At 71.8% G+C, this 56,190-nt stretch carries 53 protein-coding genes and 1 pseudogene (1 of these 54 cut by a window edge); 21 read left to right on the top strand and 33 right to left on the bottom strand.

Translation table 11 applies throughout. From position 1 onward, the window contains the following. The 3 genes from JOD60_RS07055 to JOD60_RS07045 all read right to left on the bottom strand — a co-directional run. Positions 1–298, bottom strand: partial view of an NAD(P)H-binding protein gene (locus JOD60_RS07055; RefSeq protein ID WP_076689830.1) — the 5' end (the start) only. 347 nt of this gene lie to the left of the window's left edge; the window shows 298 of its 645 coding nt (coding positions 1–298); the start codon lies at positions 296–298; its stop codon lies off the left edge, out of view. 169 nt (positions 299–467) lie between these two features. Then, positions 468–1,757 (bottom strand): M18 family aminopeptidase, encoded by a 1,290-nt coding sequence (locus JOD60_RS07050; RefSeq protein ID WP_076689826.1) that lies wholly within the window; start codon positions 1,755–1,757, stop codon positions 468–470. 41 nt (positions 1,758–1,798) lie between these two features. Next, a complete protein-coding gene (locus JOD60_RS07045) occupies positions 1,799–2,476 on the bottom strand; it encodes a zinc-binding dehydrogenase (RefSeq protein ID WP_076689822.1) in 678 nt (225 codons plus the stop codon). A 259-nt stretch (positions 2,477–2,735) separates the two neighbouring features. Here JOD60_RS07045 and JOD60_RS07040 point away from each other — a divergent pair, with 259 nt between their 5' ends. Next, positions 2,736–4,253, top strand: coding sequence for an IS1634 family transposase (locus tag JOD60_RS07040; RefSeq protein ID WP_076689818.1), 1,518 nt, complete (start codon positions 2,736–2,738; stop codon positions 4,251–4,253). Positions 4,254–4,279: 26 nt separating this feature from the next. On the opposite strand, the gene JOD60_RS07035 is transcribed toward JOD60_RS07040, so the two are convergent. The 6 genes from JOD60_RS07035 to JOD60_RS07010 all read right to left on the bottom strand — a co-directional run bounded on the left by JOD60_RS07035 (position 4,280) and on the right by JOD60_RS07010 (position 8,374). Further along, positions 4,280–4,591 carry an EamA family transporter gene (locus JOD60_RS07035; RefSeq protein WP_076689815.1) on the bottom strand — a complete coding sequence of 104 codons (312 nt, stop codon included), beginning with the start codon at positions 4,589–4,591 and terminating at the stop codon, positions 4,280–4,282. A gap of 292 nt (positions 4,592–4,883) precedes the next feature. Continuing rightward, positions 4,884–5,081 carry a multidrug transporter gene (locus JOD60_RS07030; protein WP_076689813.1) on the bottom strand — a complete coding sequence of 66 codons (198 nt, stop codon included), beginning with the start codon at positions 5,079–5,081 and terminating at the stop codon, positions 4,884–4,886. 97 nt (positions 5,082–5,178) lie between these two features. Beyond that, a complete protein-coding gene (locus tag JOD60_RS07025) occupies positions 5,179–5,382 on the bottom strand; it encodes a helix-turn-helix domain-containing protein (RefSeq protein WP_076689810.1) in 204 nt (67 codons plus the stop codon). Further along, complete coding sequence (locus JOD60_RS07020; protein WP_076689806.1) at positions 5,382–5,876, bottom strand: DUF2975 domain-containing protein; 495 nt, start codon at positions 5,874–5,876, stop codon at positions 5,382–5,384. Before JOD60_RS07020 ends, JOD60_RS07025 begins: the two co-directional genes overlap by 1 nt. 22 nt (positions 5,877–5,898) lie before the next feature. Next, positions 5,899–6,618 (bottom strand): hypothetical protein, encoded by a 720-nt coding sequence (locus tag JOD60_RS07015; RefSeq protein WP_157127882.1) that lies wholly within the window; start codon positions 6,616–6,618, stop codon positions 5,899–5,901. A 313-nt stretch (positions 6,619–6,931) separates the two neighbouring features. Continuing rightward, a complete protein-coding gene (locus tag JOD60_RS07010) occupies positions 6,932–8,374 on the bottom strand; it encodes a dihydrolipoyl dehydrogenase family protein (RefSeq protein WP_076689802.1) in 1,443 nt (480 codons plus the stop codon). Positions 8,375–8,468: 94 nt separating this feature from the next. Here JOD60_RS07010 and JOD60_RS07005 point away from each other — a divergent pair, with 94 nt between their 5' ends. Genes JOD60_RS07005 through JOD60_RS06990 form a run of 4 tightly spaced genes read left to right on the top strand, consistent with a single transcriptional unit; the run spans position 8,469 to position 11,645 of the window. Then, the gene (locus JOD60_RS07005) at positions 8,469–9,314 is read left to right on the top strand and encodes an ABC transporter ATP-binding protein (protein ID WP_076689800.1); all 846 of its coding nucleotides are present in this window, start codon (positions 8,469–8,471) and stop codon (positions 9,312–9,314) included. Continuing rightward, positions 9,311–10,000 carry an ABC transporter permease gene (locus JOD60_RS07000; RefSeq protein WP_076689797.1) on the top strand — a complete coding sequence of 230 codons (690 nt, stop codon included), beginning with the start codon at positions 9,311–9,313 and terminating at the stop codon, positions 9,998–10,000. The genes JOD60_RS07005 and JOD60_RS07000 overlap by 4 nt, the downstream gene beginning before the upstream one ends. Then, positions 9,997–10,722: an ABC transporter permease gene (locus tag JOD60_RS06995; RefSeq protein ID WP_076689793.1), complete on the top strand. Its 726-nt coding sequence runs from the start codon at positions 9,997–9,999 to the stop codon at positions 10,720–10,722. The genes JOD60_RS07000 and JOD60_RS06995 overlap by 4 nt, the downstream gene beginning before the upstream one ends. A gap of 11 nt (positions 10,723–10,733) precedes the next feature. Continuing rightward, the gene (locus tag JOD60_RS06990) at positions 10,734–11,645 is read left to right on the top strand and encodes an ABC transporter substrate-binding protein (RefSeq protein WP_076689791.1); all 912 of its coding nucleotides are present in this window, start codon (positions 10,734–10,736) and stop codon (positions 11,643–11,645) included. A 170-nt stretch (positions 11,646–11,815) separates the two neighbouring features. Here JOD60_RS06990 and JOD60_RS06985 read toward each other — a convergent pair whose 3' ends face one another. The 5 genes from JOD60_RS06985 to JOD60_RS06965 form a co-directional block, all read right to left on the bottom strand. After that, positions 11,816–13,138, bottom strand: coding sequence for an LLM class flavin-dependent oxidoreductase (locus JOD60_RS06985; protein WP_076689789.1), 1,323 nt, complete (start codon positions 13,136–13,138; stop codon positions 11,816–11,818). Beyond that, positions 13,135–14,436, bottom strand: coding sequence for an O-acetylhomoserine aminocarboxypropyltransferase/cysteine synthase family protein (locus tag JOD60_RS06980; RefSeq protein ID WP_076689786.1), 1,302 nt, complete (start codon positions 14,434–14,436; stop codon positions 13,135–13,137). The genes JOD60_RS06985 and JOD60_RS06980 overlap by 4 nt, the downstream gene beginning before the upstream one ends. Before the next feature lie 113 nt (positions 14,437–14,549). Then, a complete protein-coding gene (locus JOD60_RS06975) occupies positions 14,550–15,659 on the bottom strand; it encodes a DNA glycosylase AlkZ-like family protein (protein ID WP_076689784.1) in 1,110 nt (369 codons plus the stop codon). A 54-nt stretch (positions 15,660–15,713) separates the two neighbouring features. Beyond that, entirely contained in the window at positions 15,714–16,211 is a 498-nt protein-coding gene (locus JOD60_RS06970) for a GNAT family N-acetyltransferase (protein WP_232321715.1), read from the bottom strand. 91 nt (positions 16,212–16,302) lie between these two features. After that, a complete protein-coding gene (locus JOD60_RS06965) occupies positions 16,303–17,313 on the bottom strand; it encodes an SDR family NAD(P)-dependent oxidoreductase (protein ID WP_076689782.1) in 1,011 nt (336 codons plus the stop codon). A gap of 110 nt (positions 17,314–17,423) precedes the next feature. Here JOD60_RS06965 and JOD60_RS06960 point away from each other — a divergent pair, with 110 nt between their 5' ends. Continuing rightward, a complete protein-coding gene (locus JOD60_RS06960) occupies positions 17,424–18,086 on the top strand; it encodes a TetR family transcriptional regulator (protein ID WP_076689780.1) in 663 nt (220 codons plus the stop codon). 334 nt (positions 18,087–18,420) lie between these two features. Here the strand turns inward: JOD60_RS06960 and JOD60_RS06955 are convergent, their stop codons facing one another. Beyond that, positions 18,421–19,371, bottom strand: a complete 951-nt coding sequence (locus JOD60_RS06955) for an aldo/keto reductase (RefSeq protein WP_076689778.1) — start codon at positions 19,369–19,371, stop codon at positions 18,421–18,423. A 152-nt stretch (positions 19,372–19,523) separates the two neighbouring features. On the opposite strand from JOD60_RS06955, the gene JOD60_RS06950 reads away from it, so the two are divergent. The 4 genes from JOD60_RS06950 (at position 19,524) to cydB (ending at position 23,976) form a co-directional block, all read left to right on the top strand. Further along, complete coding sequence (locus tag JOD60_RS06950) at positions 19,524–20,549, top strand: LLM class flavin-dependent oxidoreductase (RefSeq protein ID WP_076689777.1); 1,026 nt, start codon at positions 19,524–19,526, stop codon at positions 20,547–20,549. Positions 20,550–20,729: 180 nt separating this feature from the next. Further along, the gene (locus JOD60_RS06945) at positions 20,730–21,368 is read left to right on the top strand and encodes a helix-turn-helix transcriptional regulator (RefSeq protein ID WP_076689775.1); all 639 of its coding nucleotides are present in this window, start codon (positions 20,730–20,732) and stop codon (positions 21,366–21,368) included. 116 nt (positions 21,369–21,484) lie between these two features. Continuing rightward, positions 21,485–22,930 carry a cytochrome ubiquinol oxidase subunit I gene (locus tag JOD60_RS06940; protein WP_076689773.1) on the top strand — a complete coding sequence of 482 codons (1,446 nt, stop codon included), beginning with the start codon at positions 21,485–21,487 and terminating at the stop codon, positions 22,928–22,930. Between the two features lie 11 nt (positions 22,931–22,941). Then, positions 22,942–23,976, top strand: coding sequence for a cytochrome d ubiquinol oxidase subunit II (gene cydB / locus JOD60_RS06935; RefSeq protein ID WP_076689770.1), 1,035 nt, complete (start codon positions 22,942–22,944; stop codon positions 23,974–23,976). A gap of 45 nt (positions 23,977–24,021) precedes the next feature. Here the strand turns inward: cydB and moaA are convergent, their stop codons facing one another. Then, on the bottom strand, positions 24,022–25,161 hold the full coding sequence (gene moaA / locus JOD60_RS06930) for a GTP 3',8-cyclase MoaA (RefSeq protein ID WP_076689769.1): 1,140 nt from the start codon (positions 25,159–25,161) through the stop codon (positions 24,022–24,024). 108 nt (positions 25,162–25,269) lie between these two features. Between moaA and cydD the strand changes: the two genes are divergently transcribed. Continuing rightward, positions 25,270–27,000: a thiol reductant ABC exporter subunit CydD gene (gene cydD / locus JOD60_RS06925; protein WP_076689768.1), complete on the top strand. Its 1,731-nt coding sequence runs from the start codon at positions 25,270–25,272 to the stop codon at positions 26,998–27,000. Beyond that, positions 26,997–28,697, top strand: coding sequence for a thiol reductant ABC exporter subunit CydC (gene cydC / locus JOD60_RS06920; protein WP_269746954.1), 1,701 nt, complete (start codon positions 26,997–26,999; stop codon positions 28,695–28,697). Before cydD ends, cydC begins: the two co-directional genes overlap by 4 nt. Positions 28,698–28,734: 37 nt before the next feature. On the opposite strand, the gene JOD60_RS06915 is transcribed toward cydC, so the two are convergent. The 4 genes from JOD60_RS06915 to JOD60_RS06900 are packed head-to-tail and all read right to left on the bottom strand — an operon-like array spanning position 28,735 to position 31,820. After that, positions 28,735–29,784: a sulfate/molybdate ABC transporter ATP-binding protein gene (locus JOD60_RS06915; protein ID WP_232321714.1), complete on the bottom strand. Its 1,050-nt coding sequence runs from the start codon at positions 29,782–29,784 to the stop codon at positions 28,735–28,737. Continuing rightward, complete coding sequence (locus JOD60_RS06910; protein WP_076689767.1) at positions 29,781–30,596, bottom strand: ABC transporter permease; 816 nt, start codon at positions 30,594–30,596, stop codon at positions 29,781–29,783. Before JOD60_RS06910 ends, JOD60_RS06915 begins: the two co-directional genes overlap by 4 nt. 31 nt (positions 30,597–30,627) lie before the next feature. Next, complete coding sequence (modA, locus tag JOD60_RS06905; RefSeq protein ID WP_076689766.1) at positions 30,628–31,425, bottom strand: molybdate ABC transporter substrate-binding protein; 798 nt, start codon at positions 31,423–31,425, stop codon at positions 30,628–30,630. A 2-nt stretch (positions 31,426–31,427) separates the two neighbouring features. Continuing rightward, positions 31,428–31,820 carry a TOBE domain-containing protein gene (locus tag JOD60_RS06900; RefSeq protein WP_076689765.1) on the bottom strand — a complete coding sequence of 131 codons (393 nt, stop codon included), beginning with the start codon at positions 31,818–31,820 and terminating at the stop codon, positions 31,428–31,430. 112 nt (positions 31,821–31,932) lie between these two features. Here JOD60_RS06900 and JOD60_RS06895 point away from each other — a divergent pair, with 112 nt between their 5' ends. From JOD60_RS06895 to JOD60_RS06870, 6 genes are read left to right on the top strand one after another with little or no spacing between them, the layout of a single operon-like run. Next, the gene (locus JOD60_RS06895; RefSeq protein ID WP_076689763.1) at positions 31,933–33,048 is read left to right on the top strand and encodes a ThiF family adenylyltransferase; all 1,116 of its coding nucleotides are present in this window, start codon (positions 31,933–31,935) and stop codon (positions 33,046–33,048) included. Further along, positions 33,045–34,274 (top strand): molybdopterin molybdotransferase MoeA, encoded by a 1,230-nt coding sequence (locus JOD60_RS06890; RefSeq protein WP_076692094.1) that lies wholly within the window; start codon positions 33,045–33,047, stop codon positions 34,272–34,274. The genes JOD60_RS06895 and JOD60_RS06890 overlap by 4 nt, the downstream gene beginning before the upstream one ends. Positions 34,275–34,290: 16 nt before the next feature. Continuing rightward, complete coding sequence (gene moaC / locus JOD60_RS06885) at positions 34,291–34,761, top strand: cyclic pyranopterin monophosphate synthase MoaC (protein ID WP_076689761.1); 471 nt, start codon at positions 34,291–34,293, stop codon at positions 34,759–34,761. Beyond that, positions 34,758–35,414 (top strand): molybdenum cofactor guanylyltransferase, encoded by a 657-nt coding sequence (gene mobA / locus JOD60_RS06880; RefSeq protein ID WP_076689759.1) that lies wholly within the window; start codon positions 34,758–34,760, stop codon positions 35,412–35,414. The genes moaC and mobA overlap by 4 nt, the downstream gene beginning before the upstream one ends. Beyond that, positions 35,411–35,680, top strand: coding sequence for a DUF6457 domain-containing protein (locus tag JOD60_RS06875; protein WP_076689757.1), 270 nt, complete (start codon positions 35,411–35,413; stop codon positions 35,678–35,680). Before mobA ends, JOD60_RS06875 begins: the two co-directional genes overlap by 4 nt. Next, positions 35,677–35,910: a MoaD/ThiS family protein gene (locus tag JOD60_RS06870; RefSeq protein ID WP_076689755.1), complete on the top strand. Its 234-nt coding sequence runs from the start codon at positions 35,677–35,679 to the stop codon at positions 35,908–35,910. Before JOD60_RS06875 ends, JOD60_RS06870 begins: the two co-directional genes overlap by 4 nt. Before the next feature lie 33 nt (positions 35,911–35,943). Here the strand turns inward: JOD60_RS06870 and JOD60_RS06865 are convergent, their stop codons facing one another. From JOD60_RS06865 to JOD60_RS06825, 9 genes are all read right to left on the bottom strand, one after another. Beyond that, positions 35,944–36,369, bottom strand: a complete 426-nt coding sequence (locus tag JOD60_RS06865; protein ID WP_076689753.1) for a molybdenum cofactor biosynthesis protein MoaE — start codon at positions 36,367–36,369, stop codon at positions 35,944–35,946. After that, on the bottom strand, positions 36,366–36,845 hold the full coding sequence (locus tag JOD60_RS06860; RefSeq protein WP_076689751.1) for a MogA/MoaB family molybdenum cofactor biosynthesis protein: 480 nt from the start codon (positions 36,843–36,845) through the stop codon (positions 36,366–36,368). The genes JOD60_RS06865 and JOD60_RS06860 overlap by 4 nt, the downstream gene beginning before the upstream one ends. A gap of 9 nt (positions 36,846–36,854) precedes the next feature. Next, positions 36,855–37,040: a hypothetical protein gene (locus JOD60_RS06855; protein ID WP_076689750.1), complete on the bottom strand. Its 186-nt coding sequence runs from the start codon at positions 37,038–37,040 to the stop codon at positions 36,855–36,857. Next, positions 37,027–39,678 carry a multicopper oxidase domain-containing protein gene (locus JOD60_RS06850; RefSeq protein WP_076689748.1) on the bottom strand — a complete coding sequence of 884 codons (2,652 nt, stop codon included), beginning with the start codon at positions 39,676–39,678 and terminating at the stop codon, positions 37,027–37,029. The genes JOD60_RS06855 and JOD60_RS06850 overlap by 14 nt, the downstream gene beginning before the upstream one ends. After that, the gene (locus JOD60_RS06845; RefSeq protein WP_076689746.1) at positions 39,665–40,786 is read right to left on the bottom strand and encodes a DUF8744 domain-containing protein; all 1,122 of its coding nucleotides are present in this window, start codon (positions 40,784–40,786) and stop codon (positions 39,665–39,667) included. Before JOD60_RS06845 ends, JOD60_RS06850 begins: the two co-directional genes overlap by 14 nt. A gap of 224 nt (positions 40,787–41,010) precedes the next feature. After that, complete coding sequence (locus tag JOD60_RS06840) at positions 41,011–42,585, bottom strand: SDR family oxidoreductase (RefSeq protein WP_076689743.1); 1,575 nt, start codon at positions 42,583–42,585, stop codon at positions 41,011–41,013. Between the two features lie 103 nt (positions 42,586–42,688). Next, positions 42,689–44,626: a helicase HerA-like domain-containing protein gene (locus JOD60_RS06835; protein WP_076689741.1), complete on the bottom strand. Its 1,938-nt coding sequence runs from the start codon at positions 44,624–44,626 to the stop codon at positions 42,689–42,691. 32 nt (positions 44,627–44,658) lie between these two features. Then, the gene (locus JOD60_RS06830) at positions 44,659–45,345 is read right to left on the bottom strand and encodes a phosphatase PAP2 family protein (RefSeq protein ID WP_076689739.1); all 687 of its coding nucleotides are present in this window, start codon (positions 45,343–45,345) and stop codon (positions 44,659–44,661) included. 57 nt (positions 45,346–45,402) lie between these two features. Further along, on the bottom strand, positions 45,403–46,740 hold the full coding sequence (locus JOD60_RS06825; RefSeq protein ID WP_157127881.1) for a multidrug effflux MFS transporter: 1,338 nt from the start codon (positions 46,738–46,740) through the stop codon (positions 45,403–45,405). 188 nt (positions 46,741–46,928) lie between these two features. On the opposite strand from JOD60_RS06825, the gene JOD60_RS06820 reads away from it, so the two are divergent. Then, on the top strand, positions 46,929–47,636 hold the full coding sequence (locus tag JOD60_RS06820; RefSeq protein ID WP_076689737.1) for a thioredoxin-like domain-containing protein: 708 nt from the start codon (positions 46,929–46,931) through the stop codon (positions 47,634–47,636). Continuing rightward, complete coding sequence (locus JOD60_RS06815) at positions 47,633–48,304, top strand: DUF305 domain-containing protein (protein ID WP_076689735.1); 672 nt, start codon at positions 47,633–47,635, stop codon at positions 48,302–48,304. Before JOD60_RS06820 ends, JOD60_RS06815 begins: the two co-directional genes overlap by 4 nt. 44 nt (positions 48,305–48,348) lie before the next feature. On the opposite strand, the pseudogene JOD60_RS06810 reads toward JOD60_RS06815, so the two are convergent. Then, positions 48,349–50,113: pseudogene (locus JOD60_RS06810) on the bottom strand (HAD-IC family P-type ATPase); the annotation flags it as partial. Between the two features lie 276 nt (positions 50,114–50,389). On the opposite strand from JOD60_RS06810, the gene JOD60_RS06805 reads away from it, so the two are divergent. Next, a complete protein-coding gene (locus JOD60_RS06805) occupies positions 50,390–52,627 on the top strand; it encodes an alpha-galactosidase (protein WP_076689733.1) in 2,238 nt (745 codons plus the stop codon). A 93-nt stretch (positions 52,628–52,720) separates the two neighbouring features. Here the strand turns inward: JOD60_RS06805 and JOD60_RS06800 are convergent, their stop codons facing one another. From JOD60_RS06800 to JOD60_RS06790, 3 genes are all read right to left on the bottom strand, one after another. Then, positions 52,721–53,677 (bottom strand): carbohydrate ABC transporter permease, encoded by a 957-nt coding sequence (locus JOD60_RS06800; protein WP_084201925.1) that lies wholly within the window; start codon positions 53,675–53,677, stop codon positions 52,721–52,723. Then, positions 53,674–54,672 carry a carbohydrate ABC transporter permease gene (locus tag JOD60_RS06795; protein WP_076689731.1) on the bottom strand — a complete coding sequence of 333 codons (999 nt, stop codon included), beginning with the start codon at positions 54,670–54,672 and terminating at the stop codon, positions 53,674–53,676. Before JOD60_RS06795 ends, JOD60_RS06800 begins: the two co-directional genes overlap by 4 nt. Before the next feature lie 107 nt (positions 54,673–54,779). Continuing rightward, the gene (locus JOD60_RS06790; protein WP_198159136.1) at positions 54,780–56,075 is read right to left on the bottom strand and encodes an ABC transporter substrate-binding protein; all 1,296 of its coding nucleotides are present in this window, start codon (positions 56,073–56,075) and stop codon (positions 54,780–54,782) included. Positions 56,076–56,190 lie beyond the last annotated feature (115 nt).

The raw sequence follows: 56,190 nt of genomic DNA, 5'->3' as shown, positions 1-56,190 counted from the left end.
CGGCGTCGATCGACCGGATCGCCGCGTCGCGGTCGACCGCGAAGGTCCGCTCCGGGTCGCCGCCGCCCGCCCCCGCCGACCAGACGACGACGTCGTTTCCGCTGACGAGGTTGGTCAGCTGCTCGGTGTCGAACGTCTCGACGTCCGCGACGAGCGGCTCGGCACCGGTCGCGCGGACGGCCGGTTCGTGCCGGGGATTGCGGATGACCGCCGTGACGTGATGTCCGGCCGCCACGAGCAACGGCTCGGACAGGAGCGCCACCTTGCCGTGACCGCCGATGAGCAGGATGCGTGCCATGGGATGCGCCTTTCGTCATGCGGGGGTGCGAGCCGCGGCCGGGATCGGCTGAGACCGTTGCTGCTCGCTGTTCGCTGTTCGAGCCTACGGCGGGGTGGCACGCCGGGCGCGGGGTTGCATGGCGGGAGCGGATGTGTCATCCGCGGGCGGCCTGCGGCCGCTGGTGCGGTCAGGCGGCGAAGAACGCGCCCGCGACGCGGGCCAGCGCCGCGAGGTCGGCGGTGCCGGCGAGTTCGCGGGCCGAGTGCATCGACAGGATCGGGATGCCGACGTCGACCGTCCTGATCCCGAGGCGGGTCGCCGTGATCGGCCCGATCGTCGACCCGCACGGGACGGCGTTGTTCGAGACGAACTCCTGGCTCGTGACGGATGCCGCCGCGCACCAGCCGTGCCAGGCGGCGGCACCGGCGGCATCCGTCGCGTACCGCTGGTTGGCGTTGATCTTCAGGATCGGGCCGCGACCGAGCAGCGGCTGCACGACGGGGTCGTGCTTGTCGGGGTAGTTCGGGTGCACCGCGTGGCCGACGTCGCTGGACACGCACCAGGATGCCGCGAGCGCCCGCAGTTGCTGCTCGCGGTCGGCGCCGAGGGCGAGCTGGATGCGCTCGATCACCTCGGCGAGGAACGGCCCGGCCGCGCCGGAGCGCGTCGCGGAACCGACCTCCTCGTGGTCGAACACGGCGAGCATCGCGATGTGGGGCGCATCGAGCCCCGCGTCGGCGAGTGCGACGAGGCCCGCGTGCACCGATGCGAGATCGTCGAGGCGCCCGCTCGCGAAGAAGACGTCGTTGCGGCCGAACACCGCGCCGCGGGCCGCGTCGGCGGTGACGATGTCGTAGCCGCGGATGCGAGAGGCATCCACCCCTGCCGATGTCGCCAGCTCGGCGAGCAGATCGGCGGAGGCCGCCTCACCCAGACCCCATACCGGCTGCGTCTGGGTCTGCTTGTGCAGGGCGAGGTGGTCGTTGGCCTCGCGGTCGAGGTGGATGGCCAGCTGCGGCAGCCGCAGCAGCGGCCCGGTCGCGGCAAGCGCCTCGGTGCCGTCGTCGAGCACGAGGCGACCGGCCAGGCGCAGCTCGCGATCGAGCCAGGAGTTCAGCAGGGGTCCGCCGTAGATCTCCACCCCGGCCTGCAGCCACCCCAGCCGCCCCGTCGTCGGCTTCGGTTTGAGCTTGAAGGCGGGCGAGTCGCTGTGTGCGCCGAAGATATGGAACGGCGTCGACGCACCGGGCCCGCTCGGGACGACCCAGGCGAGCACGGCGCCGTCGCGCACGACGAACTGCTTCGCACCCGGCACCACCTGCCACGCCGCGAGCTCGTCGAGCGCGGTGAACCCGGCATCCGTCAACCGCCGGGCCACCTCGGCGGCGGCATGGAAGCTCGAGGGCGATGCAGCGACGAAGTCGGCGAGATCGTCGGCGTGAGTGAGAGCGGCGGGGGTGATCGTCGTGTCGGGCACGCGTCCAGCGTAGTTCGGGCGCCCGTGGCGCGCCGCGGGGGTCAGCGGCGCGGGTCGAGACCTACCCGCAGCGCCTCGCCGCCCGCGGCGGCGGCGAGCGCCTCGTCGGCGTCGGCGAGCGCGAACACGGGCTCGACGAGGTCCTCGAACGGATGCCGGCCCCACGCGTCGCGCAGAAAGGACACCGTGTCGCGGAGATCCTCGCCGGTGTAGTTGTGGACGCCGGCGACGGTGACGAGACCCCGGACGATGCGCTCCGGGTCGACGGCAACCGTTCCACCGGGGAAGACGCTCCCGACGAGCACCACGGCTCCGCCGATGCCGACGGCCGCGAGCGCCGCGGCCACCGCCGAGGGCGACCCCGACGCCTCGATCGCGATGTCGACCTCGTCCCGGCCGAGGGTGGCGAGGGCGCCGGCCAGCGCGTCGCACTCCCGGGGGTCGATCGCGGCGCTCGCCCCGAACCGGGGGCTCAGCTTGCGTCGGCGCTTGTCGGGGTCGGCGACGATCACCGTCGCGCCGCGGTCGGCGGCGAGCGCCGCAGCCGACAGCCCGACCATCCCCGCGCCCGACACGAGCACCACCGCGCCGGCGACCGGGACCTCGCGCTCGGCGCGGCGGAGGGCCGCCACGGCGGTGGCCGTCGCGCACGCGGCGGGCGCGGCGACGCGCGCCGGCATCCGCTCCCCCACGGTGACGATCGGGGTGCCGGCACGCACGTGGACGTGGCTGGCGAATCCGCCGCACAGCTCCCACCGGCTGCCGACGCGCTCGTGCCCGTATTTGCGCAGGTCACGGCACTTCTGCGGGAGCCCGCGTGGCGTACACCGTCGAGAGGTTGCCGACGCGGCATCCGCTCTGCACCTGGATCGTGTCACCGTCGGGTGATTTCGCGGGTTGAGGATCGTTGAGGCTTGATTTTCCGGGGGTGTTGGTGCCTCGTGCGGGGCACTAACGGCGTCGATCTAGACTCGCTCGGTGGGGTGGTTCGTGCGGAAGGTGCGCACCGCGTCGGGTGCGACGGCGGTGCAGATCGCGTCGAAGACCCGTGGTGTGCGGACGATCGTGGAGCACCTCGGCTCCGCGCACGACGATGAGCAGCTCGCGGTGCTGGTCGCGATCGCGCGGGAGCGGATCGCGGAGCTGGCCGGGCATGTCCCGTTCGATCTGGACGGGCTGGGCGCGACGCCGCCGGCCACGACCGCGCCGACGGTGACCGGGTCGAGGTCCAGGTTGTTGTGGGATGTCCTCGAGGACGCCTACGCCCGTCTCGGGTTCGACGCGGTCGGCAACGACACATTCAAGAAGCTGGTCCTGGCCCGCGTCGTCGAGCCGACCAGCAAGGCGGACACGCTGCGGGTGTGGGACGAGCTCGGTGTCCCGGGTGCGCCGTCGCTGTCGACCGTGTGGCGGACCCTCGCCCGCAGCGTTGAGCAGGACTGGCGGTCGAAGATCGCCGCCGCAGCCTACGCGCATGCGACCCGATCTGGCCCGCTCACCGTCGTGCTCTACGACGTCACCACCCTCTACTTCGAGGCGGAGCGTGAAGACAAGCTCCGCAAGGTCGGGATGAGCAAAGAGCGCCGCGTCGACCCGCAGATCCTCGTCGGCCTCCTCGTGGACCAGGGCGGGTTCCCCCTCGAAGTCCACGAGTTCGCGGGCAACAGGGGCGAGACTCTCACCCTGCTGCCCGTCCTCGACCAGTTCCGCGAACGTCACTCCGCGACCGAGGTCGTGGTCGTCGCGGACGCCGGCATGCTGTCCGCAGCGAACCTGAACCGGCTGGAGGACGCCGGGTTCGGTTTCATCGTCGGCTCCCGCACCTCCTCCGCGCCATACGATCTCGCCGAGCACTACGCGACCGTCGGGAACATCGTCACCGATGGGGAGACGGTCGAGACCACCCGAACCATGGGTGCGGGTGTGAACGCGCGGGAGCGGCGAGTGGTGTGGCAGTACTCCCACAAGCGGAAGATCCGCGACAACATCACGTTGAACAAGCAGATCGAACGCGCCGAGCAGATCGCTGCCGGCACCCGCCCGGCGAAGAAGGACCGGTTCGTCACCCTCGGCACCAAGCCCGGCGTGAACTGGGCAAGAGTCGAGAAGGCCCGCGAATACATCGGCCTCAAGGGGTACGTCACCAACCTCAGCACCGCGACGGCTTCCGCTGCAGAGATCGTGGCGGCCTACCATGACCTGTTCCAGGTCGAGGCGACGTTCCGGATGGCAAAGACCGACCTGCGGGCGAGGCCGATGTTCGCGTCGACCGCGGACTCGATCCACGCGCACCTCACCGTCGTGTTCTGCGCTCTCGCGATCAGCCGGCACCTCTACAAGACCACCGGCGTGACGGTCCGCCGTATCGTCCGCGCGCTGCGCCCGCTGCGTGACGTCACGATCACCATCGACGGACACGAACTCACCGCGACCACCCCGCCAACGGGGGAAGCCGCCGACATCATCGCCGCACTCCGGCCGGGCGTGGGGCACTAAACTGACACGATCCAGGTTTGCGCAGGTCACGGCACTTCTGCGGGAGCCCGCGTGGCGTACACCGTCGAGAGGTTGCCGACGCGGCATCCGCTCTGCAGGACGAGCATGTACGCGACATGGAGAACCGCGGAGACGGCGATGCCGAGGAGGAAGCCGCCGGCATCCGCGGGTGTGAAGCCGCCCGTCAGCGGGACGACGCCCACCCACAGCAGGGTGCTGACGAGCGCGCCGCACCAGAGGAAGGGCAGGCCGAGACGGCTGGTGCCGTGCGCGAGCACGTTCCAGGCGGCGTGGGCGAGGGCGGCCCCGAGGACGAGGAGAACGGCAAGTGGCGACATGACAGACTTTCGGAACCCTGGCATCCGTCGCGGGCGCGACGAACGGGCTCCTCCGGGCTTTTGTCCTGTCAGATGACGGCGGGTCGCCTGTGTCGGAGGCCGTGCCGTGGCGCCGCTCGGACCAGGCGAGCCGCTCAGCCACGTGACTGCGGCGGCCCCGGAACCCTAGGCGCTATCGCTCTCGACGCTACCACCCTGCGCGCGCCGGCGGACTCGACCCAGGTGGCGCAAACCGCGGCCTCGGTCGACCGGATGCCGCCGATTGCGCCACCTGAACGGCGAGGGCCGCAGGCTAGGACTCCTCCGCTCCGGGGCCGGGGCCCGGGCGCACCGCTGCGGTGTCGGCGATGTCGATGCGCGTCACGCCGTCGTGTTCGCTGACCTCGATCCGCGGCGCCGCATCGGCCTCGGTCGAGTGCTCCGCGCGCAACAGCTGGTCGCGGCGCTTCTCGTCAGGAGTCATGTCGGGTGTCGGGTCGGCATCGGTCATGGCCCGATCCTCGCGCGACGGCGTCGCGCGGTGGAGGGGCTTGACAGGGATGCCGATGCATCCCAGCGCTTTGTCGCGATGTGAACGTCAGGGGGCATCAGCCCTCGTGATGGAGGATGTCGCCGGGTTGGCATTCGAGGACGCGACAGATCGCGTCGAGGGTCGAGAACCGGACGGCCTTCGCGCGGCCGTTCTTCAGCACGGCGACGTTCGCGGGGGTGATGCCAACCCTGTCCGCGAACTCGCCGACGCTCATGCCGCGGCGCGCCAGCATGTGGTCGATGGTGATGCGGATGGCCATCACACGACGTCGTCCAGTTCGGCGCGCATCACGATCGCGCCCCGCAGCAGCGACCGGAGAACGAGGGTGATGCAGGCGAGCGCGACGACGGTGAGGCAGGCCACTGCCTGGACGATGCCGAGAAAGGGATTGCCGGCTTGAGCGTTGCTGATCGCGACGACACCCACGATGTCGAGAACCACCGCGCAGAAGAGCGTGGCGACGATGACATCGACCCAGAGCAGCGAGGTTCGAGTCAGCATCGTGCCGGCGTAGATGCGGTGCACGAGCAGCGCGACCATGGCGAGGGCGATGAGGCCGAGGATCGTGACGGAGATCGCGATCGCGAGGAGCGGGTCGCGCAGCTCTGCGTACTCCGGAAGGCTCATCGCGACCCTCGAGGAGAAGCCGGGAAGCAGCGCGATCGCGGCGAGGCCGACGACGAACAGGATGCCCAGGAACACCTGGGTGGTGATGACGAGTCCGAGTGCGGGGCGCGGAAGATCGAGGTCCATGCATCGATTATCGATAGATTAGCTATCGATAGTCAATAGATCGGCGTGGTCCTCGCGTCACGACACCGCCGACTCGCGGCCGTAGGCCTCGAGCCAGCGCACGCACGCCGAGCTCACCATTGAGCTGTCGAACGACTTGATCCAGCGCGGCAGAATCAAGTTGCCGCGGGATGAAGCCGCTGTTCTCATCGAGCGGGAAGAGAGTGAGCTCAACGCGTTCGCCGCCCTTCAGAAAGTCCACGTTCAGCGTTCGAAAGGTCCCCGCCAGTGTGGTGTAGTTTCCGGGCTGGTACCGAACGGGTGGGTCCAACGCCACCGCGATGAGAGACGATCCGCGGCTGTTCCAGAGAGCGAAGCCCTCTTTGGAAACCACTGCCTTCGCCTCCTGGGGTGGGTGGAACCCTCGAGAGACCCGACCAATGTCTCGGAGAACCTGCGACTGGTCCTTCCCGACGCTCACCGGCAGCACGACGGCATCGGGGTACCGCTCGCGCAAAGACATGAGCCCGCGGCGCCGCGAACGCCGCAACGACAACAGGACAAGAATCGTAACGAGGGTTATGAAGAACAGTGCTAGGAGCACCGCGACAACGATCGCGAACGCCCCCAAGTCCCGCCCAGCGCTCGCGCCGACAAAGAGTCGTATCGTCGCAACCGACAACGCGATTCCGGCCGCTGTCCACGCCAATACTTGAGCCGGGCGACGTTTCGAGCCAGTGGTCCGTTTGGGGTTCATTCCCATAGTGACGGCAATCCTCCGATCGCAGCTGCAATTCCAGCGGGAAGCAGCCCAGCCTTCGGAGCGCCACGCAAGAGATCGAGCGTACCGTCAGCAACCCGTGCGTAGCGAAGCAAGCCCAAACCGGGGCCGCTGAGAGTAGCAACGACGCCCAGCCCGCAGTTGAACGAGGTGGGGTAGGCCACGCAGTCGATAACGGTCGCCGCACCGCCTGCGACGGTTGACGTGCCGATCGTCGAGCCGTCTATGCGACGAAAGTCGGTACTACTTGGGAGCAGGCAGGTCGAAGCTCTTTCGTCGCTTCGCGCCTCAGACTCTAGGTCGACACGGCCGACTCGCGGCCGTAGGCCTCGAGCCAGCGCAGCCACACCTCGCTGAGCGTGGGGTAGGCCGGAACCGCGTGCCACAGCCGGTGCAGCGGGACCTCGCCCACGACCGCGATCGTCGCCGCGTGGAGCATCTCCCCGGCATCCTCCCCCACGAACGTCGCCCCGACGAGCACACCGCGGTCCTCGTCGACGACGGCGCGCGCCTGGCCGCGGTAGTGCGCGGCTCGGGTGCTGGCGCCGGCGATCTGCGCGAGGTCGACATCGAGCGCGCGGACGCGGATGCCGCGCTCCTCCGCCTGCGCCGCCGTGAGCCCGACCGCGGCGACCTCCGGTGCGGTGAACACCACCTGCGGAACGGCGTCGTGGTCGGCGGTCGCCACGTGCGCGCCCCACGGCGCGTCGTCGACCTCGCCGCCGTGCGCGCGGACCGCGATCACGTCGCCGGCGGCCCGCGCCTGGTACTTGCCCTGGTGGGTCAGCAGCGCCCGGTGCGTGACGTCACCGACGCCATAGAGCCACGCGCTGCCGCGCACCCGCAGCGTGTCGTCGACGTCGAGCCAGGCGCCCGGCTCCAGCCCGACCGCCTCGAGTCCGAGGTCGCCGGTGCGCGGCACCCGACCGGTCGCGACGAGGATCTCGGATGCGGTGACGCTCTCCCCCTCCGACAGATCGACCCGCACGCGGCCATCGTCCTCGCGCACCACCGCCGTCACCTGGGCATCGGTGCGCACGTCGACGCCCGCCGCACGCAGCGAATCCGTCACGAACTCCCCCGCGAACGGCTCGACGCCGTGCAGCAGGGCGGAGCGCGCGAGCACCGTCACGGCGACGCCGAACGACGCGTACGCCGTGGCCATCTCGCACGCGACGACGCCGCCGCCGAGGATCACGAGCGACTCCGGCATCTGCTGCACGGCCGTCGCCTCCCGCGACGTCCACGGCCGCGCGTCGGCGAGGCCGGGGATGTCCGGCAGCAGCGCCGCCGAGCCGGTGCAGACCGCGACCGCGTACCGGGCGCGGAGGCGTGCGGCATCCGCACCGTCGCGCGCGACCGTCACCTCGCGCTCGCCGGTCAGCCGCCCGTGTCCGCGGACGAGCTCGATCCCGGCATCCTGCAGCCACTGCACCTGCCCGGCGTCGTTCCACTCGTGCACGATCTCGTCGCGGCGGCGCAGCACGGCCGCCACGTCGACGCGGCGCGGGCCGGATGCCGCCGGCAGCGCTCCCGGCGCGTCGACGGCCGCGGCGAGCGCCGCCCCGGCGCGCAGCAGCGTCTTGGACGGCATGCACGCCCAGTACGAGCACTCCCCGCCGACGAGCTCGCTCTCCACGATCGCCACCGACAGCCCGCCCTGCACCGCCCGGTCGGCGACGTTCTCGCCGACGGGGCCGGCTCCGATGACAATGAGGTCGTACTCTGCAGCATCCATGCGCCCAGCCTTACCCGAGTGTGACGGCGTGTGCCAACCCCCTGGGCGATGTCGGAAGCATGTGGTTGGGTGGAGAATCCGACCCGGAGGACGTATGGCGATCGAGTTCCGCTCCGTCACGAAGCGCTTCGCTGACGGCACCGTCGCGGTGGACGATTTCAGTCTCGTGCTGCCCGCGCACAAGACCACGGTGTTCGTGGGATCCTCAGGCTGCGGCAAGACGACGCTGCTGCGCATGATCAACCGGCTCATCGAGCCGACGAGCGGAGACATCACGATCGACGGCGAGTCGATCACGGGTCGCGACCCGGTGAAGCTGCGCCGCGGCATCGGCTATGTGCTGCAGAATGCCGGACTGCTCCCGCATTTCAGCGTCATCGACAACGTCGCCACCGTCCCGGTGCTGAACGGGGTGCCCAAGAAGCAGGCCCGCCAGCGCGCCCTCGAGCTGCTCGACATCGTCGGGCTGGACCGCGCGCTCGCCGACCGCTACCCGCGGCAGCTCTCCGGAGGCCAGCAGCAGCGCGTCGGCGTCGCGCGTGCCCTCGCGGCCGACCCCAACATCCTCCTCATGGACGAGCCGTTCGGCGCCGTCGACCCGATCGTCCGCAAAGAGCTGCAGACCGAGACGCGGCGCCTGCAGCGCGACCTCGACAAGACCGTCGTGTTCGTCACGCACGACATCGACGAGGCGTTCCTGCTCGGCGACCAGGTCGTGATCCTCGAGAAGGGCGCCCGGATCGCGCAGGTAGGCACGCCCGACGAGATCATCGAGAACCCCGCGAGCCCATTCGTCGCCCAGTTCATCGGCGCCGAGCGCGGCGCCCGAGCCCTCTCACTCAAGCGCACCGACCACGGCACCATCGTGGTCGACGCGACGGGTCGCGCACAGGGTGTGTTGACGGATGCCGGGGCATCCGCCGCGGAGGGCAGCGCGTGAGCTGGATCTGGGACAACCTCGACCTGATCTGGCGACTGAGCCTTCCGCATCTGCGGCAGAGCGTCATCCCGATCGTCGTCGGGTTCGTGATCGCGCTGCCTCTGGGTTGGCTCGCGTTCCGCTACACGCGTTGGCGCGGCGCGATCCTGACGACCGTAGGCCTGTTGTACACGATCCCCTCGTTCGGCTTGTTCGCCGTCGTCGCGGCCGCGTTCGGGCTCAGCCTGCGGTCTGAGACGACGCTCATCGTCGCACTGACGATCTACGCCGTCGCGATCATGACGCGCTCGACGACCGACGGGCTCGCGTCGGTCGACCCCGTGACGCGCGAAGCGGCGATCGCGGTCGGCTACGGCGCGTGGCGACGGTTCTGGACGGTCGACCTGCCGCTGGCGGGGCCCGTCCTGCTCGCGGGCCTGCGCGTGACGGCGACCTCGACGATCTCGCTCGTGACGGTCGGCGCGCTGATCGGCGTGCAGAACCTCGGTTACCTGTTCACCGACGGCTCGCAACGCCGCATCATCCCCGAGGTGCTCTCGGGCGTCATCGCGGTCGTCGTGATCGCCCTCGTCGTCGATGTCGTACTGATCGTCCTCGGACGCCTGCTCATGCCGTGGGCACCGCGGCGCGAGAGCCGCCGCGAGCGGCGGGCCATGCAGCGAGTTGCCGTGGAGGTGGTCGCATGAACCTCTTCCTCGACGCCTTCGCCTGGATCTTCTCCCCCGACCGGCTGACGGGGTCGCTGACCTTGCCGACCGCGATCTGGCAGCACCTCGCGTTCACGTTCGGGTCGATCGCGATCGCCGCGGTCATCGCGATCCCGGCGGGCTGGGCGATCGGTCACACCGGCCGCGGTCGCGAGTTCGCCGTCGCGCTCTCGGGTGCCGCCCGGGCGATCCCGACGCTCGGCCTCGTCGTGCTCCTCTACCTCCTGATCGGCGTCGTCTACAAGACGGAGGCGGCCGTCGTCGCGTTCGTCGTGCTCGCGATCCCGTCGATCCTCGCGGGCGCCTACGCCGGATTCGAGGCGATCGACCGCAGCGTCATCAGCGCCGGCCGCGCCGTCGGCATGACCGAGTGGCAGGTCCTCTGGCGCATCGAGGTGCCGCTCGGGCTGACGCTGCTCATCGGGGGCCTGCGCTCGGCGACCCTCCAGGTCGTCGCGACCGTCACGATCGCCGCGTACATCGGCCTCGGCGGCGTCGGCTTCTTCATCCTGCAGGGCATCCCGCTGCGCCGATTCGATCAGGTGCTCGGCGCCTCGATCGTCGTCGTGGTGCTCGCCCTCGTCCTCGACGGACTGTTCGCGCTCCTGCAGCGGTTCGTCGTCCCCCGAGGCGTCACCGCACGCGCGCGTCCCGCGCGCAAGACCCGCACCCGTCCCGTACCCGCCATCACTGCACCCTGAAAGGCATCACCATGACACGCATCCGCTCCCGCCTGACGCTCGCCGCCGGGCTCGCCGCCGTCGCCGCACTCACCCTCAGCGCCTGCGCGTCGGGCGACCCGCTCGACAGCGGTTCGGGCTCGACCGACACCGCGGCATCCGGCACGATCGTCGTCGGCAGCCAGGACTACTACTCGAACGAGATCATCGCCGAGATCTACGCGCAGGCGCTCGAGGGCGCCGGCTTCACCGTCGATCGTCAGTTCCGCATCGGCCAGCGCGACGCGTACATCCCGTCGCTCGAGGACGGCTCGATCCAGCTGTTCCCCGAGTACACCGGCAACCTGCTGCAGTTCTTCGACGCGGACACGACCGCGAGGACGTCCGACGAAGTGTACGCCGCGCTGAAGGATGCCCTGCCCGACGGCCTGACCGTGCTCGACCAGTCGACCGCGACCGACCAGGACTCGTACAACGTGACCGCCGCGTTCGCCGCCGAGCACAACCTGAAGAGCATCGGCGACCTCGCCGGCATCACGCCGCTCGTGCTCGGTGGTGCCCCCGAGCTCGAGGAGCGCCCCTACGGTCCGACGGGCCTGAAGGAGAAGTACGGCGTCGATGTCACCTTCTCGGCGACCGCCGACACGACCGTCGACGAGCTCGTCGCCGGCAACATCCAGGTCGCGAACGTCTACAGCGCCGACCCGCGCATCCAGACGCGGGACCTCGTGACGCTGGAAGACCCCGAGGGCCTGTTCCTCGCATCGAACGTCGTCCCCGTCGTCAGCACGTCGGTCGCCGATGAGATCGCCGACGTGATCAACCCCGTGAGCGCCAAGCTCACGCCGGAGGGCCTCGTCGCCCTCAACGTCGAGTCGACCGTCGACCAGCGCTCGCCCGAGGACATCGCGAAGGACTGGCTCGCCGCCAACAACCTGAACTGATCCGTCGCGGAGGGCCCGGCATCCTTTCGGGGATGCCGGGCCCTCCGCCGTCTGCCGTGGCTGCGCGCGGGGTCGCTGACCCACGCTCGGCGGGTCGCATGTGGTCGGAATCAGCGCCCCATAGCGACCACACGCGACCCCGCGAGCGGGCTGGCGTCACCCGACGAGAGTCAGAAGGCGCGCAGGTTGGCGTGCAGGCCGTCGCCGAGCAGCTCCCGGCGCAGGATGCCGCGGCGACGCAGCACGGGAACGAGCTCGTCCAGGGTGCGGTGGATCGTCACCGGGTGCAGGTCGCCCCACAGCAGCACCCCGTCGTTGCCCCACTCGCCGAGCTCCTCGATGAGGTCGGCGAACTCCTCGGCGGTGCCGACGAAGCCGGAGCGGTCCGAGAGCCGTCCGAGCCGCGCGAGCGCCGTGAGGTGCACCCGCAGCGGCGTCGTGGCCACGTCGCGGTCGCCGGTGAGCCGGCGGATCGACCCGTGCGAGACATGGTCGCCGAAGATCCCGGCATCCAGCGGAGCGTCGAGGTCGAGCGCCGTCAGGTCGGTCTCGAGGTCGCTGGACTGCCGCTGCGCGATGAGGCGCAGCGTCGCGTCCGAGGGGGCGAGGGATGCCGCGACCACCCGGTCGGCCTCCTCGGGCGATGCGACGATCACGGGCTGGATCGCGAACAGGATCTTGATGTCTTCCGGCCGGCGGCCGCGCTCGATCGCGGCGGCGTGGATCTTCGCGCGGTACTCGCGCACGCTCTTCTCGTGCAGCGGCGCCAGCGCGAGCTGGATGTCGGAGTTCGCCCCGGCGAACCCGAGGCCCCGGCCCGACCCTCCCGGCGACGCGATGACGGGCTCACCGGCGGTGAACGGCACGGCGTTCAGCGGTCCGTCGAACGCGAAGTAGTCGCCGCGGTGGGCGGTCGCGTGCAGGCGCGACCCGTCCACGTACACGCCGGAGGCGGCATCCCGCACGAGCGCGCCCTCGTCCCACGACCGCCACAGGGCACGGATGCCGGCGAGCCACTCCTCCGCCCGGTCGTAGGCGGCGTCATGGCCCAGCTGCGGGGCGTCGCCGAAGTGGCGGGCGCTCGCGGTGTCGGTCACGACGTTGAGCCCGAGCCGGTCGCCGCTCAGGTGCTGCAGCGTCGCGAACTGCCGCGCGGCCGTGTACGGCAGGTACGCCGCGGGATTGACGGTCGGGATGACGCCCAGCGCGCGCGTCGCCTGGAACAGGTACGGCGCGAGCAGCAGCGGGTCGTGTTTGGGGCCGCCGAACGCGTGCCGCACCCGCAGGTCGATCGTCTGCGGCGAACCGAGCGAGGGCGCGTCCTCGATCAGGACGAAATCGAAGCCGGCCTGTTCGAGCTCGCGGGCGGACTGCTGGTACAGGTCCGGACGCGTCCAGTCCCAATCCCAGTCGAGGTACGGATGCCCCCACCCGTGCGGTCCGAAGCCGCGCGCGAGGAACCAGCCGAAGTGCTGCAGCCGGGCACCGCTCATGCCACGACCGCGACGGACACGTCGCTGGCCGCGGCGAGCGCGTGCGCGAGGTCGTCGATGAGGTCCGCGGCATCCTCGATCCCGATCGAGACCCGCAGGGTGCCGGGGTGCACGCCGACGGCCGCGCGCTCGGCGTCGCTGAGGAAGGCGTGGGAGGTGGATGCCGGGTGCAGCACGAGGGAGCGCACGTCGCCGAGGTGGGTCATGTGGGTGAAGACCTCGAGCGCCTCGACGAACCGGCGCGCGGTGTCAGCGTCGCCCCGCAGGGTCAGGGTGAACACCGATCCGAAGCCGTCCGGCAGGTCGCGCACGGCGATGTCGTGGTCGGGGTGCGATGGCAGTCCCACGTAGTCGACGCTCTCGACCTCGGGACGGTCCTGCAGCCACTGGGCCACGGCGAGCGCGTTGGCGCTCTGGCGTGCGACGCGCAGGCTGAGCGTTTCGATGCCCTGGCCGATGAGGAAGGCGTTCAGCGGCGACGGGGTGGGGCCGAAGCGCGCCGCGACGGCCTCCCGCGCGTACGCGATGCGCGCATCGCCGCCGGCGCGCTCGAGCAGACTGGGCGTGCCGCCTCGGCCGGGCGCAGCCAGATGCGGGAACAGCTCAGCGGCCCGGGCGGGGTCGAGGCGGCCGCTGTCGACGACCGCCCCGCCGAGCACACTGCCGTGACCGGCGAGGAACTTGCTCGTCGAGTGGATGACCACGTCCGCGCCGAGCTCCAGCGGGCGGATGAGGTACGGCGTCGCGAAGGTGTTGTCGATGACGAGAGGGATGCCGTGGCGTCGCGCGACGTCGGCGAGCGCGGTCGTGTCGATGAGGCGGTTGGCGGCGTTGGAGATGGATTCCGCGAACAGCACCCGGGTCTCGGGTCGGATGGCCGCCTCCCACGCGCCGAGGTCGCGGATGTCGTCGACGAACGTCGTCGTGATGCCGAGCCGTGACAGGTTGTCGCGCAGCAGGCCGCGGGTTCCCTCGTAGATGTGCGCCGACGACACGACGTGCTGCCCCGACTCGAGCAGAGCGAGCAGCGCGACGGACGTCGCCGCCTGGCCGGTCGCCAGCAGCAGCGCCTGCGAGCCGCCTTCCAGGGCGGCCAGGGTGTGCTCGACGGTCTCGATCGTGGGGTTGCCGATGCGCGTGTACGCGTAGCCCTCACCCTGGCCGAAATGGGCGGCGGCCTGCTCGTACTCGTCGAACTCGAATCCGGCGGTCAGGTAGATCGGGGTCGCCCGGGGCGTCGCCGCCGCCTGCGGCGCGCGCTCGTGCACCTGACGCGTCGTGAATCCTCGCCTGCCCATGGCACCCTCCTGTCGGTGTCGCGGCGGCATCCTCACGCCCGACTCGACCATCGTCGCCGGTGGGTCACCGGTCCGACGAATCCCGTGTCGCCGTATGACACGCGGGCAGGCGCTCAGCGCGTCGCGGCGAAGACGAGCGGCACGCCGAGCCACTCGGCGAGGTCCTGCACCTCGGCATCCACCATCTCGCGCTCCTCCGCCTCGAGGTCGGCGATCTCGTGGACGGCGGCGACGACGAGGTTCTCCTTCTTCTTGTCGAGCTCGGCGCCGAGCAGCCCCGCGAACCGGTCGCCGACGAGGATCGGGTGTGCGAAGTACCCGTACACGCGCTGCGCTCTCGGTTTGAACTGCTCGAGGACGTACTCGAAGCCGAACAGCTCGGCCAGCCGCGGGCGGTCGAACAGCATCCCGTCGTAGGGGTTCAGGATCGCGACGCGCCCGCCGGGATCGTCGTCGAGGCTCTCGAGCGCTGCGGGATCGACCCGCCACTTCCACGTCGATCCTTCGACGGATGCCGCGACGCCCGCCGTTCCGACGGGGGTCCACGGCGACTTCTGCCGGGCGATGCCGGCCGCCTGCAGCCGCCGTTCGTCCAGCATCCGCCCCGCCTCGTCGGCGTCGAGCACCGGAACGTCCGCGAAGACGCGCTCGCCGATGTCCCACACTCGCTGACGACCCTCGCGCCCGACGATGCCCACCTCGCCGAGGTACGACAGCAGCTCGAGCATGCGCGGCACCTGGTTCGAGCCGTACCAGCCGGCCTCGTTGCGGTGCGCCACCTGGCTCGTGTCGGGGATCTGCGCCGCGAGCAGGGGGCCGTCGGCGCGCAGGCGCGCGAGCACGTCGGCGCGGAAGCGGGCGTTGGCGGCCATCCACTCCGACGCCTGCGCGCGGAAGACGCGGGCGCGCATGCGCGCCAGATGCGCGGGCAGCAGCGACACCGGCCGGACGTGGCCGTCGTACTCGAACAGCAGTCGGTCCTGCTCGACGGCCTTGCGGAGCTGACCGGGCTCGTACGACCAGCCGATCCGGCTCCACGCGATGGTCTGCTCCGCCGGCGCGATCGTCGCCGTCGGGTCGATCTTGATCGCGCCGATCTGCTCGGCGACCTCGACGACATCTCCCGGGCGCTGCGCGTCGAGCAGCTGCGCCCGCACGGCGATCCGCCGGGCCTCGTCGCGGCTGAGCTCTATGACGGGTTCTTTGGGCGCGGTGCGGCTCATGCGCGCAACGCTACGCCGGGGCGGCGACGCGGGCGACGGCCGGTCGCCGAGGCGTCAGACGGCGGCGAGCGCGGCGAGGGCGTCGCCGCTGAGGCGCTGCGTGGTCCATTCGTCCATCGGCTCCGCGCCCAGCGATCGGTAGAACGCGATCGAGGGGGCGTTCCAGTCGAGCACCGTCCACTCGAAGCGCGCGTAGCCGCGTTCGACGCAGACGGCCGCGAGCGCGCGCATGAGCGCCGTGCCGTGGCCGGCGCCGCGCTCGGCCTCGTCGACGTAGAGGTCTTCGAGCCAGATGCCGTGCCGGCCGGTCCACGTCGAGTACGTGAGGAACCAGATCGCGATCCCCACAATCCGCCCCTCCCGCTCGACGACGTGGGCGAAGGCCCGCGGCTCGGCGCCGAACAGCGTGTCGGCGAGCATCTCGGCGGTGTTCGCCACGGCATCCGGCTCGCGTTCGTAGACGGCGAGCGCGTGGATGAGGGCGAGGATCCCGTCCTCATCGCCCGGGCGCGCCTCACGCAGCACGGCGCCGCCGGCGAGCGCGGCGGTCACGCGTGCACCTGCGGCGACAGGCGGGCGGCGGGTGCGGTCGGGAAGAGTGCAGGCACCGGCCCAGCCTAGACGGCGGGCCGGTGCCGGCCGATTACTGCACCGACCAGCCGCCGTCGCTCGGGAGCACGACGCCGTTGAGGTTCACGCCGTCGTCCGAGAGCAGGAAGGTGATGGATGCCGCGAGCTGCTCCGCCGTGGCCAGGGTCGGGATCGAGGCCTGGAACGGCTGGAGCCGGGCCTTCCCCGCCTCGGACACGTGCGGCGGGAACGGGATGCCGGTGGCGACGCCGCCGGGGGCGACGGCGTTGACGCGGATGCCGTGGGGGCCGTACATGAACGCCGCCGAGCGGGTGAGGCCGATGACGGCGTGCTTGCTCGTCGTATACGCGTTGCCCGAGGCCGAACCGCGCAGGCCCGCCTCGGACGCGATGTTGACGACGGAGCCGGCGCCCGCGGCCATCATCGCGGGCAGGACGGCGCGGGTCAGCTTGAACGCCCCCGTGACGTTGACGCCCATGACCCGGTCCCACATGGCGTCGGTCGTCTCGTGCAGCGGCGAGAAGTCGTCGTTGATGCCTGCGACGTTGGCGAGCGCGTCGATACGCTCCCCGGCCGCCGCGACGATCGCGTCGATGGACTCCTGCTGGGTGATGTCGCCGGCGACCGTGATGACCTCGGCATCCGTCAGCGACGACGCGAACTCCGCCAGTCGGTCGGCCGACACGTCCACGGCGACGACGCGGCCGCCCTCGCGAGCGACGCGGGATGCGGTGGCGCGCCCGATGCCGCTGGCGGCGCCGGTGACGATGACGGTCTTCCCGGCGAAGCGGCCGGGCGTGATCTTCTCGGTCCAGCCGGTCGCGGCCGCTTCGGGCATGACGCCGTCGTTGGCCTTCAGGACGAGGTCGTCGACGACCGACTGCGGCATCTGGCCCTGGCTGAGCGCGACGAGCTGCTGCAGCGGCAGTCCGCGCAGCGGGGCGAGCGAATCCGCCGAGGCGCCCGACGCGGCGAGCAGTCCGCGCACGAGCGGGCCGCCGATCTCGCTGTCGAGCCAGTCGCCGATGGAGCTGGATGCGGTGAGGGGTGTCTTCTCTGACATGGTCGATCTCCTTCGTGAGCCTCGGGACGGGCTCACCTTGTTCAATTCCCTGCCGGGAAAAACTATTCCCGTGCGGGAAATGGTAGCCGAGGGCGATTAGGATCGGCATTGTGCCCGAACCTACGCCTCTACCGCGCCGCGGCCGCGGTGCGCGGGCGGGGCTCGACCTCGACACGATCATCGACGCGGCGCGCGGCATCGCACCGGAGGATCTCACGATGCAGGGTGTCGCCACGCGGCTGGGCGTGGACCGCAAGGCCCTCAACCACTACGTGAGCGACCGCGAGAGCCTTCTCGAACTGCTGGCCATCGACGCATTCCGCACCCGCGTCGCCGCCGACCGCCTCGACCTCGGCGACACCTGGCAGGACGCCTGCCGCGCCTACGCCCGCAGCATGTGGCGAAGCCTCGTGGACGTCGGGCCGTGGCTGCCGTACTTCCGGTTCACGAGCCCCCGCGACCTCGCCATCACCGGACCCGCCGACGTGATCGCCGAGCGCATGCTCGCGGCAGGATTCGCGCCGGTCACCGTGAGCCGGGCGATGCACCTGCTCGTGACGATCTGCCGCGGTTTCGCGCAGGACGCCGTGATCGGCTCCCGCGAGGGCGGCCACCCGCAGGTGGAGGATCTGCGGCAGGCGCTCATGAGCGAGCGCGAGGGCTACGCCGCGCTGCGGACGCTGATCGATGCGCGGGTGGACAACTACGGCGAGGAGCAGTTCGCGTTCGACATCGACGCGTTCCTCGCCGCGATGGAGCGCCTGCGGCCCTGACCTGTCCCCGCCGCCGCCGCCGCTGTTGCTGTTGCTGTCGCCGAGTGCGCCCACTGTGCGCGAGTGCGCCCGTTCTGCGCGCACCAGAACGGGCGCACTGGGCGAGAACGGGCGCACTCGACGCTTGGGCACGGGCGCGCGGGGCGCCGCTCTCCCCGCCGCCGCTGTCCCCGCCGCCGCTGTCCCTGTCCCGGTTGCTGTCTCCGAGTGCGCCCATTGCGCGCGACCGGGCCCGTTCTGCGGGCGCCAGAACGGGCGCGCTGGGCGAGAACGGGCGCACTCGGCGCTTGGGCGCGGCGCTTGGGCAGCTGCGCGGGCGCGGGGCGCCGGGGCGTCACATGTCGGTCGGCGTCCACTCCGAGACGGCGTCGAGCTCGGCGACCTCGTCGGCGGTGAGCTCGACGCGGCCACCGTCGAGGAGGTCCGGAACCTGGGAGAGCTTCGACGCCGAGGCGATGGGGGCGATGACGGTGGGCTTGGCGCGCAGCCACGCGAGCGCCGTCGCGGCGATCGACACCTCGTGGGCTGCGCCGATGCGCTCGAGCACCTCGAGGATCTGCAGCCCCTGCGGCGTCGCGTACTGTGCGGCGGCCGCCGCGCGCGGCGAAGCCTCCCCCTCCGCCTCGGTGGAGCGGTACTTGCCGGTCAAGAAGCCCTTCGCGAGCGAGAAGTAGGGCACGAGTCCGAGCCCCAGCTCTTCGGCCACCGGCACGATGTCGTCCTCAATCTCGCGGTGGACGAGGTTGTAGTGCGGCTGGATGGCGACGGGGGCTGCGACGCCGAGATCACGCGCGATGCGGACCCACTCGCGGATGCGGTCGGCGGAGTAGTTCGACACGGCGGTGTAGCGCACCAGCCCGTCCGAGACGAGCTGGCCGAAGGCGGTGACGGTCTCCTCCAGCGGGGTCTCTGCATCGTCGAAGTGCGCGTAGTACAGGTCGATCGACTCGACGCCGAGCCGCTCGAGCGAGGCTTCGGCCGCGGCGCGGACGTTCGCTGCCGCGAGGCCCTTGAACTGCGGATGCTGGCTGACCTTCGTCGCCACGGTGACGCCGTCGGGCTTGCGGTCGGCGAGCCAGGCGCCGATGATCCGCTCGCTCTCGCCGCCGGCGTTCCCCGCCACCCAGGCACTGTACGAGTCGGCGGTGTCGATGAAGTTCCCGCCGCCGGCGTGGAACGCGTCGAGGATGCGGAAGGACTCGTCACGGTCGGCGGTCCAGCCGAACACGTTGCCGCCGAGGGCGAGGGGGAAGACGTCGAGGTCGGTGTGCGCGATGCGGGTCATGCTCCGATCCAAGCACGCGCCCGCGCCGGGTATTCCGGACGTGACGCCGCGCGTCGGCGCGTGGGCGGACGCCGAGGCGCACGCATGCGAGGCCGGATGCCGCGGCATCCATTCACCGGAATGAAACGCGGCGGCGTACGGTTGGCACCGACATGCAACGCTTCGGAACCCTCTCCTTCGGCCACTACGGCCCCCTCGGCGGCGGCCGGCAGCTCACGGCCGGCGACATGCTGCACCAGGCCATCGATCTCGCCCAGGGCATGGACGAGCTCGGCGCGAACGGCATCTACTTCCGCGTGCACCACTTCGCGCGCCAGCAGGCGTCGCCCATGCCGCTGTTGGCGGCGATCGCCGCCAAGACCGAGCGCATCGAGATGGGCACCGGCGTCGTCGACATGCGGTACGAGAACCCGCTCTACCTCGCCGAGGAGGCGGCCGCCGTCGACCTCATCTCCGACGGGCGGCTCGCGCTCGGCGTGAGCCGCGGCTCACCCGAGACCGTCGTCCGCGGCTACGAGAAGTTCGGCTACACCGCCGAGGACCCGCGCGGCGCAGACCTCGCCCGCGAGCACTTCGACCTGTTCTGGCGCGCGATCGGCGGCGAGGGCATCGCCGAGCGCGACCCCAACTCGCCGTTCGGCGCCGGCAGCGGCCTGCAGCGGATCGAACCGCACTCCGAGGGGCTGCGCTCCCGCATCTGGTGGGGCGCGGGCTCGCGTGACACCGCCGAGTGGGCCGGGCGGATGGGGCTGAACCTCATGTCGTCGACGCTCGTCACCGAAGCCGACGGCCGCCCCTTCGACATCCTGCAGGCCGAGCAGATCGACCGGTTCCGCGCCGCGTGGCGTGAGGCGGGTCACGCCGGCGAGCCGCGCGTGTCGGTGAGCCGGTCGGTGTTCCCTATCACGACGGCCGAGGACGAGCTCTACTTCGGGCACTCGAACGAGGGCGACGGCATCGGCTACATCGACGGCTTCCGCTCGACGTTCGGCAAGACCTACGCCGCCGCGCCTGACGTGCTCGTCGAGCAGCTGCAGCAGGATGCCGCGGTCATGTCCGCCGACACCCTAATGCTCACGATCCCCAGCCAGCTGGGAGTCGCCTTCAACCTGCGCCTGGTGGAATCGTTCGCGACGCACGTCGCGCCGGCGCTCGGCTGGGAGAGCACCCGCGCCTGACTGCGCACTGCGGCGCGAGCCGCGGCCGTCGTGAAAGCAGGCGGAATCGACGCAAACCGCCGGTGAGGCGGCCCCAAGCGTCGGTTTCGCCTGCTTTCGGCACGCCTTCCGGCGGGGCCGGAAGAAACACGCCGCCGCGGGGACTGGCGCGGACCGCCGTCGCCGTGAATAATGGGTGGTATGACCACAGGTCGCCCCACGGGGTACAGCGCCATCTCCAGCTATTCGCGTGTCGAGATCCTCCACCTGGTGCAGGAGCAGCCGCAGCGCACGATCGCCGAGATCGTCGCCGCCACGAAGCTGCATCCGAACACCGTGCGGGAGCATCTGCAGCGCCTGATCGACGAGGGGTACGTCGTCGCGGCCGCCGAGCACCGCACCACCCGCGGCCGGCCGCGCGTGCTCTACAGCGCCGCCGACGGCATCGCCGCGACCAGCGCCGTGCAGCGGCGTAAGGTCATCGCCGCCGCCGAGCGCGGCGACCTCATGCGTCGCGTGCTGCCCGGTGAGGATCCCGAGCTCGCGCCCGACGCCCTGCACCAGGTGGATGCGCTCGTGGAAGATCTCATCGACGCCGGCTTCGACCCGCTCGTGGATGAGCGCGACCTCACGATCGATCTGACCCCCTGCGCCCAGGCCACCGCCCAGGCCGCGCACCGCGAGGTGCTGTGCCAGGTGCACCTCGAACTCATGCAGAGCGTCCTCGCCGCCGCGGGCGGCCCGCTGAGCATCGACGGCATGCGCCCCTCGTGCGACCCGAACGAATGCGTCGTGCAGCTGATGCTCGCCGACGCGGGTCGCGTCCCCACTCCCGCATAAGCAAGGCTCGAGCCCGCCGGGCTCGCGCCTTTTTCACGGCCCCCGCCGCTGCGAAGCTGTGAGACCACTGGATAGCTTCAGTCTCACGAAAGACATCCCTCTGGGGAAGGACCGCGATGGACTTCTTGGACCCGCTGCTGCTCGCCCGCTGGCAGTTCGGCCTCACGACCCTCTACCACTTCATCTTCGTGCCGCTCACGCTCGGGATGTCGCTGTTCATCGCGATCTTCCAGACCGTCTGGTACCGCACCGGAGAGGTCAAGTGGCTGCACCTGACGCGGTTCTTCGGGAAGATCTTCCTCATCAACTTCGCGATGGGGATCGTCACCGGCATCGTGCAGGAGTTCCAGTTCGGGATGAACTGGTCGAGCTACTCCCGCTTCGTCGGCGACGTGTTCGGCGCTCCCCTGGCCTTCGAGGGCCTCATGGCCTTCTTCTTCGAGGCGACCTTCATAGGCCTCTGGATCTTCGGGTGGAACAAGCTGCCCCGCGGCATCCACCTCGCCACCATCTGGATCACCGTCGCCGGCACCTGGCTCTCGGCCTACTTCATCCTCGCGGCGAACGCGTTCATGCAGAACCCCAAGGGCTACCAGATGTCCACCGAGGGGCACCGCGCCGAGATGGCCGACTTCTGGCAGGTGCTGACCAACCCGGTCGCCCTCACCCAGCTGCCGCACACGCTGTCGTCGGCCATCATGTTCGCCGCGGGGGTGATGATCGCGGCATCCGCCTGGCACCTCGCGCGACGCCAGAACGTCGAGATGATGCGCTCATCGCTGCGGTTCGGGCTGTGGGCGATGATCGCCGGCTTCGTCGCGGTGTTCCTCTCCGGCGACCAGCTGGGGCTCGTGATGGTGCAGACCCAGCCGATGAAGATGGCCGCGGCGGAGGCGATGTTCAACTCCGCCTGCGGGGCGGACGCGTCGTTCTCGCTCTTCTCGATCGGCACCCCCGACGGCACCGGCGAAGTGTGGTCGCTGCGGGTGCCGTACGTGCTCGCGTTCCTCTCCACGCACGACTTCAACGGCTGCGTCGAAGGCATCAACGACCTGAACCTGCACTACGCGACCGAGCTGTTCCCGCAGTTCGCCGACCGCCTGGACGGCAACTTCGCCCCGATCCTCTGGGTGACGTACTGGTCGTTCCGCTGGATGATGGGCTTCGGCCTGCTCGCCACCGCCATCGCGGTCGTGGGTCTCTGGGTCACCCGCAAGGGCGCGAAGCGCCCGGTCGCCGGCTGGATGTGGAAGATCGCGATCTGGCAGGCGCCGCTGGCCTTGTTCGGCATCCTCGTCGGCTGGATCTTCACCGAGATGGGCCGCCAGCCGTGGATCGTCTTCGGCCTCATGCTCACGGAGGACGGCGTCTCGCCGAACGTGCCGGGCTGGACCGTGCTCGTCTCGCTCGTGGCCTTCACCCTGATCTACGCGATCCTGGCGGTCGTGGAGTTCGGACTCATCTTCAAGACCGTCCGTGAGGGACCGCAGGCGCTGCCCGGCCCCGACGACCCCGACCCATCCGACCTGCCCGTCGACCAGACCCCGTCGACGGTCTACTAGGAGAAGCTGACATGGATCTCGCCCACCTCTGGTTCTTCATCGTCGGAGTGCTGTTCGTCGGATACTTCGTGCTCGACGGGTTCGACTTCGGCGTCGGGATGTCGCTCCCCTTCCTCGGCAAGGACGAGGTCTCGCGCCGCCAGGTGATCAACACGATCGGCCCGGTCTGGGACCTCAACGAGACCTGGGTGATCGTCGCCGGCGCCTGCCTGTTCGCGGCCTTCCCGGAGTGGTACGCGACGCTCTTCAGCGGCTTCTACCTGCCGCTGCTGCTGATCCTGCTCGCGCTCATCGCCCGCGGCGTCTCGTTCGAGTACCGCCACCAGCGCGAGGACCTCTCGTGGAAGCGCCGGTTCGACGCCATGATCGTCGTCGGCTCGGTGGTGCCGGCCCTGCTGTGGGGCGTCGCCGTCGGCAACATCGTGCAGGGCGTGCCGATCGACGCCGACAAGAACTTCACCGGGACGCTCTTCACCCTGCTGAACCCGTACGGGCTGTGGGTGGGCGTCACGACGCTGCTGCTGTTCTTCCTCCACGGCGTGTACTTCGTCGGTCTCAAGACCGACGGGCAGGTGCACCACGACGCGCAGGCGCTTGGCAAGAAGCTCGCGATCCCGACCGTCGTCTTCGCCGCCGGCACCGTCGTGTGGACCGTCGTGATCGCCGCCGGCCGCGAGGCGCCGCTGCTGTGGGCGGTCATCGCGTGCGGCGTGATCGCCGCCGTCGCCCTCCTGGCCTCGGTCGTCTTCAACTGGGTCGACCGCGACGGCCGCGCGTTCGCGGCGGGCGCCGTGACGATCGTGTTCGCCGTGCTGACGCTGTGGCTCGCGCTGTACCCGTACGTCATGCCCGCCTCCAACGACCCGGCGAACAGCCTGACGATCGAGAACGCCTCCTCGACGCAGATGACCCTCGAGATCATGAGCTGGGCGGCGCTCGTCTTCCTCCCGCTCGTGCTGGCCTACCAGGCGTGGACCTACTGGATCTTCCGCAAACGGATCACCCGTGCCGTCATCGAGGAGGCCGAGGTCGCCGAGGTGCATTGACCTCGGCGCGGGCGCGGTGCCGGAGCGCGAGCTCCGCGCGGCGCCCTATCCGCCGATGGCGTTCATGCCGCGGGCGGGCTGTAGGAACGACGGATCGTCGATCGCGTGGCCGGGCAGCTTGCCCGCGACACACGCCCGGAGCACGGCATCCACGGCCGCGTCCGTCCCAGCATCCGCCGCGATCCCGGCGTCAACCTCGGCTCCGGCATCCGCCGCGGCCCCGGCATCCGTCCCGCGCAGCACGGGCAGCAGGTCGTACTCCCCCGTCGAGAACAGGCAGTTGCGCAGCTGGCCGTCGGCCGTGAGACGCAGCCGGTCGCACTGCCCGCAGAACGGGGCGGTCACCGACGCGATGACCCCGACCGTCGCGGGGCCGCCGTCGAGCGCCCACTTCTCGGCGGGCGCGCCGCCGCGTCCGGGCACGGGGGTCAGCGTCCAGCGGGCGCCGAGCGCGTCGAGGATCTCACTGCGGGTGACCATCGAAGCCCGGTCCCAGGTGTGACCGGCATCCAGCGGCATCTGCTCGATGAACCGCAGCTGCGCGTCGTGTGCGAGCGCGAACTCGACGAGCTCGACGAGATGGTCGTCGTTGACGCCGCGCATCGCGACGGCGTTGAGTTTGAGGGGGCGCAGGTCGGATGCCGCGGCGGCGGCGATCCCGTCGAGCACATCGTGCAGGCGGTCACGGCGCGTGAGCGCACGGAACCGGTCGCGGTCGAGCGTGTCGATCGAGATGTTGAGCCGCCGCAGTCCCGCCGCCTGCAGCGGGCCGAGGAGCTCGGCGAGGCGGATGCCGTTGGTCGTCATCGCGAGGTCGATCCGCGCACCGCCGGGCGTGCGGATCGCGGCCAGACGCCGCACGACTTCGACGATGTCCGGGCGCAGCAGGGGCTCGCCGCCGGTCAGGCGGAACGTCGTCACGCCGGAGGCCGCGGCGACGCGCGCGACGCGCTCGATCTCGTCGAGGGTGAGGATGCTGGTGCGCGCAAGCCACTCGTTGCCCTGCTCGGGCATGCAGTACGTGCACCGCAGCGAGCAGCGGTCGGTGAGCGAGATGCGCAGGTCGCGGTGCACGCGGCCGAATCTGTCGACGAGCGGATCGCCCGGCCGCCCCGTCTCGTCCGGCGCACTCGCGCGCGGGCTCGGCCGGCGGGGCCGGGTGAGCACGACGGGAACGGCGACCATGACCCCGAGGCTACCCGCCGGGGTCCGCGCCGCCCACCCGGCAGACCGTGGGTATTCACGGCCCTCGCGGCCCCCGCGACCACCCGCGGGATCTGCGAGGATCGAAGGATGCCGGATGCCGACCCCACGCCCGCGCGCACGCGCATGCGCCCGGTCGACCCGAGGCTGCTGCGCTACGCGACGGCGTCGCGAGGGTTCTTCGTCGCGATCGCGGCGATCGGCGTCGCGCAGACCCTCGTCATCGTGGCGTTCGCGTGGCTCGTCACGCGCGCGATCACCGGCGTGATCGACGGCATCCCGGCCGCCGAGCTCACCGGCATCCTCACCGCCCTGGCCGGCGTGATCGTGCTCCGCGCGGCGCTGCTGTGGGCGCGCGAGATCGTCTGCGCCCGAGCATCCGCCCGCGTCGAGGCGCAGCTGCGGGCGCAGCTGGTCACGGCGATCGCCGCCCTCGGGCCGGAGTGGCTCGCCCAGCGCAACACGGCACGGCTCGCGGTCATCGCCGGGCGCGGTCTCGAGGCGCTCGACGCGTACTTCGCGCGCTACCTGCCGCAGCTCGTGCTGACGGTCATCGCGACGCCGATTCTCGTCGCCGTGATGTGGTGGCAGGACTGGATCTCGGGCCTCACGGTCATCCTCACGATCCCGCTCATCCCCCTGTTCATGGTGCTCATCGGCCTCGCCACGCGCGCCGTGCAGAACGCGCAGTGGCAGACCCTCGGCCGGCTGGCGGCGCGCTTCGCCGACACCGTGCGGGGGCTGTCGACGCTGAAGCTGTTCAGCCGGCAGTACCGCGCCGTGTCGTCGATCGAGAAGGTCACCGCGTCGTATCGACGCGAGACCATGCGGGTGCTGCGGGTCTCCTTCCTCTCCGGCTTCGCGCTCGAGCTGCTCGCCTCGATCTCCGTCGCGATCGTCGCCGTCTCGATCGGGTTCCGGCTCATCGACGGGTCGCTCACGCTCGCCGTCGGCCTGTTCGTCCTGCTGCTGGCACCGGAGGCCTACCTGCCGCTGCGCCAGGTCGGCGTGCAGTTCCACGCCGCCGCGGAGGGCGTCGCCGCGACCGACGACGTCTTCGCGGTCCTCGACGCGGCAGCCGAAGCGGTGCCGAAGACGGATGCCGCGGAGGGCACGGCGGGAGCGGTGACGGATGCCGCGGATACGCCGGCCGTCGTCGTGCACGGGCTGCGCGTCCGCCGCGGCGAGCGACTGCTGCCGGCGGTGTCGTTCACGGCCGAGCCGGGGACCGTCACCCTCATCGAGGGGCCGAGCGGCAGCGGCAAGACCAGCGTGCTCGCCGCCCTGCGCGGCGCCGCCGGGTTCGAGGGCACCGCGACCGTCGCCGGACGGGACGTCCGCGCGCTCGCGCCGTCCGCGTGGCTCGCGTGGGCGGGACAGCAGCCCGGTCTCATCGCGGGCACCATCGAGGACAACGTGCGCCTCGGCGACCCCGCGACCGGACCGGTCGGCAGCGACGGGGCCGATGCGGAAGTCGCGGGCCCCCGAGCGCTCGCGCGCCGCGCCCTGCACCTCTCCCAGGCGGCGGGGCTCGACCCGGCGACCGAACTCGGCGTGCAGGGGGCCGGGCTCTCCGGCGGACAGGCGCAGCGGGTCGCCGTCGCCCGCGCGATCTACCGGCACCTGAGCGGTCACGCGCCCGTCATCGCGCTCGACGAGCCGAGCGCCGCGCTGGATGCCGCGACCGAGCAGGGCCTGTGGCGCGCCGTCCGCACCCTCGCCGACGACGGCGCGACCGTCCTGCTCGTCTCGCACCGCCCCACCGCCCGCGCGATCGCCGACACGATCGTCTCGCTGCAGCCCGCGGAGGTGGCCGCGTGAGCGCATCCGCCGACACGTCGGGGTCGCCCACCGCGATCCTCCGCCGGGCGATGCCGCCCTGGCGCCGGTTCTGGCCGGGAGCCGCGAGCGGCTTCCTGTCCGAGGCGTCCGCCGTCGCCCTCCTCGCCTGCAGCGCCTGGCTCATCGTGTTCGCGAGCGAGCAGCCGCCGGTCCTGTTCCTCGGCACCGCCGTCGTCGGCGTCCGCGCGTTCGCCCTCAGCCGCGCGGCCTTCCGCTACACCGAGCGCCTCGCGAGCCACGACGCGGCCCTGCGGCAACTCGCCACGACGCGCACCGACCTCGTCCGCCGGCTCATTCCGCTCGCCCCCGACGGGCTCACCCGCACGCGCCGCGGCTCGGTGCTCGGCGCCCTCGTCGACGACGTGGACGAGCTGCAGAACCTGCCGCTGCGGGTCGTGCTGCCGCTCGTGTCGTCCGCGAGCGTCGCGCTCGGTGCCGTCGTGCTGATCGCGTTCGTGTGGTGGCCGGCCGCGCTCACGCTGCTCGCGTGCCTCGTCGTCGCGGGCGTCATCGCGACCGGCTGGGGCTGGGCCGCCGGCTCGCGCGCCGAACGGTCGATCGCCCCGCTGCGCGCGCGGCTGGCCGACGCCGTGCTCGACCATCTCGGCAGCCTCGACGTCCTCGTGGCCTACGGCGCGGAGCCGGCGGCGCGCGAGCGGATCCGCAGCGCCGACGCGGCGCTCCGCCGCGCAGTGGTCCGACGCGCCGCAGCGCAGGCCGGCACGACCGCCCTCGTCTCGCTGCTGGCCGGCGCCGCCTCGGTGCTCGCGGTGCTCGCCGCCGCACCCGCCGTCGGCGACGGCACCCTCACCGCACCCGCGTTCGCGGTCGCGGTGCTCGTGCCGATGGCCGTCTTCGAGGTGTTCACCGCCGTGCCGCTGGCCGCGTCGTCGTGGCGCCAGGTGCGTGCCGCGGCCGAGCGCATCGCGGCATCCGTCCCCGACGAGATCCCCGCCGAGCTTCCGGCGGAGGCGACCGAGCCCTCCGCCGTCGCCGCGCCCCTGACCTCCGCCGACGGCGCCGGTCTGCGGCTGCGCGGCGTCTCCGCGCGCTGGCCCGGTGCCGCGGCACCGGCGCTCCACGGCATCGACCTCGACGTGCGCCCCGGCGAGCGCCTGCTCGTCGTCGGATCCAGCGGCGCGGGAAAGACGACACTCGCCCACGTGCTCGTCCGCTTCCTGGAGCCCGCGACAGGGACATATTCCCTCGGCGGCACGGACGTCCGTGAGCTGTCGGCCGACGCCGTCCGGCGCACCGTCGGCCTCTGCGAGCAGCAGCCGATGCTGTTCGACGAGGACATCCGGCAGAACCTCCTGTTCGCGCGCGACACGGCGACGGATGCCGAGCTCGAAGCCGTCCTGGAGCGGGTGGGCCTGGGCGCCTGGCTGCGCGAGCGCGGGGGCCTCGACGCCCGCGTCGGCGAGCGCGGGGCGCTCGTCTCGGGCGGTCAGGCGCAGCGGATCGCGCTGGCCCGCGGCATCCTGCGCGCCTTCCCGGTGCTCGTTCTCGACGAGCCGACCGCGGGCGTGGATCCTGCGGCCTCCGACGCCCTGCTCACCGACCTGCTCGGCGCCGTCGGACCCGATCAGGCGGTCGTGCTCATCTCGCATGTGACGGTGCCGGCGGGTCTCGTCGACCGGACCGTGCGGCTGGAAGACGGCTCGGCCGCGTCGTGAGCGCTCGCGGGCCGGGCGGCGCGGTTCGCGTGCCGTCTCACTCCGCGACGATCCGCACGGCGGCGAGGTCCACCCGCATCCCGATCTCACCACCCGCCGCGATGCTCCGCTCGGCAACCGTCGCGACCGGCACATCCACGGCGACCTCGGGGCCGGTCGTCACCACCCGGACGCCCGCGACCGTCGGCTCCAGCCGCGCGACGCGCGCGCGCCACGCACCGGCGACGGATGCCGCTTCCCGCGGGTCGGCGAGGCGCACAGCGCCGGGCGGCAGGTAGGCGACGGCGCTCCCCTCGGCCACACCTCCCGCCGGCACGGCGAGCGCACCCGCCTGCCACACGCCGCCCGCGACGGTGCCGGTGACCCGGCCGACGCCCGCGATCATCGCGCCGAACGCCGTGGCGGGGGTCGTCAGCACATCGCGGATCGGCCCGTCCTGCGACACCCGCCCGCCCTCCAGCACGACGAGCCGCGACGCGAGCGCTACGGCGTCGACGGCACTGTGGGTCACCATGACGGTCGTCGTGCCCGCGGCCGGCAGCTGTGTCGCGAGCAGGGCGCGGATGTCGGCGGCGGTCTCGACATCGAGGGCCGTGAGCGGCTCGTCGAGCAGCAGCACCTCGGGCCGCGTCGCGAGCGCGCGCGCCAGCGCGACGCGCTGCTGCTGACCGCCGGACAGCTCCCGAGGCGCGTGGCCGGCGTGGTCGGCGAGGCCGGTCCGGGCCAGCCACTCCTCGGCCTCTGCGCGCGCCTGTCCGCGGCGGACCCCGCGGCGCCGCAGTCCGAAGGCGACATTGTCGCGCGCGGTGAGGTGCGGGAACAGGTGCGGCTCCTGCCCGAGCAGCACGACACCCCGGCGTTGCGGCGCGACCTGCCGTTCGGGCGTGGACACGTCGCGGCCGCCCACCCGCACGTGTCCCTCGCGGGAGCGCAGCAGCCCCGAGACCACCGCCAGGAGGGTGGACTTGCCGGCGCCGCTCGGACCCATGACGGCGATGACCTCGCCGCCGGCGACGGTGACCGCGGCATCCAGGACGAACCCGCGCCGCCGCACGACGACGTGCGCGTCGAGCGCCGCGCCGGTCACCGTCCGACCGCCGCGCTCGATGGTCCCGGTCGCCAGGCGCGCACGAGCAGCAGCGCCGCGACGGCGGTGATCAGCAGGAGGAGCGACAGCGCCACCGCCGTCCCCTGCGAGACACCCGCGCCATTGAAGGCGGTGTAGATCGCGAGGGGCATCGTCTGGGTGACGCCGGGGGCGTTGCCGGCGAACAGGGCCGTCGCGCCGAACTCGCCGACCGCGCGCGCGAAGCACAGCACGATGCCGGCCAGCAGTCCCGGCGCCGCGAGCGGCAGCGTCACCCGCCAGAGGATCCGCCACCGTCCCGCGCCGAGCGCCGCGGCGGCCTGTTCATAGCCGACGCCGGTGGCCCGCAGCGACCCCTCGAGCGCGAGCACGAGGAACGGCAGCGCGACGAAGGCCTGCGCGATGACGACGGCCGCCGTTGTGAACGGCACCTGGATGCCGACCTCGCCGAGCAGCCGGCCGAGCCACCCGTTGCGGCCGAGCAGGAACAGCAGCGCGACGCCGCCGACCATCGGCGGCAGGACGAGCGGCACCGTCACGACGGCACGAAGCAGCGCCGCGACGCGCGCGCCGGACCGGGCGATGAGCAGGGCCAGCGGCACGCCGAGCACGGCGCACACCACGGTGGCGATCGCGGCGGTCACCACCGACAGTCCCAGCGCCGACAGCGCCGCCGGCGAGGTCACGTCGGCCCAGAGCGTCGACCAGTCCACACGGCCGACGAGAGCGGTGAGCGGCACGACGAGCAGGGCGAGACCCAGCACGGCAGGCACCACCAGCACCTGCGGCACGAACCCCCGCCGCTCGCTCATCGGCTCGCCATGCCGCCGATGCGGTCCGTGGTCACGGCGCCCCGAATCCGAGCGCGCTCAGCATCTGCTGGCCCCGGTCCGACAGCACGAACGCGACGAACGCGCTCGCCGCCTCGGGGTTCGCAGCACCGTTCAGCGCGACCAGGGGGTAGGTGTTCACGACCGCGTCGGCGCCGGGGGTGTCGACCGTCTCGACGTCGGTCGTCGTGGCCGCATCGGTCACGTACACGAGCCCCGCGTCGGCCTCGCCGCTCGCCACTTTCGTCAGCACCGCCGTCACATTCTGCTCATAGCTGTCGACGGATGCCGTCACGCCGGCGTTCTGCAGGAGTGTCGCCGACGCCGCGCCGCAGGGCACCTCGGCGGCGCACAGGACGACGTTGAGGTCGGGCTTCGCGAGATCGGCGAGACCGGTCACGCCACCGGGATTCCCCGTCGGGACGACGAGCGTGAGCACGTTCGTGGCGAACGGCTCGGGGTCGCTCGCGAGACCGGCATCCACGACCTTCTGCATGTTCTTCTCGTCGGCCGAGGCGAACACGTCGACGCGGGCGCCCTCGATGATCTGCGTCGCGAGCGTCGACGACCCGTCGTAGCTGATCGGCAGGACATCGACCTCGGGGTGGGCGGCCTCGAACTCGGCCGCGAGCTCGTCGAAGGCGGCGGCGAGGGAGGCCGCGGCCGAGATCGTCAGGCTGCCCGACAGCGTCGCGGCGGCGTCCGTCTCCGATGGCGTCGCCACCGGAGCGGTGTCTGCGGACGCGCAGCCGGTGAGGGCGAGGACGGCGGCGGCCACGGCGGCCAGGGCGGTGAGCGATGTGCGGCGCATGATCAGTCCCTCGGGGTCTCGACGATGACGGTGGTGGCCTTGACGACGGCGACGGCGAGCGAGCCGGGCTCGAGGTTCAGCTCCCGGACAGCCTCGGCCGACATGAGGGAGACGACGCGGTGCGGCCCGGACTGGACGTCGACCTGCGCCATGACCCCGTCGACCTGGACGCGCGTGACGAGGCCCGTGAAGCGGTTGCGGGCGCTGGAGAGCACGTCGGTGGGGTCGCCGGGCACGCGAGCGAGCTCGACGGCCTTGGCCGCGAGGTCGGCGCCGGGGATCTCGACGGGGGTCCTGCCGGTCGTCGACAGGACGCCCTGGTCGACCCACCGGCGCACGGTGTCGTCGCTGACGCCCAGCAGACGGGCGGCGTCGGAGATGCGGTATGCGCTCATGCAGCCAAACTATCCCGCACACGCGGATCTCTCACCGGTTTTATTCCGCAGCCGCGGTTTCCACGGTCGACGCGCGCCCGCCACCGCACACCCGGAGGGTTACCCTGATCCCATGCCGCTGCCCCCGCTCGTCGCGCCCGTCGCCGCGCTCCCCGCGGACGAGCGCGAGCGCACGCAGCGGCACGCCGTGCTGCGCGGTTTCGGCGAGGAATCCCAGCGCCGCCTGGCGGCGGCGCACGTCGCGATCGTGGGCGCCGGGGGCCTCGGGTCACCGGCCGTGCTCGCCCTCGCGGCCGCCGGTGTCGGCATCCTGACCGTCATCGACGATGACGCCGTCGATCTGCCGAACCTGCAGCGGCAGGTGCTGCACCGTCTCGCCGACGTGGGCGCCCCGAAGGTCGACTCCGCCGTTCGCGCCGCAGCCGAGCTCAGCCCGCACACGGTCGTCCGCGCCGTGCGCGAGCGGCTGGATGCCGGCAACGCCGACGCCCTCCTCTCGGGCGCCGACCTCGTCATCGACGGCTCCGACACCTTTGCGACCCGCGCGGTCGTCGCGGCCGCCTGCGAGCGGCTCGGCGTGCCGCTCGTGTGGGGCGTGGTGCAGGAGTTCCACGCCCAGGTGACGGTGTTCTGGTCGCGGCCCCCCGCCGGCCGCGAACCCGTCGTGCTCGCCGATCTGCACCCGCCGGACCAGGCGGGCGAAGCCCCCAGCTGCGCGGCGGTGGGGGTGCTCGGCGCCCTGACGATGCAGGTCGGGTCGCTCCTGGCCGCCGAGGCCGTCAAGCTCATCACCGGTGTCGGCGAACCGCTCCTCGGCCGCGTGCTGCTCATCGACGCCTTGCAGGGGCGGACGACGGACGTGCCGCTGCACTCGGCATCCGCCGCCGCATCCCCCGCCGCGCCGACGCCCGCCGGCCCCGCCCCCGCGCCGGCCGCACCGGAGCCGATCCCGCACGTCACGGCGGCCGAGATGCTCGCGGCGCAGGCCGACGAGGCGGCGACGCTCCTCGACGTGCGCGAACCGTGGGAGACGGATGCCGGGATCGTCCGCGACTCCGTCCTGATCCCGCTCGGCACGTTCCTCGCCGATCCGTCCGCGCTCGAGGCGGACGGCCCCGTCGTCGTCATCTGCGCGCACGGGATCCGCGCACTACAGGCCGCCGAGACGCTGCGCGCCCGCGGCGTCGACGCGCGCGTGCTCGCGGGCGGACTGGCGGCGTGGTCGTGAGCGCGATGGCGACGGTCGAGGAGCATCTCGCCGGCATCCTCGCCGTCGTCGTGCCGCTGCAGGCCGTCACGGTGGCGCTGCCGGATGCCGCGGAGCGCACGCTCGCCGCGCCCGCCCACGCCCGCGTCGATCTGCCGCCGTTCGACAACTCCGCGATGGACGGGTTCGCCGTCCGGTACGCCGACGTCGCGGCGGCCGGGGACACGCCGCGGCGGCTGCGGGTCGTGGCCGACCTGCCCGCGGGCTCGCCGGCCGATCCGCCGCTCGCGCCGGGGCAGGCGATCCGGATCATGACGGGGTCCGCCGTCCCCACGGCGACCGACACGATCGTGCCGTTCGAGGACACCGCGGGCGGGCTCGCCGACTCGCTCGGCGAGATCGTCGTCACGGCCGCGCCGAGAGCCGAGGGCGCGCACGTGCGCCGCCGCGGCGAGGACACGCGCGCGGGCGATGTCGTGCTGCCCGCCGGAACGCGACTGGGGCCGCTGCAGCTGGGCGCGCTGGCGGCGGCGGGCATCGACCGGGTCGAGGTCGCCGCGCGTCCGCGCGTCGCGGTCGTCTCCACCGGCAGCGAGCTCGTGCCGGCGGGCGCGCCGCTCGAGCGCGGGCAGATCCCGGAGTCCAACGGCATCCTGCTGGCACACCTCGCCGCCGGCGCGGGGTCCGAGATCGTGCGCCGCGCGAGCGTCGACGACGCCGGGCCCGAACTGGCGGCGCTCGTCGCCGAGCTCACGGCGGGCGCGGGCGCCGTCGACGCGATCGTCTTCACCGGCGGTGTCAGCGCCGGCGCGTACGAGGTCGTGCGGCAGACCGTCGGCCAGATGACCTTCGGGAAGATCGCGATGCAACCCGGCAAGCCGCAGGGCTTCGGGGTCGCGGAACGGACGCTGCTGTTCGGCCTGCCCGGCAACCCGGTCAGCGCGGCCGTCTCCTTCGAAGCATTCGTGCGCCCGGCCCTGCTCACCCTGCAGGGCCGCACGTCGGTGCACCGGCCGGTGCTGCGGCTGCCCGCCGCCGTCGGCTGGCGCACTCCGCCCGGCCGGCGCCAGTACCTGCCCGTCACGATCGACCGCACCGATCCCGCCGGGTGGCGGGTCACCCCCGCCTCCGCCGGTGGCTCGCACCTCGCGGGGCGCCTCGGCAGTGCGGAGGCGTACGCCGTCGTCCCCGCCGAGGTCGACGCGGTCGCGGCGGGCGACGCCGTCGACGTCATGCTGCTGGACTGAAGACCGAGAGGATGCCATGAGCTTCACCCACCTGGATGCCGCCGGCCACGCCCGCATGGTGGACGTCACCGACAAGCAGCCGACCGTGCGCGCCGCGACCGCCCGCGGGTTCGTCCGCTGCGCGCCGGATGTCGTCGCGTCGCTGCGCGACGGCACGACCCCGAAGGGCGACGTGCTGGCGGTGGCCCGCATCAGCGGCATCCAGGCGGCCAAGCGCACGCCCGAGCTGCTGCCGCTCGCCCACATCATCGGCGTGCACGGCGCGACCGTCGACCTCGAGGTGACCGACACCGGCGTCGAGATCGAGGCGACCGTCCGCACCGCCGACCGCACGGGCGTCGAGATGGAGGCCCTCACCGCCGTCGCCGTGGCGGGCCTCGCCATCGTCGACATGGTGAAGGGCCTCGACAAGGCGACGGCCATCGAGAACGTGCGCCTCGTCCGCAAGACCGGCGGCAAGAGCGGCGATTGGACGCGCCCGGAATGACCGAGCGCAAAGGCACGGGCGCGATCCTCCTCGCGGGGGGCCGCGCGACGCGCCTGGGCGGCATCGACAAGCCGCTGCTCGAGATCGACGGCCGCTCCCTGCTCCAGCGGGCGCTCGACGCCGTCGCCGGATGCGAACCGGTCGTCGTCGCCGGTCCCGCGCGCAGCGACGTGGCCGGAGCCGTCACGTGGGTCCGCGAGGACCCGCCCTTCACGGGACCCGCCGCCGCAATCGTGGCGGCGCTCGCGGCGCTGCCGGAGCAGCCGGCACGGCCGGACGCGCCCGGACCCACCTGGACGCTCGTCCTGGCCTGCGACCTCGCCGACCCCGCCGCCGCGGTCGCGGCGCTGACCGGCGCGCGCGCCGCGGCATCCGCCGACCTCGACGGCTGGTGCCTCGGCGACCGCGACGGCCGCGCACAGTGGCTCACGGCCCTGTACCGCACCGCGGCACTGCGCCGCGCGGCGGCGGCGCTGCCGGATGCCGGGACGCACGCCTCGGTGCGGACACTCGTCGGGCCGCTCCGGCTCGAGCTCATCGCCGCCGGGCCGGCGACGGACGATATCGACACGTGGGACGATGCCGAGCGCGCCGGTGCGCGCCCCCGGCCAATCCCAACCGCGCTTCTCACCCCCACGAAGGAGACGCCATGAGCGATCGCACTCTTCCCCCCGAGGCCCTGGACGCGCGGGCCGCCGCGCTGCGCGAGCGCTTCGGCCTCGCCGACGACGACCTGCCGATCGCGCTCATCCTCGACCTCGCCCGTGACGTCGCGAACGGGGTGGCGCGACCCGCCGCGCCGTTCAGCGCGTTCGCAGCGGGGCTCGTCGCGGGTCGCGCGGGCGGCTCTCCCGACGACGTCCGGGCGGCGGTCGCGGCGGTGACCGAGCTTGCCGCGGGCTGGGACGACCGCCCATGACGCAGGTGCGCTACTTCGCCGCGGCGGAGGAGTTCGCCGGCCGCGCCACCGAGCAGCGCGACGACGCGACGCTCGGCGCACTGCGCCGCACCCTCGCGGCGGACTACCCCGCGCTCGGCGTGATCCTCCCCCGCTGCGCCGTGCTCGTGGACGGCCGTCGCAGCGACGACGAGACGGCGCTGGGGGCGGCATCCGTCGTCGACGTGCTCCCCCCGTTCGCCGGGGGCTGAGCCCCGCCGGGTCTCACCGCTCGTCCGACGCCCTCAGCCGCCGATGCCCTTCCAGAGGGCCTCGCCGTCGTCGGTCCACTGCTTCTTCCACACCGGCAGGGACCGCTTGATCTCCTCGATGACATCGCGGCAGATCGTGAACGCGTCGCCTCGGTGCGCCGTGCCGACGGCGATGACGACGGCGGCGTCGCCCACCGCGAGCCGCCCCACGCGGTGACTGACCGCGACGATCGCACGGCGGTCGCCGATCGCGCTCATCGCGATGTCGTGCAGGGTGGCCTCGGCATCCGGATGCCCGGAGTACTCGAGCGCCACGACGGGACCGGCGGCCTCGGGGTCCTGCGCGCGGACGGTGCCGATGAAGCTCGTGACGGCGCCGACCCACGGCTGCTCGACGGCGGCGAGGTGCGCGGCGGCGTCGAGCGGCGCGTCCGAGATGCGGGCGATGGCGATGGTCATGCGTGATCGGCCCCTTCGAGCTGGTGGACGACGTGCGCCGCGACCGCCACGACGACGGACATGCCGGTCGCGACGGCGCGCGGCGAACCGGGCAGGTTGACGATGAGGGCGCGTCCGGCGACGCCGGCGATGCCGCGCGAGAGGAGGGATGCCGGGGTGTCGGCGAGGCCGCGGCGACGCAGCTCCTCCGCGATCCCCGGCACCTCCCGCTCGATCACGCGTGCGGTCCCCTCCGGGGTCTCATCGCGCGGCGACAGTCCTGTGCCGCCCGTCGTGACGACGACGCGGGCGCCGACGGCGATCGCGTCGCGGAGCGCCTGGGCCACGGCATCCGCCCCGTCGGGGACGACGGTCGCGTCCGCGCACGCGAACCCCGCCTCGCGCAGTTGCGCGACGGCGATGGGGCCGCTGGTGTCGGGTCGCACACCGGCGGCCGACCGGTCGGAGACGGTGATGACGGCGGCGGGGATGCTCACCCGCCCAGGCTACGCCGCGGCGGGCGCCCGCCCCGGCGCGACCACCGGGGGAAACGCGACGGATAATCGAAGCATGCCCCGTCGAAACGTGACGGCATCCTGTGCGATGCGCACGGCCTCGGCGTGATCGCCGACGACGACCCTGCCCGCCTCGTCGGTCCGGACGCGGGTGCTCGCGAATTCAGTGCCCGACATGGAACACCCCCTTGGCGCCCTTCTCGGCGTCGCTCATGATGTGCGTGACGAAAGGATAGTTGCCCGCTTCGGGGAACGACAGCTCCACGAACCCGCCCTGCGCGGGCTGCAGCGCGAGCGCCTGCGATCCGCCCGGATCGTCGGGTCTCAGCGTGTAGGCCCCCTCGGCGAACACGGTGTCGAACTGGCCGCCGACGATGTGGAAGGACGATGCCGTGTTGGGACCGGCATCTAGCACCCACACTCGCACCCGCTCGCCGACCGTGGCGGGCAGCGGCTCGTACGCGTACTGGTTGGCGTAGCCGTTGAACGCGACGAGGTCAGGGGTCTGCGCGGCGATCTTGTCGGCGTCAGCGGTGCCGCCCTGCGTCCCGAGGTACATCTCGCCCTGCACGAGCACGTACTCGCCGTCGACGGGGGCGAGGTCCGGCGGGTCGATGATGACGGCGCCGTACATGCCGCCGGCGATATGCATCGACATGGGCATCGTCGAGCAGTGATACATCCAGATGCCCGCCTGCGTCGCGGTGAAGGTGTACGTGAGGGTCTCGCCGGGCTGGATCGTCCGCATCGGCTCGTCGGGCGCGAGCGCGCCGGCGTGGAAGTCGATCGAGTGACCGATCGAGCCCTCGTTGACGAGCGTGATCTCGAAGCGGTCGCCGATTCTGCCGCGGATGACCGGCCCCGGCGCGCTGCCGCCGAACATCCAGCGCGTCTGGGTGACGCCGGGCGCGACCTCGACCTCTTCCTCAGTGACCTCGAGCGTGAGGCGGTGGACGGTGTCGGCGGATGCCGGGGCCAGCGCCGCCGGCCACGGCGTGAACCCCGCGCCGGGCTCGGCCTCGAGGTCGATGTCGCGGGCGGCGTCGGCGGCGGATGAGCCCTCTCCGGCATCCATCCCGCCCCTGTGATCGTGACCGTGGGCCGAGCCCGCGGCATCCGTCACCGAGGCGCCCGGGGCCGGGGCGCCGGTGACGACGACGGCGAGCTCCATGCCCATCTGCCGATGCCCGGCGATCGAGCACCAGCCCGCCAGGTCGGCGCCGACGACGCCGACCTCGACGGTCTCGCTCGCGCCCGGCGCGAGCCGCGCCGTGCGCACCCCGTTCGCGAAAGTGAGGTCGTGCACGTCGGTGCCGGTGTTATGGAACGTGACGACGAGTGCGTCGCCGTACGGCACCTCGATCTCGGCGGGCGTGAACCGCATGCCCTCGACTTCGACGGTCACGTCGGTGGTCTCGCCCGAGGCGACGACCGCCCCGCCCGCCGCGGTCGAGATGCCGACAGCGGCGGGGTCGGCGGCGACGCCGCCCGCGACGCACAGGGCCAGCACCGTGAACGCCGCAGCGACGGCGCCGACGCGGCGCGGTGGAGCGACGGGGGCGGTGGCCACCGGCATCCCGAGGCTCACCCGTCCACTGCGGTCCGGATTCGCGCCCTCGTCGCGGCGGACGCGGCGCCCCGCGACGACGGCGCGGACGGCGAGCACGACGAACGCGATGACGACGCCGAGCGCGGCGAACGAGAGCAGCACGCGCGCGACGGACGGCATCGGCAGCAGGTACAGCACGATGGCGCCGTTGAAGGCCGCGACGCGGAAGGCGGCGCCGCGGTCGAGCATCTCCGCACCGGCCTTCGCGGCGGCAGGGCTCCCGAGCGCGACCACGGGCAGCAGATAGCTGAGCGCCCCGAGCAGCAGCTGCACCGCGAAGCCGACGACGAGAGGGCCGAGCACCATGAGATAGCCGGCGCGCAGCTGCGCCCAATCCGGGCTGACGGCGCTCATCGCGGCGAGGGTCGCCGCCGCGACGACGACCCAGCCGAAGGCGGCGGCGAGGCTCCAGCCGGCGAAGGTCGCCGGGGGCATCGACCGCCCCTGTCGCCACCCCTCGACGCCGATCCGCAAGGCACCGGCGAGCCAGACGAGCATGCCGCCGGCGACGAGCAGACGCACGTCGAGGAGCGGTCCGACCGCGGCGATCGCCAGTCCCGCGACGAGCACCGGCAGGGCGTGGCGGGCCGCGGCATCCGCGGTCTCGCCCATGCGCGCGTGCAGCACCGTCGGCCACAGCAGCACGAGGGTGCCGAGCGCGGTGAGGCCGATCCAGCCGTAGGCGTTGAGGACGAGGTGCGCCGTCACGAGCCGGTCGGTGAGGTCGGGGTCGCCCGCCGCCGACATCGTCGCGCCGATCGCGATGCCGCCGAGGAACACCGCCGCGGCGGCGACGTAGTAGCGCACGAGCGGCGAGAACCGCGCCGGCAGGGCGCGGCGCAGCTGCAGTGTCAGGATCACGCCGTGCGTGAGGATCGCGGCGCCGACGATCACCGCGCCGGCGACGACGAGCATCGTGACACCGGCGAGGATGCCGGTGATCACGACCGCCGCGCCGAGCGTGTGCAGGCCGAGGCGCACGGCGAGGCCGGCCCGCTCGGCCGGGGCGGGGCGGCGCAGCAGGGTGTCGGAGAAGTGCTGCGACCACACCAGGATCGCGGCGGTGACGGCCCCGAGCAGGGGCACGTGGATCATGAGCCAGAGCGGCTGCGGCACGAAGCGGTGGATCGTGACGGCGACGATCGTGAGGACGATCCAGCCGAACACGACCGAGTTCGTGAGCAGATACCAGTTACGCCGTGACACGCGCGCGTCTCCTCTCGATGCTGCGGTTGCGCAGCGACAGGGTGACCGCCGTCGCGCCGAGCAGGATCAGGGCGGCGGCAGCGCCGATGCCGCCGGCCTGCAGCGCAGGCACCCAGCCCCATGCGTCACCCGCGACGACCCGGACGAGGAGTGCAGCCTGCAGCAGCGCGACGGGCGCGTACAGCGCGGGGTGGTACGGGATGCCGACGTGCAGCACGGCGGGGAGGATGACGGGCGCGTGGGCCATGATCATCGTGATCACGAAGCCGAGGAAGATCGCGTGCGTCGTCGCGTCGTAGACGGCGCCCTCGGTGCGCGCTCCGCGGAGCAGCCATCCCGCGCCGGCGACGGCCAGCCACGCGTACCCCGCCAGGAGGCACACCGCGACGTAGCGCGGCAGCCCCGGCATCCGCACCGTCCGCCGCGCGACGTCGTACCGGACGAGCCACGCGACGAGGCCGAGCAGCAGGAACCCCGCGACGGGCACGGCGACGAGCGGGGCGGTCAGCGACAGCAGGCAGGCGGTGGCGAGGGCGAGTGCCAGGGCGAAGAGGACGCGTTCGGCACGGATGCCGGGGGCCGCGATTCGCGCGAGCTCAAGCCGCTCCCCCGCGATCGTGAGCACGAGGAATGCGGCGAGCAGGGGGACGAGAGGCGCAGGCGGCACCCCGCCGCACCACGCGACCGCGGCGAGAAGGCCGGCCGCCGCGCCGAGCGCCTGCACCGCGGTCGCCGTCATGGGCTGGCGGCGCCAGATCGCCCGGTACTGCAGCACGTGCACCGCGAGCCCCGCGACCGTCGCGGCCTGGGCGGCGGGGAGCGGCACAGGCGTGACGGCGGCGATCGCACCGATGGCGAGGAGCGCGGGCGAGGCATACGCCCAGCCGGCGCGCAGTGCGACGGCACGCTCGAGGCTGATGAGGGTGCCGACGAACCCGAAGACGAGCAGCGGCGCGTGCAGGTCGGCGAGCCGGTCGGAGAGGATCGGCAGCGGCAGGCCGAGCAGCAGGAGCCCCGCGATGAGCCCGAGCACGAGTGCCGCCGCGGCGGGGAGGACCAGCAGCAGCCGGGCGCGGGACGCCACGCCGGCGCGGGACGACGTGTCCATACCACAACGCTAGCCCGCGGCGCGGAGACCCCCGCCGGTCAGGCCGTGTTTATTCACCCGCGGCCGGGGCCGCGCGCTCACCCGCGCGCGCTGTCGAAATCAGCACGCGCGGTCGAGACCTTCAGGCGCGCGGCCGACCCGCACGCGCTATCGAAATCAGCACCCGCGGTCGAAACTCTCAGGCGCGCGTGCCGATTTCGGTAGCGGACCCGGCGGCGCAGGCGTCAACCGCTGATCGCGTCACCGGAACCGGCGGCGGGCACCGCGGCATCCGCCTCGGCGGCTGCCGTGATCCGCGCCGCCATACCGCGGAAGATGAACCCGTGGAACGGCAGCACCGCGAGCCAATACAGCCGCCCGGCGAGCCCGGAGGGGAAGAACACCGCGCGCTGCCGGTAGCGCGCACCGCCGCCGTCCTCCTCCGGCTCGCACTGCAGATCCAGCCACGCGAGCCCCGGCACGCGCATCTCGGCGCGCAGCCGCAGCAGCCGGCCCGGTTCCACCCGCTCCACCCGCCAGAAGTCGATCGCGTCGCCGACGGCGACGCGTCCGCGGCTACGGCGTCCGCGCGTGAGGCCCACCCCACCGACGACGCGGTCCATCCAGCCGCGCAGCGCCCACAGCAGCGGCGCGGAGTACCAGCCGTTCTCGCCGCCGATCCCCGCGATGACGGCCCACAGCCGATCCGGCGATGCGGTCGTCGCGGCGCTCCGCACATCGGTGTACACGGTGCGGCCAGCCCAGTCCGGGTCGCTCGGGAGGGGATCCGACGGAATGCCGGTGACCTCGGCATCCTGCCAGCTCGTCTCCACGGTGTCGGCCTCGACGCGGCCGAGGGCGAGCGCGACCGCGCGCCGGTAGGGAGTGAGGCCGTCCGCCGGGGGCGGGATGAGCGCATCGACGGCGTGGTCGTCCATGACGCACTCGTGCACGAGCGACGCGATGAGCGGCCGCGCGATCGCGCGCGGCACGGGCGTGACGAGGTTGACCCAGTGCGATGCGAGTCCGGGCGTCAGCACCGGCAGCGCCGCGATCGCCCGCTGCGGCAGACCCGCCTCGACCGCGTAGCCGTTCATCATCTGCCCGTAGCGCAGCACGTCGGGACCGCCGATGTCGACGGCGCGGGTGACCGCGGCATCCACCCGCGCGGCGCCCAGCAGGTAGTGCGCCACGTCACGGATCGCGATCGGCTGGATGCGGTTGCGCACCCACCGCGGCGCGGGCATGTACGGCAGCACTTCGGTGAGGTGCCGGATCATCTCGAACGACGCCGACCCCGATCCGATGACGACGCCCGCCTGCAGCACGAGCGTCGGCACGCCGCTGGCGAGGAACACCTCGCCCACCGCGACGCGCGAGCGCAGGTGCGGGCTGAGGTCGCCGGTGCGCGGATGCAGACCGCCGAGATACACGATGCGACGGACGGATGCCGCGGCCGCCGCCTGCGCGACGGCGTGCGCCGCGGCGAGGTCGGCCTCCTCGAATCCGCCCCCCTGTCCCATCGAGTGGATGAGGTAGTACAGCACGTCGACGTCGTCGCACGCGGCGGCGAGCGCCCCGGCATCCGTCGCCGACCCTTCGACGGCCTCGACGTCATCGCCCCACGCGAACGCCGCGAGACGGGCGGGGTCGCGGACGAGCACCCGCACGCGGTATCCCGCCGCGACGAGCCGCGGCACGAGCCGTCCGCCGATGTATCCGGTCGCCCCCAGGACGAGCGCCCGTGGGGCGGTTCCGTCGTCTCGGGGCCGCGTCCGCAGGTCGGGCTCACGCCCCGTGGGGGCCGACAACGCACTCATGACTGCGAGCGTAAGCGCGCCGCCGGCGCCCGGACGAGTGGCTTGCGCGGTCGGCACGCGCGAGGTAGGCGGCGGGGGCGCCACGCCGCCGCGCCGCGGCGCGTCAGCGCCGGCCGGTGCCGAACATGCCGCGGATGACGGAGGTCAGGATCGTCTGCGTCGCCTTCGACCCGAGCACCTGCTCGATGGGCGACTTCTCGGCCTTGCGGGTCGTCCGCGTGCGCGACGTACCGCCGGACGCCTTCATCAGCCGGTCGTACTCCTTCTGCCGCTCCTTCTCGGCGGCGGCGTCGGCCTTCGCGATCGCGGCCTGCTGCTTGGCGTACTCGGCATCCGCCTTCGCCTTCGCGGCCGCCGCCTCCTCGGCGGCCTCCGCCTCGGCGGCGGCGTTCATCTTCGCGGTGAGGATCTCGCGCGCCGACTCCCGGTCGATCGCCGTGCCGTACTTCGCGAGCAGCGGCGACGCGTGCACGGCCCGCTGGATGTCGGGGTCGGGCGTCGGCGACATCAGCCCCTGCGGCGCCCGCAGCCGGGTCCACGCGACGGGTGTCGGGGCGCCCTTCTCGCTCATGACGGTGACGATCGCCTCGCCCGTGCCGAGCTCCTGCAGCACCCGCTCCAGGTCGTACCCGCTCTTCGGGTACGTGCCGACCGTCGCGCGCAGCGCCTTCGCATCGTCGGGGGTGAACGCGCGCAGCGCGTGCTGCACGCGCGACCCGAGCTGGGCGAGCACGTCGGAGGGCACGTCCTTCGGCGTCTGCGTCACGAAGAACACCCCGACGCCCTTCGAGCGGATGAGGCGGACCGTCTGCGTGATCGCCGCGAGGAAGTCCTTCGACGCGTCCTTGAACAGCAGGTGCGCCTCGTCGAAGAAGAACACGAGCTTCGGCTTGTCGGCGTCGCCGACCTCCGGGAGGATCTCGAACAGCTCCGCGAGCAGGTACATGAGGAAGGTCGAGAACAGCGCGGGCTTGTCGGCGATGCCCGGCACCTCCAGCAGCGACAGCACGCCGCGCCCGTCGGGGGCGGTGCGCAAGAAGTCGCGGACGTCGAACTCCGGCTCGCCGAAGAACACGTCGGCCCCGTCGTCGGCGAACGTGATGAGCTCCCGCAGGATCACCCCGGCCGTCGCGGCGGACAGCCCGCCGAGCGTCTTCAGCTCCGCCTTGCCCTCGTCGCTCGTGAGGTACGTGAGCACGGCGCGGAGGTCCGACAGGTCGACGAGCGCGAGCCCGTTGGCGTCGGCGTAGTGGAACACCAGTCCGAGGCTCGACTCCTGCGTCGCGTTGAGCCCCAGCACTTTGCTCAGCAGCAGCGGCCCGAACCCCGACACCGTCGCCCGCACCGGCACACCCTTGCCGATGCCGCCGAGAGCGAAGTACTCCGTGACGGATGCCGTGGGCTTCCAGTCCTGGCCGATCGCCTGCGTGCGGGCGAGGAGCTTGTCGCTCGGCTCCCCCGGCGTGGCGACACCGGAGAGGTCGCCCTTGATGTCGGCGGCGAAGACCGGAACGCCCTTCTCGGCCAGCTGCTCGGCAAGTCCCTGCAGGGTGCGGGTCTTGCCCGTGCCGGTCGCTCCGGCGACGAGCCCGTGCCGGTTCATCATCGCGAGCGGAATGCGGATCTGCGCCGTCGGCACCGGCTCCGTGTTCATGAGAGCGCCGAGGTCCAGAGTCGCCCCCTCGAACGTGTAGCCGGCGACCACCGCCGCGACCTCGTCCGCGTCGAGCGGTCCGGTCGGGCTGGCGGCGGATGCCGGCGCCTCGGCATCCGGCGTCACATTCCGAGGAGATGGCGGATTCCGAGGAGCGGATGCCGGGATATCGTCCTCGGCATCCGTTTTCTCCTCGGAATCGGCCGCACCGGCATCCGCCGCCGCCGCCTCCGAACCACCGGCATCCGCCGCCGAACCACCCGCCGCCGCCCGCGCGGCCTGGGCCGCGGCGAGCGCCGCCTTGGCCTGTGCGAGCTTCAGTGCGGCTTCCGCCGCCTCGGCTTCGGCCTGCAGTCGGGCCAGTTCCGCGTCATCGGGAGCGCTCATGGCGTCAGCCTAGCGAGCGACCCCGCCGCCGTTCACGCCTGTCGTGCCGCGGGGGCGGCCGGCGCCCCGACGCGCCGACCCCCGGCATCCGCCCGCGCCCGTTCCCGCTCCAGCACGACCGTGAACGCGCCGGCCACCACGAGCGCCGCACCGATCCCCGCCAACGTCCCCCCGACCGTGTCGCTCAGCCAGTGGGCGTGCACCTGCGTGCGACTGAACGCCATCGCGAAGATCCACGCAGCGCCGATCACGGCCACCCAGATCCGCGGGAACAGCACGACGGCGATCGTCGCGATGGTGGCGGCGTTGGCGGTGTGCCCCGAGGGGAAGGAGCCGTGATCCGAGACGACGATCATGTCTTCCGGGCGCGCGCGACCGAACATCCCCTTGATCACCTGCACCACCAGCGCGCTTCCCGCCGACGCCGCCAGCACGAACACGGCGCCCCACGGACGGCGCAGCACCAGCATCACGGCGGCGCCGCCCAGCGGCACGACGAAGGTCGCGAACCACCCGCCGCCGAGGAAGTTCAGCGCGAGGGAGAACGGCTGCAGGAACGCGAAGGTCGAGACGAAGCCGTTCCACCAGTCGTCGACGTCGACGTCGGCCTCGAGGGCGATGAGGATGCCGAGGCCGACCGTCGCGGCGATGAGCACCACCCCGATGACGAGGCGCTGCAGGCGTGTCGTGATGAGGTCGTCGTCGATCGGCGGGCGCATCGCCCCATCATGCCTGACGGCGTCCGCACCGCGCCGACCCCGCGCCGCGGGTGCCCGTCAGGGCGCGAGACGCTCCACGGTCCGCGGGCGCACGACGAACCACAGCGACAGCACCGCGACGACGCCGCATCCGGCCATGACGATCGCCATCGTCGTGGCGGTGATCCCCGCCCCCTCCGACAGGGCGCCGACGAGCGGGGTGATGATGCCCGCGACCCCGAAGTTCACGGCGCCGATGACGGATGCCGCGGTCCCGGCGGCCTTCCCGTGGCGATCGAGCGCGAGCACCTGCACGCACGGGAACGTGAAGCCGCATGCGGTCATGAACACGAACAGCGGCACCATCGTCCCCCACACTCCGAATCCCAGCGCGTCGGTCGCCATGATGGCGGATGCCGCGAGCACGAGCACCGCGGTGGAGCAGGCGAGCACCCACTGCGGACCGAAGCGCGCCGCGAGCCGCGACGCCGTCTGCACGCCGAGGACGACGCCGAGGGAGTTGACGGCGAACAGCAGACCGTACTGCTGCGCGTCGAAGCCGTAGCCCTCCTGGAAGAGGAACGGCGAGGCCGACAGGTAGGAGAACAGTCCGCTGAAGGTCATGCCGCCGATGATGAGCACGCCGATGAACACCCGGTCGCTGAACACGCTCTTGTACCGCTGCAGCACCGTGGCCCCGCCACTGTCCTGCCGCCGCGCCTTCGGGAGGGTCTCGGGGACGAGCGCGATGGCGGAGACGAGCATGACGACGCCGTAGATCGCGAGCACGACGAAGATCCCGCGCCAGGGCATGACGGCGAGGAGCGCCGATCCGATGAGCGGTGCGACGACGGGCGCGACGCCGGAGACGAGGGCGAGCCGGCTCAGCATGACGACGAGCCGCCGGCCGCCGAACAGGTCGCGCACGATCGCCATGGCGACCACGCCGCCGGCGGCGGCGCCGACGCCCATGAAGACGCGAGCGACGGTGAGCAGCTCGAGCGTCGGGGCGAGCGCGGCCGCGACGCTGGCCACCACGTGCAGCGCCGTGACGGCCAGCAGCGGCACGCGACGGCCGACCTTGTCGCTGAGGGGACCGACGACGAGCTGGCCGAGCGCGAACCCGATCATGGTGCCGGTGAGGGTCAGCTGGATCGCGGCGGCCGTGGTGTGGAAGTCCTCCTGCAGCACCGGGAAGGCCGGCAGATACAGGTCGATCGTGAAGGGGCCGAGGGCGGTGAGCGCGCCCAGCAGGATGATGTAGACAACGCGCCGCGCGGTGGAGATGGCGTCACCGGGGTGCAGGACGATCGGCGCGGTGGCCGGGTTGGCGCCCAGGGTGCGGATGGCGCCCGTGCGGGCGGCGCCGGCGCGCTGGTCGGGGCTGACGGTGGGGATCGATGCGGTGTCGCGCACGGTGTCCAGACGTTCGTGGGGAGAGGCGGGGGCTGCCGGATCGGGGAGCGCGGGAACGGCTCGAAACGATTCGGGGCAGAGGCTGAGTCTAGCGCTTTCCCAGCCTCTCCTCCCATGCGGCCGCATAGACTCGAGGGGTGCCTCCGCACGGCGGAGCGCCTTCCCGTCCCCGAGCCGAGATCACGCACATGACCCCGACGTCCTCCGGCAAGCGCTCCAGCGGCAACCCCGCCACGCAGGCCAAGATCGAGCTGTCCGTCAAGCAGCAGCGCGAGCAGCAGAAGCAGGAGAAGCTCGCTGAGTACCAGCGCCAGCTCGCCAAGCGCCGCCGCAGCCGGCTGACCTGGTGGGTGGTCGGCGTCACGGCGGGTCTCGCCGTGGTCGCGCTGATCGCGGCATCCGTCATCTTCGCGCCGAAGAAGGTCACCTACGAGGCCGGCGGCACCGGCGCCGAGATCGAGGGCGTCGAGACGTTCACGAACGAGACGCAGCACGTCGCGGGCACCGTCGACTACCCGCAGAACCCGCCGGCGGGCGGCCCGCACAACCAGTACTGGCTGAACTGCGGCATCTACGACCAGCCGCAGCAGAACGAGAACGCGGTCCACTCCCTCGAGCACGGCGCCGTCTGGGTGACGTACGACCAGGCGCAGATGTCGGGCGCCGAGCTCGACGAGCTGACGTCGCACCTGCCGTCGACGTACGTGATCCTCTCCCCCTACGAGGGGCTGCCGTCGCCCATCGTGCTGAGCGCGTGGAACGCGCAGCTGCAGCTCGAGCGCGCCTCCGACACCCGCATTCCGGAGTTCTTCGAGGAGTACTGGCGCAACCAGAACGTGCCCGAGCCGGGTGCCGCGTGCACGGGCGCGATCGACGGGCCCGGCAAGCAGTCGTGACCGACCTCGACGGCGACCGCCGCACCCTCCCGCCCTGGTGGGCGGTGCTGCTCGTCGTCGTCGCCGTGGCGGGCGTCGCGTTCGCGATCGGCCGGTTCTCGACCTTCGGCGCGCTGGGGGCGGGCACGGTGCCCACGAGCGACTCCCCCGAGGCGGGATTCGCCCGCGACATGCAGGTGCACCACGGTCAGGCGGTCGAAATGGCGATGGACATCTACCGCACCACCGAGAACCCCGACGTGCGCGTTCTCGCCTACGACATCGCGACCACGCAGTCCGCGCAGAAGGGCGAGTTCTACGACTGGCTCGTGAAGTGGAACCTGCCGCAGTCCGGCGGGCCGCTGATGGCGTGGATGGATGCCGCGGACACGGCCCACCAGCACGTCGCGACTCCCGGGGCATCCGAAGCGGAGCTGCTGACGCAGATGGGGATGGCGAGCCCCGCGGAACTCGCCGCGATGCGCGCCGAGACCGGCACGGCGGCGGACTGCACGTTCCTCGCGCTCATGATCCGCCACCACGAGGGCGCGCTCCCGATGGCGCAGGCGCTGCTGCAGCTGGGGTCCGAGCCGCGCGCGCTGCAGGTCGCGCAGGGCGTCATCGACACCCAGTCCGCCGAGATCGACCTCATGACCTCGCTCCGGCGAGGCCTGGCCTGCACCGACTGAGCCAGCGCGCCGACTCTGCGCCGGTACGCCCGCGCCTCACCCGCTCAGGCTGTCATCGACGAGTCGCGCAGGCGGGAGAAGAATCGCGACGCCGGGGGCAGCCACAGCAGCACGATCGCCACGACGCCGATCACCGCGACCCCGGTCGCCCACAGGTTCGACAGGCGGCTGTCGGCGAGCACCAGCACGGTGAGGCCGACCACGATCAGGAGGTACACGCTCACCAGCAGCCGCGACAGACCGCTGCCGCGCCGCATGCCCGCCGCCGCCGCGAGGATCATGAGGCCGAACAGGGCGATGCCGGCACCGAGCAGCGACACCCGCAGGACGTCGTCGTCGGGCACGTCGTAGCGCGCGAGCAGCACGATCAGCCCGAGCCCCGTCGCCGCGAGGGCAGCGACGTACGCGAGCACGGCGGCGACGGTGATCGCCGGCGGCGTCGGGGCGGGTGCGGCGGCGCTGTCGAGGCCCGCGGCGGCCAGTGCCCGGGTGAGGAAGCGCCGGTGGAAGAAGCGCACGACCTCGATGGCCGCGATCATCGGGATCGCGACGAGGGTCAGCAGCACCGCGGCATCCTCCCCCGGGTCGCGCAGATCGAAGAAGGCCGTCGACAGCGGCACGGTGAAGATGATGACGAGCCCGACGAACATCGCCCCGACGATCAGCACCTTGTAGCGGTTGAGCGGGCGCGAGAGCACCGCGAGCACCCAGATGCCCACGATCGCGAGGATGATCGTGGTCCCGGTGCGCAGCTGCGGCTGCGGCACCTCGAGACTGCGCGCGAGCAGCGAGTAGGTCGTGAGTCCCGTCGCGATGATGAGCCCCGCCGGCACGGCGAACGACAGTGACCGCGGCAGGAAGCGGGCACGTAGCGGCGCGCGTTCGGCATGAGCGCGAGGAAGAACGCCGGGATGCCGATCGTGAGCCCGTCGGTGATGGACAGCTGCCGGGGCAGGAACGGGAACTCCAGCAGCAGCGCGCCGAAGACGACGGCCAGCGTCGTCGCGTAGACGGTCTTGGTGAGGAACAGCATCGAGACGCGCTCGATGTTGGCGATCACCTGGCGTCCCTGCGCGACGACGGCCGGCAGGTGCGAGAACTGGCCGTCCAGCAGCACCAGCCGGGCGACGGCCTTCGTGGCGGCCGCCCCGGAGTTCATTGCGATGCCGATGTCGGCCGTCTTGATCGCGAGCGCGTCGTTGACCCCGTCGCCGGTCATGGCGACGGTGTGGCCGCGGGCCTGCAGCGCGGTGACCATCCCTTCTTCTGCTCGGGCGTGACCCGCCCGAACACCTCGTGCGCGTCGAGGATCTCGCCGAGCTCCGCCTCGTCGGTGGGGAGTGTGCGCGCGTCGTAGCCCTCCGCGACGTCCAGCCCCACTTCCCGCGCGATGGCGGCGACGGTGCGGGGGTTGTCGCCCGAGATGATCCGGATGCTGACGCCCTGCTCCCGGACGTACTCCAGCGTCTGGGCGGCATCGGGGCGGATCTGCTCGCGGAAGGTCAGCAGCACGACCGGGACGAGGCCGGCCGGCAGGGTCTCGGCCTCGGCCTCGGCGGGGGTGAGGGATGCCGGGGCGTGCGCGAGCACAAGGGTGCGCCGGCCGGTCGCCGCGAGCTCGGTGACCCGGCGGCCGAAGTCGCCGGTGTCGTCGGTGGCGGCGTCACCGAAGACCATCTCGGGGGCTCCCATGACCCAGGTGCCGCCCGCCTCGGAAACCGCGCTCCATTTGCGGGCGGACGAGAACGGGATGGTGGCGGTCGGTCGCAGCCGGTCCGCGTCGGGGAAGGGGTCCGCGAGCACGCGGGCGCAGCAGCAGGATGAGGAAGCAGGCGCCGACGATCGCGTTGAAGAGCGTGAAGACGTTGGCCCGGACGATGTTCCAGACGCTCCGACTCCAATCCGACACGAAGGCGTTCGTGCGGCCGGCGGAGACGCGCTCGGCAACCTCGGCGGCGGACAGGCCGACGCGGGGATCTACGGGCGCGGGCGGGGCGTCGACGTCGGTCGCGGCATCCATGGATCACACACTATGACCTGCCCCGCGCTGTCGGCACGGGCGCGATATGGGAGAATGGGCGGTCTATGGACACGACCCCCGACGTCATCCTCCATCTCGCCCACGCGGAGGTCTCCCTCCTGGTCGACGCCCGACACGGACGACTCCCGTCGATCGTGCACTGGGGCGCCCGGCTCGGCGAACTCGACGACGACGCCCTGCGCGGGCTGACCGACGGCAGCATCCCCGTCGTCGGATCGAACAACGTCGACACACCCCCGCGCGTCGCGCTGCTGCCGGAGCACCACACCGGCTGGACCGGCCGCCCCGGGGTCGCGGGATCCGCGTCGGGCCGCGGCTGGTCGCCGAAGTTCGCCGTGACCGGCGTCGAGCTCGACGGGTCCCCCGTGGACGGGGTGGTCCGGCACGGCGCCGGAGCCGTGGTGTTCCACGCGGTCGACGACCAGGGACGCCTCGAACTGCGTCTCGAGCTCGAACTCCTGCCGAGCGGCCTCGTCCGCTCGCGCGCGATCCTCACGAACCTGCAGGATGCCGCCTACACGGTCGACGACGTGTCGCTGTGCTTCCCGCTTCCCGCCGAGGCGACCGAGGTGCTCGACTTCACCGGTCAGCACAACTACGAGCGCTTCCCCCAGCGCGGCCCGCTGCGGGCCGGTATCCATCTGCGGGAGAACCGTCGCGGACGCACGGGCGCCGACAGCGCATACGTGCTGCACGTCGGCGTGCCCGGCTTCGGATTCGCACAGGGCCCCGTGTGGGCCGTGCACACCGCGTGGAGCGGCAACCACCACCACTACGCGGAGCGCGTCTACACCGGTGAGCAGGTGATCGGCGGCGGCGAGGTTCTGCTGCCCGGCGAGATCGTGCTCACTCGCGGCGAGGCGTACGAGACCCCATGGGTCTTCGGATCGTACGGGGACGGACTGGATGCCGTCGCGCACCGATTCCACGCCCACCTGCGCGCGCTCGGCGCGCATCGCCCTGCGGATCGTCCCGTCACGTTGAACGTGTGGGAGGCGGTGTATTTCCGCCACGACGCGGCGGAGCTGATCGCACTGGCCGACCAGGCCGCAGAGATCGGCATCGAGCGGTTCGTGCTCGACGACGGGTGGTTCGGCGACCGCCGCACCGACCGGGCGGGTCTCGGCGACTGGGTCGTCTCGACCGACGTGTGGCCCGACGGGCTGCATCCCCTCGTGGACCACGTGCGTGCCAAGGGCATGCAGTTCGGCCTGTGGTTCGAGCCCGAGATGATCAACCTCGACAGCGACCTGGCCCGGCGGCATCCCGAGTGGATCATGGCGGCGCGCGACGAGCTGCCCGTGGAATCCCGCGCGCAGCACGTGCTCAACCTCGCCGCCCCCGGCGCGTACGAGCACGTGAAAGGCCAGATGCTCGCGCTGCTCGACGAGTACGCGATCGACTACATCAAGTGGGACCACAACCGCGACCTCACCGAGGCCGGCGACCGCGAGCACGGAGGCCGCCCCGTCGTGCACGAGCAGACCCGCGCGTTCTACCGTCTGCTGCGCGAGCTGAAGGAAGCCCACCCGACGCTGGAGATCGAGTCGTGCTCGTCGGGCGGCGGGCGCGTCGACCTCGGCGTGCTCGAGCTGACCGATCGCATCTGGGTCTCGGACAACAGCGACCCGCACGACCGGCAGTCGATGATGCGCTGGTCGACGCAGCTCGCGCCGCCGGAGTTCCTGGGTGCGCACATCGCCTCGGACCGCTCGCACACGACGGGGCGCCGCCTGGACCTGTCTTTCCGAGCAGGCACGGCGATCTTCGGACACCTCGGCATCGAGTGGAACCTCGGCGAGGCGACGGATGCCGAGCTCGCCCTCCTCGCCCGCTGGATCGACTTCCACGTGCGGCACCGACACCTGCTGCTCGGCGGCGAGGTCGTGCGCATGGACACGACCGACCCCCGCGTGGTCGTGCACGGTGTGGTCTCCCCCGATCGCGCGGAGGCTCTGTACTCCTCCGCGCTGCTCGACACTGCCCACCCCGAGCCTGCGGCGAGGCTGAAGCTGCGCGGTCTCGATCCCGAGCGGATGTACGACCTGGCCCCGGTCTTCATCGGGACGTTGCCCTCGGGCCTCATCCCGCCCGTGTGGTGGGGCGAGCCGAGCGACGCCGAGATCCTCGCGAGCCAGGAGTACTGGGACCGCGCTGAGCGCGCCGACGTGAGCTTCCCGGGCGCGCGCTTCCGCGGCGACGTGCTCGCGACCGTGGGCGTGGCGGCGCCGCGCATCCACCCCGACCAGGCCGTGATCTACCACGCGGTGGCCGTCGACTGAACGGCGGTGGACTGCAGGGCGGTGGGCTGAAACCCCGCGCACAGCGAGAGGGCCGGGAGCGTTGCGCTCCCGGCCCTCTGCGGTTCGTGACGACTACTTGACCGAGCCGGCCGTCAGGCCGCGCACGAAGAACCGCTGCAGACCGAAGAAGATCGCGAGCGGCACCACGAGGGTGATGAACGAGCCGGCCGCCACGCGCTGCCAGCCCTGGCCGTACTGGCCCAGCAGCGTGTACAGCCCCTGCGTCAGCACCTGGTTCGGACCGCTCTGGATGAACAGGTACGCGACGAAGAAGTCGTTCCACACCCACAGGAACTGGAAGATCGCGAACGAGGCCAGTGCGGGCACCGACATCGGAACGATGAGCCGCCAGAAGATCTGGAAGTGGCTTGCACCGTCGATCTTCGCCGCCTCGATCAGCGAGTTCGGCAGAGTCTGCATGTAGTTGCGCAGGATGTAGATCGCCAACGGCAGCGCGAATGTGGCGTGCACGATCCAGGCGGCCTGATACTGCCCGATGATCTGGATGCCGGTCGTGTTTCCGAACCACACGAACAGCTGGAGGATCGGGATCACCGCGATCTGGATGGGCACGACCATGAGGCCGAGGATGACCGCGAAGTAGATCTCCTTGCCGGGGAACTGGAAGAACGTGAAGGCGTACGCGGCCATGGCCGCGAACATCACCGGGAGCACCGTCGCGGGAATGGTGACCGCAGCGGAGTTCCAGAACGTCGTCCCGGCATCCAGCGCGTCCCAGGCCTGGGCGAACGGCTCCAGGGTCCACGTCGTCTGGAACGGGTTGAGGATCGCGGTCCACCACCCGGTCGCCTCCACGTCCGCGCGGGGGCGGAGGCTCGTGATGAGCAGTCCGAGGAGCGGGAAGAGCCAGGCGACCGCGATGATCCCCATGATGATGGTGATCAGGACGCGGGGCTTGCCCTTCTCGGTGCCGTCCTTGTTGAGCCGCTTCTTCGACTTCTTGTCGAGGTCGACGATCTCGCGTTTGCCCGAGTCCTCGTCGACGATCGGAGTGGGAACGATGGTCATCGGAGTTCCTCCTGCGACTTGTAGGAACGGATCTGGTAGACGATGAGCGGGATGACCGCGATCATGAGGACGATCACGACCGCAGCGGCCTTGCCCGGGTTCTGGAAGCTGAACAGCTGTGCGTAGAACTCGACCACCAGCACGCTCGTGTTGTACTGCCCGCCCGTCATCGCATAGATGATGTCGAAGCTCTTCATCACGAAGATCGTGACTGTGACGAAGACGGCGAGCACCGTGCCGCGGATCTGCGGGACGATCACGAGGAAGAAGGCCTTCCGCTCACTCGCGCCGTCGAGGCGAGCGGCCTCGATCGTCTCTTCGGGCACGCCTTTGATGGCTGCCGAGAGCAGGACCATTGCGAAACCGACCTGCAGCCAGATGACGATGAACATGAGCAGGAAGCTGTTGAGGCGCCCCGCGTCGATCGTGAGCCACGGGACCGGATCGTTGCCGGTGACCCCCGTCCAGATCGCATTGAGGAGATAGATCTGGGGGTTGCCCGGTGGTGCGTAGAAGTAGATGAAGCGCCAGGTGACGGCCGCGGCGACGCCACTGATGGCCATCGGGAGGAAGATGATCGACTTGAACGTGGTCTCGCGCTTCTTGCCGAGGCGATCGGTCAGGATCGCGACCAGGAGACCGATGAGGACCGCCGCGGTCGGCACGACGATGACCCACAGCAGGTTGTTGAGCAGGACGCCGAGGAAGTTCGGGTCCGTGAAGAGCGAGATGTAGTTGTCGAGCCCGACGAACGTCGAGCCTTCGCCGCGTCGCTGACTCGCCTCCATGAAGCTCTCCACGAACGTGCGCAGAGCCGGATAGAGCAGGAACACGGCGACGAGAAGGATGACCGGGAGCAGGAAGACGTACGGCAGAAGCCGCGTCTTCGTCCGGTCGTGCGTCTTCTCGACGACGAAGTTGAGGAGGAAGAAGATGAGGAACGAGACACCGAGGCCCAGGACCACGGATACGACTGCACTGATGATGGGACCCATCGAGACCGCCTGACGTCGTTGTGAGGTTGATGGTGATGCTAGCGGGGAGCGGCGCCGGCGCACAGTGCCTGCGCCGCTCCTTCGCTATGCGATGCGACGGCGGGAGATCACCGCGGCCACGACGCGTCGATCGCGTCGAAGGCCTGCTCCATCGTCTTCTGCCCGGCGAACCAGCTGGTCAGCTCGCTCCACTCGGTGCCGGAGCCGACTTCACCCGGCATCTGGTCCGACGCGTCGAAGCCGAAGATCTCAGAGCCGGCGAGCAGCTCCTGCGCCTTCTTCTGGAACTCCGTCGTGTAGAACGAGGTGTCGAAGTCGTTGTGCGGCGAGAGGAAGATCGCCTGGCTGGCGTACCCGTTCGTGCCGAACTCCTTGCCGGTGATGTACTCCACGACCTGCTTGACCTCGTCCGAGTCGGTGAAGGCACCCACGAGGTCGCCACCGCCGAGCATCGCCTGCTCCGCACCCTCGGGGGCCGGGAGCTGGAAGAAGTCGATGTTCGTCAGGTCGTTCTCGGCGATCTGCGCCTTGATGTCATCCGGGAAGAAGTCCGCGATGAACGACCCCTGACGCATCATGAAGCACTGACCGTTGTCCTTGCCCTCGACGAACAGCTGGTTGCCGGCCGTCTGGAAGGCGGTGGTCGCCGCGGCGGCGCCGCCGCCGTTGACCTTGCCCTCTGCGAGAAGCTCCGTGGCAACCTTGTCGCCGGCCTCGTTCACGAGGTCGCTGTTGAAGAGGATGTCGCCGGCGATCCAGGCGTTGTAGTCCTCGAGTCCGCCGTAGCGCAGGACGTACTCCTCGAGCCAGTCCGTCGCCGGCCAGCCGGTCGCGGCACCCGATTCGAGACCGACGCACCACGGGTATCCGAGGCCCTCGTCGATGATCTGCTGCTGAAGTGCCGTCATCTCGGCATCCGTCGTCGGCACCGTCAGGCCCGCGGCCTCGAACGCCGCCGGGTTGTACCAGACGAGCGACTTGACGTTGATCGAGTACGGCAGACCGAAGGTCTGGCCGTCGACGACCGCGATCTCTCCGAGGCCGTTGGCCTCGTCGGCGGTGATCGCCTCGACGTCGATGCCGAGGTCCTCGAGCGGGAAGAGCTGCTGGGTCTGGCTCTTCAGGACGCCCGGCTGCGGGTAGATCGCGATGTCCGGCGGGTTGCCGGCGGTCGCGCGTGCGATCACGGCCGTCTGGAAGTCGGTGTTGCCGTCGTACGACACCTTGATGCCGGAGGTCTCACCCCACTTGTCGAGATCCGCCTGGAACGCTTCGGCCTGTGCGTCGGTGAACCCACCCATGATGGTGATGGTCTCGCCGCTGCCTCCACCGCCGTCGCCGCCGTCGCCGCCCCCGCCGGTGCAGCCAGCGAGCGCCAGGCCGACGACGCCGAGCGCCATCATCGGCGCCAGGATACGTCTGTGCTGTGACATGCCCATGTGTGCTTCTCCTCCTTGAGTCCACGAGACTTCGCGGTGCGGTCGTTTCGGGAACCGCTTCCACACAAGGTATTGGATG

The sequence above is a fragment of the Microbacterium aurum genome, assembly GCF_016907815.1.
Lineage (GTDB): Bacteria > Actinomycetota > Actinomycetes > Actinomycetales > Microbacteriaceae > Microbacterium > Microbacterium aurum.
Note: the sequence above shows the minus strand (reverse complement) of the source record. Positions and strands in the feature narration are given on the sequence as shown.

Excerpts from the sequence above, each read along its gene's own strand:
- JOD60_RS06950 (WP_076689777.1), top strand. The coding sequence starts at position 19,524 with ATGCAACGCTTCGGAACCCTCTCCTTCGGCCACTACGGCCCCCTCGGC.
- JOD60_RS07015 (WP_157127882.1), bottom strand. The coding sequence starts at position 6,618 with ATGGGAATGAACCCCAAACGGACCACTGGCTCGAAACGTCGCCCGGCT.
- moaA (WP_076689769.1), bottom strand. The coding sequence starts at position 25,161 with ATGGTCGCCGTTCCCGTCGTGCTCACCCGGCCCCGCCGGCCGAGCCCG.
- moaC (WP_076689761.1), top strand. The coding sequence starts at position 34,291 with ATGAGCTTCACCCACCTGGATGCCGCCGGCCACGCCCGCATGGTGGAC.
- JOD60_RS06790 (WP_198159136.1), bottom strand. The coding sequence starts at position 56,075 with ATGATGGCGCTCGGCGTCGTCGGCCTGGCGCTCGCTGGCTGCACCGGC.
- JOD60_RS06875 (WP_076689757.1), top strand. The coding sequence starts at position 35,411 with ATGAGCGATCGCACTCTTCCCCCCGAGGCCCTGGACGCGCGGGCCGCC.
- JOD60_RS07020 (WP_076689806.1), bottom strand. The coding sequence starts at position 5,876 with ATGGACCTCGATCTTCCGCGCCCCGCACTCGGACTCGTCATCACCACC.
- JOD60_RS06900 (WP_076689765.1), bottom strand. The coding sequence starts at position 31,820 with ATGAGCGCATACCGCATCTCCGACGCCGCCCGTCTGCTGGGCGTCAGC.
- JOD60_RS06940 (WP_076689773.1), top strand. The coding sequence starts at position 21,485 with ATGGACTTCTTGGACCCGCTGCTGCTCGCCCGCTGGCAGTTCGGCCTC.
- JOD60_RS06965 (WP_076689782.1), bottom strand. The coding sequence starts at position 17,313 with ATGTCAGAGAAGACACCCCTCACCGCATCCAGCTCCATCGGCGACTGG.
- JOD60_RS07010 (WP_076689802.1), bottom strand. The coding sequence starts at position 8,374 with ATGGATGCTGCAGAGTACGACCTCATTGTCATCGGAGCCGGCCCCGTC.
- JOD60_RS06980 (WP_076689786.1), bottom strand. The coding sequence starts at position 14,436 with ATGGGCAGGCGAGGATTCACGACGCGTCAGGTGCACGAGCGCGCGCCG.
- modA (WP_076689766.1), bottom strand. The coding sequence starts at position 31,425 with ATGCGCCGCACATCGCTCACCGCCCTGGCCGCCGTGGCCGCCGCCGTC.
- JOD60_RS06800 (WP_084201925.1), bottom strand. The coding sequence starts at position 53,677 with ATGACCATCGTTCCCACTCCGATCGTCGACGAGGACTCGGGCAAACGC.
- JOD60_RS06985 (WP_076689789.1), bottom strand. The coding sequence starts at position 13,138 with ATGAGCGGTGCCCGGCTGCAGCACTTCGGCTGGTTCCTCGCGCGCGGC.
- JOD60_RS07030 (WP_076689813.1), bottom strand. The coding sequence starts at position 5,081 with ATGACCGATGCCGACCCGACACCCGACATGACTCCTGACGAGAAGCGC.
- mobA (WP_076689759.1), top strand. The coding sequence starts at position 34,758 with ATGACCGAGCGCAAAGGCACGGGCGCGATCCTCCTCGCGGGGGGCCGC.
- JOD60_RS06995 (WP_076689793.1), top strand. The coding sequence starts at position 9,997 with ATGAACCTCTTCCTCGACGCCTTCGCCTGGATCTTCTCCCCCGACCGG.
- JOD60_RS06820 (WP_076689737.1), top strand. The coding sequence starts at position 46,929 with ATGACCCCGACGTCCTCCGGCAAGCGCTCCAGCGGCAACCCCGCCACG.
- JOD60_RS06955 (WP_076689778.1), bottom strand. The coding sequence starts at position 19,371 with ATGACCCGCATCGCGCACACCGACCTCGACGTCTTCCCCCTCGCCCTC.
- cydD (WP_076689768.1), top strand. The coding sequence starts at position 25,270 with ATGCCGGATGCCGACCCCACGCCCGCGCGCACGCGCATGCGCCCGGTC.
- JOD60_RS07035 (WP_076689815.1), bottom strand. The coding sequence starts at position 4,591 with ATGTCGCCACTTGCCGTTCTCCTCGTCCTCGGGGCCGCCCTCGCCCAC.
- JOD60_RS06840 (WP_076689743.1), bottom strand. The coding sequence starts at position 42,585 with ATGAGTGCGTTGTCGGCCCCCACGGGGCGTGAGCCCGACCTGCGGACG.
- JOD60_RS06795 (WP_076689731.1), bottom strand. The coding sequence starts at position 54,672 with ATGGGTCCCATCATCAGTGCAGTCGTATCCGTGGTCCTGGGCCTCGGT.
- JOD60_RS06870 (WP_076689755.1), top strand. The coding sequence starts at position 35,677 with ATGACGCAGGTGCGCTACTTCGCCGCGGCGGAGGAGTTCGCCGGCCGC.
- JOD60_RS07025 (WP_076689810.1), bottom strand. The coding sequence starts at position 5,382 with ATGGCCATCCGCATCACCATCGACCACATGCTGGCGCGCCGCGGCATG.
- JOD60_RS07005 (WP_076689800.1), top strand. The coding sequence starts at position 8,469 with ATGGCGATCGAGTTCCGCTCCGTCACGAAGCGCTTCGCTGACGGCACC.
- JOD60_RS06910 (WP_076689767.1), bottom strand. The coding sequence starts at position 30,596 with ATGAGCGAGCGGCGGGGGTTCGTGCCGCAGGTGCTGGTGGTGCCTGCC.
- JOD60_RS06835 (WP_076689741.1), bottom strand. The coding sequence starts at position 44,626 with ATGAGCGCTCCCGATGACGCGGAACTGGCCCGACTGCAGGCCGAAGCC.
- JOD60_RS06855 (WP_076689750.1), bottom strand. The coding sequence starts at position 37,040 with ATGTCGGGCACTGAATTCGCGAGCACCCGCGTCCGGACCGACGAGGCG.
- JOD60_RS06845 (WP_076689746.1), bottom strand. The coding sequence starts at position 40,786 with ATGGACACGTCGTCCCGCGCCGGCGTGGCGTCCCGCGCCCGGCTGCTG.
- JOD60_RS06805 (WP_076689733.1), top strand. The coding sequence starts at position 50,390 with ATGGACACGACCCCCGACGTCATCCTCCATCTCGCCCACGCGGAGGTC.
- JOD60_RS06865 (WP_076689753.1), bottom strand. The coding sequence starts at position 36,369 with ATGACCATCGCCATCGCCCGCATCTCGGACGCGCCGCTCGACGCCGCC.
- JOD60_RS06990 (WP_076689791.1), top strand. The coding sequence starts at position 10,734 with ATGACACGCATCCGCTCCCGCCTGACGCTCGCCGCCGGGCTCGCCGCC.
- JOD60_RS06895 (WP_076689763.1), top strand. The coding sequence starts at position 31,933 with ATGCCGCTGCCCCCGCTCGTCGCGCCCGTCGCCGCGCTCCCCGCGGAC.
- JOD60_RS06975 (WP_076689784.1), bottom strand. The coding sequence starts at position 15,659 with ATGAGCCGCACCGCGCCCAAAGAACCCGTCATAGAGCTCAGCCGCGAC.
- cydB (WP_076689770.1), top strand. The coding sequence starts at position 22,942 with ATGGATCTCGCCCACCTCTGGTTCTTCATCGTCGGAGTGCTGTTCGTC.
- JOD60_RS06830 (WP_076689739.1), bottom strand. The coding sequence starts at position 45,345 with ATGCGCCCGCCGATCGACGACGACCTCATCACGACACGCCTGCAGCGC.
- JOD60_RS06945 (WP_076689775.1), top strand. The coding sequence starts at position 20,730 with ATGACCACAGGTCGCCCCACGGGGTACAGCGCCATCTCCAGCTATTCG.